A 57,671-nucleotide genomic window follows, 5' to 3' on the forward strand; every position below is an offset into this window, starting at 1 on the left:
CGGCTATGATTACTGACCTTATCAGTCGAGGCAGCAAGCATGTATCCCAATCCCCGCAAAACAACGAGCATCCGGCGGCTTGGTTCGGTCGATATCGCTGCGTTGAAGGCGGCCGTGCTCGCGATCCCCGAGAGCTTATGGCAGGCTGAAAACGCCGACAAGCCCAACCGCTTCGAGGCGCTCGACGCGACGGCACATATCGTTTTCCGTTTTGTCGCCAACATGCGCGATTGGCGGAGCGGTTATGCCCGTCCGTTGTGGCATGCGTGGCAGGATCTGCTTGCACCGGTGTTGACCGCAGCGACCGCGGACTACGGCTATACGAACGGGGTTTTTCCGCGCGTGATGCTGGCGCGAATGCCGGTTGGCGGGGTGATCCAGCCGCACCGCGATGCCAACCCCGCTGCCAAATGGCCCCATAAAATTCATGTGCCGCTGCAGACCAATGATCAGGTGCAGTTTCACATTGACGGCCACAGCTATCATATTGCCGAAGGCGAGGCGGCCGAGGTCAATAACATGGGCGTCCATGCGGTGGAAAATCGCGGCGATACCCCGCGCATCCATCTGATCTTCGAATATTACGACGCGGCACAGCCGGAGCCTGAATGGCTGGCGGCGCTGGCGGCGCAGCAGCTTGCCTGAGCTATAAGGGCGGCACGATGGCCGCCCTTTCCAATTATACGGCCGCGAGTTTCAACGCGCCGTCACCCTCATCGACCCTGATCGTCGATCCGTCCTTCACTTCGCCTTTCAGGATCAGGTCGGCAAGCGGATCCTGCAGATATTTCTGCACCGCGCGCTTCAGCGGCCTTGCGCCATAGACGGGATCATAGCCAACCCGGCCCAGCCACGCGCGGGCGGCGTCGGTCAGGTCGAGCGTGACCTTGCGGTCGGTCAGCAGTTTCTGCACGCGTGCGACCTGGATATCGACGATGCCGCCCATATGCTGCTGCGCGAGGCGGTTGAAGAGCACGATTTCGTCGAGGCGGTTGAGGAACTCGGGGCGGAAATGCGCGCGCACGATCTCCATCACCGCAGGCTCAGCCTGTTCGACCGGCGCGTCATCGGGCAGCGCGGCGATCGCCTGGCTGCCGAGATTTGACGTCAGGATGATCAGCGTGTTGGTGAAATCGACGGTGCGGCCTTGTCCGTCGGTCAGGCGCCCGTCGTCGAGCACCTGCAGCAGCAGGTTGAACACGTCAGGGTGCGCCTTTTCGACCTCGTCGAACAGCACGACCTGATAGGGGCGGCGGCGCACTGCTTCGGTGAGCGTGCCCCCTTCCTCATAGCCGACATAGCCCGGGGGGGCGCCGACGAGGCGCGCGACGCTGTGCTTTTCCATAAATTCGGACATGTCGATGCGGACCATCGCATTGTCGTCGTCGAACAGAAAGCGCGCAAGCGCCTTGGTCAGTTCGGTTTTTCCGACCCCGGTCGGGCCGAGGAAAAGGAAACTGCCGAGCGGACGGTTCGGGTCCTGCAGACCCGCGCGCGAGCGACGCACGGCGGTCGAGACGGCATGGACGGCGTGATCCTGGCCGATCACCTGCTTTGCGATCGTGCTTTCCATCGCAAGCAGCTTCTCGCGTTCGCCCGCCAGCATCCGGTCGACGGGGATGCCGGTCCATTTGCTGACGACCGCGGCGATGTCGTCGGCGGTGACTTCTTCGCGCAGCATCGCATTGCCCGCGGCGGCCTCGGCGTCTGCGAGCTGCTTTTCGAGGCCGGGTATAGTGCCGTAGGAAAGCTCACCCGCTTTGGCGAGATCGCCGGCGCGCTGCGCCTGGTCGAGCGCTGAACGCGCGGCGTCGAGCTCTTCCTTGATCTTCGCCTCGGCGTGGATCTTGTCCTTTTCCGCCTGCCATTTCTGCGTCACTTCGGCCGACTGCTGTTCGAGGTTCGCGAGTTCGGCGCGCAAGGTCGCCAGCCGGTCTTTCGACGCGGCGTCGGTTTCTTTCGACAGCGCGGACTCCTCGATCTTCATCTGGATGATCCGCCGGTCGAGCGTCTCGATCTCTTCGGGCTTCGATTCGACCTCCATCCGGATGCGGCTCGCGGCCTCGTCCATCAGGTCGATCGCCTTGTCGGGCAAAAATCGGTCGGAGATATAGCGGTTCGATAAGGTCGCAGCGGCGACGATTGCACCGTCCGTGATCCGAACGCCGTGATGCAACTCGTATTTTTCCTTGAGCCCGCGCAGGATCGAGATCGAATCCTCAACCGTCGGCTCGCCGACAAACACCGGCTGGAAGCGCCGCTGGAGTGCCGGGTCCTTCTCGACATGCTTGCGATATTCGTCGAGCGTCGTCGCGCCGATGCAATGGAGCTCGCCGCGCGCCAGTGCGGGTTTGAGCAGGTTCGACGCATCCATCGCGCCCTCGCCCTTGCCCGCGCCGACCAGCGTGTGCATTTCGTCGATGAACAGGATGATCTCGCCTTCGGCGGCCTTCACATCATCGAGCACACCCTTGAGCCGCTCCTCGAATTCGCCGCGATATTTGGCGCCCGCAATCAGCGAGCCCATGTCGAGCGAGAGCAGGCGGCGGTCCTTAAGGCTGTCGGGGACGTCGCCATTGACGATGCGCAGCGCCAGCCCCTCGGCAATCGCGGTCTTGCCGACCCCGGGTTCGCCGATCAGGACGGGATTGTTCTTGGTCCGGCGCGCAAGGATCTGGATGGTACGGCGGATTTCCTCGTCGCGGCCGATAACGGGGTCAAGTTTGCCTTCGCGCGCGACTTCGGTGAGGTCGCGGGCGAATTTCTTAAGCGCTTCGTAGCGGTCTTCGCTGCTCGCGGTGTCGGCGGCGCGGCCGCCGCGCAGGTCGTTGATCGCAGCGTTGAGCGCGTCGGCCTTGAGCCCGGCGTCGGCGAACGCCTTGCCGACCGGCGTCGCGCTCGACAGCACCATCGCCAAGAGCAGCCGTTCGACGGTGACATAGCCGTCGCCTGCCTTGGTTGCGACCTGTTCGGCTTGGTCGAGCAGCCGCACCGCGTCATTGTCGAGGCCGGGGGTGGCCTGCGCGCCCGATCCCGACACCGCGGGCACCTTGGCGAGCAGCGCGTCGATGCCCGCGACCGCGCGCGGCGCGTCGCCGCCGCTCTTGGCGATAAGCCCCGCCGCCATGCCTTCGCTGTCTTCGAGCAATGCCTTGGCAATATGCTCGGGCGAAATCCGCTGATGGTTCATGCGGATCGCGATCGTCTGCGCGGCTTGCAGGAAGCCCTTCGCGCGGTCGGTGAATTTTTCGAGGTTCATCGTGGAAATCCCCTTTCTCGACTTGCAAGATAGTGTTGCTATTTGGCAACACAAGGGGGTGTGGGCAGTTCTCCGTTCGCATCAAGCAACGTCGAGGCGCCCGTCGTACAGGCGTCGGTGTTGGGCGTCTCGACTTGGCTCGACACGAACGGGATTCGAGATCGCTACTCCCCGCTGCGCGCCAGTTGATCGAGCAGCCGCACACCAAAGCCCGTCATCCCTTTGGGAACCAGCGATGTCGCCTTGTCCGCCTGGTTCACCCCGGCGATATCGAGATGCGCCCATGGCGTCGCTTCGTCGACGAAATAGCCGATAACATGCGCGCCGATGCTGGCGCCCGGTCCCTGGCTGGGTGCGATGTTGCGGATGTCGGCGATGTCCGACTTGATCTTTTCGGCGTAGTTTTTGTGCAGCGGCATCCGCCACAATTCCTCACCGCTGACCTTCCCGGCGGCAAGCAGGTTGGCGGCCAGCGTCTCATCGCGGGCGAACAGCCCGGCATATTGATCGTCGAGCGCGCCGACGATGGCACCGGTGAGCGTCGCGATATTTACGATCGCGCGGGGCTTGTACGCCTGCGCGACATATTCATTGGCGTCGGCAAGGACGAGGCGCCCCTCGGCGTCGCTGTTGAGCATCTCGATCGTCTTGCCCGACATCGTTCGGGTGACATCGCCGGGGCGCTGAGCGTTACCGTCGGGCATATTTTCGGCGAGCGCCGCGACCCCGACGACATGCGCTGATGCGCGCGACCTGGCGAGCGACAGCACCGCCCCCATGACCGAGGCGGCGCCCGACATATCGCCCTTCATGTCCCACATGCCCGCGCCGGGTTTGAGCGAAATTCCGCCCGAATCGAAGGTGATGCCCTTGCCAACAAAAGCCATCGGTGCCGCGGGGGCGTTCGCGCCGCGATAGCGCACGAGCATCAGCCGCGATCCGCGCGGGCTGCCCTGACCGACGCCGACGAGCGTCCCCATGTTCAATTTGCGCATCGCGGCCTCGTCGAGCACTTCGATGCTGACCCCGGCGGTTCCGGCGAACGCTTCGCGCACCCGGGCGACGAAGCTTTCGGGATAGATGACGTTCGCGGGTTCGTTGGCGAGATCGCGCGACAGGCGGACACCCTCGGCAAGCGGTTTCCAGCGCGACGTGAATGCGGCTTCGGCGACCGCAGGATTCGCGCCAACGACGGTGACGGCGCCGGTCGGGGGCGTCTTTTTGTCGGAAGTCTTGTAACGGTCGAAGCGATATTGGCCGAGCGCGAAACCATAAGCGACGTCGGCGGCCGATGCATCGCCGAACGCCCCGGCGATCGTCACCGGCTGCGCCTCGCTCTTCAGCTCCTGCGCCGCCTTGCCGCCCGCTTCGGCGAGCGCGAGGGAGGTCGGCATCGGGCCGGTGCCGACGAGCAGGATGCGCGAATGGGCGCCGATTCCGCGCAGTGACAGCGTCGATCCGGCTTTGCCATCGAAGGTCGCCGCGGCAATCGCCGCGGTTATCGCCTGACGCTCGGCGGCGCCGAGCGCGACGCCATCGAGCGGCGGCAGCGTCGCGTCGGTCAGCACGATAACGAGCGCACCATTCACGGCGGCGCTGGTGGCAAAGCCGATCGCGCGCTCGGCGCTGTTGGTGGCGGCCGTCGGGATGACGCCCGACCCGGTCACCGTCTGCGCAAACGCGGGCGGCACGAAGGCGAACGACAGGCAGGCGGCAAGAAGCAGGCTTTTGCGATACATGGAAAATTCCCCGTTTGAACAATGACACCAAGCATAGCCGCGCTGCGGCCGATCGCAAATTCGGCTCGACGAACGACAGTCGCTTGCCATCGGACGACATGGCGGTCAGACAGGCGCGAATCGGGCGCACGAAGAGGACCAGAGATGCTGCGACGGATTTTGCTGGGATTTCTGCTGTTGCTCGTCGTCACCGCCGCGTCGCTGGCGCTGTGGGAGCCGCTGACGGCCGAAGCGCCCGAAGCGACGGTTTTCAAGCCGACCGACGTTCGCATCGCGCGCGACAAGTTCGGGGTGCCGCATATCTTTGGCAAGACCGACGCCGATGTCGCTTATGGCGTCGCCTACGCCCATGCCGAGGATGATTTTGCGACCTTGCAGGAAGTGCTGGCGATGACGCGCGGTCGCGCCGGCGCAATGTTGGGCGAGGATGGCGCGAAGATTGATTATGCCGCGGCGCTGCTTGATGTGCGCACGACGACGGCGCGCGACTGGCCGCGGCTGCCCGCCGATGTGAGGGCGCTGTTCACCGCCTATGCGGCGGGGCTCAACCATTATGCCGACAAGCATCCCAGCGAGGTGCGACTGTCGGGCTTGTTCCCGGTGACCGGCGAGGATGTTGTCGCGGGTTTCGTGCTGCGCTCACCCTTTTTCTTTGGGCTCGATTCGGTGCTCGGATCGCTGGTCGAGGGCAAGCCACTGAACCGCGAGGGCGGCCCAGCGCTCGACGCGTCGGGCAAGATCGTCCCGCGCGCCGACACCCCGGTGGGCAGCGATCCGGCCGCCAACGGGTCGAATGGCATGGCGGTCGCGCCGGCGCGCTCGACCGATGGCGCGACCCGGCTCGTGTCAAACTCACACCAGCCGTGGACCGGCGGCGTCGCCTGGTACGAACTCGTCGTCCATAGCGAAGAGGGCTGGGATTTTGCGGGCGCCAATTTCCCCGGCTCGCCCTATCCCTTCCTCGGTCACAACAAATATCTCGGCTGGACCAACACGGTAAACCGGCCGGACCTGATCGACGTGTACAAGCTGGTGCTTGACGAGAGCGGCGAGAAATATCGCTACGATGGCGCGTGGCGCCCGCTCGAGGAAAAGCGCGTCTGGTTGAAGGTAAAGTTCGGCCCGTTCGTGCTGCCCGTCCCGCGCACCATCTATCGATCGGTCCATGGCCCGGTGGTGAAGAATGCCAAGGGCGCCTTCGCGATCCGTTACGCGGGGATCGATCAGTCGGCGATGGTCACGCAATATTACCGGCTGAACAAGGCGAAGGATTTCGCCGAATGGCGTGCCGCGATGGCGGGACAGGGGGTGCCCGCGACCAATTTTATCTACGCCGATGCGAAGGGCAATATTGGCCTGTTCTACAATGCGATGTTCCCCGACCGGCCCGATGGCTTCAACTGGCGCGGCGTGCTGCCGGGCGATAATTCGGCCGCGCTATGGACCCAGACGCTACCGTTCGATCGTGCGCCAGCGCTGGTCAATCCGCGCTCGGGCTATGTGATGAACGCGAACAACACGCCGTGGGTCGCGGCCGGCCCGGGTGACGAGCTCGACGCAGCGGCTTTCTCACCGCTGCTGGGGGTCGAGGACGACATGACCAACCGCGCGACGCGGCTGATCGATCTGTTCGAAGCATCGAGCCAGATCGACGAGGCGCGGTTGAAGGCGATCAAATATGACACCGCCTATGCGAAAACAGGTTACGCCAAGGCCTGGATCGATCGCTTGCTGTCGCTGAACCTCAAGGATGATCCGGCGCTGGTCGAGGCGCAGAATTTGCTCCGTCGCTGGGACTGGAACCTCGACGGCAAGGGCAAGGGCGATGCGCTGGCGCTGATGGTGCTGCGCCCAGCGAACGGCAGCCATTACCAGCGGCGAGCCGGACCCGACCCGCGCACCGTGCTGGCCGAGGCAGCGGCGCATCTGCAAGACCATTTTGGCGGACTGGACCCGAAACTTGGTACGGTGCTGCGGCTGCGCCATGGCGAAGGCGCTTATCGGATCGACCTGCCGCTCGACGGCGGCAACGATACGGTGCGCGCGTCGACCCTGTGGGATGCCGAACCCGATGGGCGGTTGAAGGTGCGCCACGGCGACAGCTTCATCATGTTCGTCACTTGGGACAAGCAGGGCGCGGTGCGATCGGAATCGATCCAGCCGTTCGGTTCGGCCACGACGCGTCCCGAAAGTCCGCATTACAACGATCAGGCGCCGTTGTTCGTGCGCCACCAGCTGAAACCGGTACTGTTCGACCCGGCGGCGCTGAAAGCAAGCGGGGCGCGCTTCTATCGGCCTTGAAAGCCGTCAATGCCTGTCCTAAACCGTTGATACAGTGCCGTCCGGCACCCGATTTCATGCAGGCCCGCTCGCGTCTGCCACTCTGTCCAAGAGGATGTCCATGCCCCGTTTCCATCGTTTCGCCCTCGCTCTGGCGGTGACCACGTCGCTAGTCGCCGCCGGTCCTGCGCTCGCCAAAGCCAAAGCCTTCAATCCCGCCCCGATCGCCGATCTGGTGAAGGCAATCGATATTCCCTACGAAGCCTTCACGCTCGACAACGGGTTGCGCGTGATCGTGCACGAGGATCGCAAGGCGCCGGTCGTCGCGGTGTCGGTGTGGTACCGCGTCGGGTCGAAGCATGAGCCGAAAGGCAAGACGGGCTTTGCCCATCTGTTCGAACATCTGATGTTCAACGGGTCGGAAAACTCACCCGGCGATTTCTTCGAGCCGCTGCAACAGGTCGGCGCGACCGACAGCAACGGCACGACGAATGTTGACCGTACCAATTATTTCGAGACCGTGCCGACCGGCGCGCTCGACCGCGCGCTGTTCCTCGAAAGCGACCGCATGGGGCATCTGCTCGGCGCGGTGACGCAGGAAAAGCTCGATAACCAGCGCGGCGTCGTCCAGAACGAAAAGCGTCAGGGCGACAACAACCCGTATGGGCTGCTGCGTTACGAAATCTTCGAAAATCTCTTCCCGACCGGGCACGCCTATCACCACAGCACCATCGGTTCGATGGCCGACCTCAATTCGGCGAGCCTCGATGACGTCAAGAAGTGGTTCAGTGACAATTACGGCCCGAACAATGCGGTGCTGGTACTGGCGGGCGACGTCGACGTTGCGACCGCCAAGGCCAAGGTGCAGGCGTGGTTCGGCGACATCCCGCGCGGCCCCGCCATCACCGCGCCCCAAACCACCGTCCCGACCTTGCCCGCGCCGCTGGCGAAAGAGGTCAAGGATCTGATCCCGACCCCGCGCATCTATCGCATGTGGGCGATCCCCGGGCTAAACGATGCCGACGGCGTGCCGCTGCAGATGGCGACCGCGGTCCTCGGCGGACTGTCGTCGTCGCGGCTGGACAATGCGATGGTTCGCACCGACCCCGTCGCGGTGAGCGTTGCCGCCTTTGCCCAGACCTTTGAAGATGCCGGCATTCTGATCATTCAGGCTGATGTGAAGCCGGGCACCGACGTTGCAGCGGTCGGCAAGAAGCTCGACGAAGAAATCGCCAAATTCCTGGAGACCGGGCCGACCGCTGACGAACTGCAACGCGCCGCAGCGAGCTATCTGGGCGGCACCATCGCCGGGCTCGAATCGGTCGGCGGCTTTGGCGGGAAGGCGGTGACGCTGGCCGAGGGCGCGCTCTATTCGAACGATCCCGCTTATTACAAGGTCGAGCTAGACCGGATGGCGAAATCGACCCCCGCGCAGGTCACCGCAGTCGCGCGCAAATGGATGTCGCGCCCGGCCTTCTCGCTGACCTATACCCCCGGTGAACGCACCGAAGGCGGCGAGAACCGCGGGGGTGCGGTGACGGCGGGCAAGACGACCGAAGCGGTTGTGCCCGACCGTTACTGGAACCCGGCGCTCGGCGACTTCGGTCCCGACACGGGCATCGGCAGCGCCGCATCGATTGCCGATCGCTCGCAATTGCCCGCGGTTGCCGACCTCACCGCGCTCGATTTCCCCGCGATCGAGCGCACCAAGCTCAAAAATGGCGTCGAAGTGGTGTTCGCCCGCCGCACGACGGTGCCGACGGTCAATGTCGCGGTCAGCTTCGATGCGGGCTATGCCGCCGATCCGCACAGTGCACTCGGCACTCAGTCGCTCATGCTCAGCCTGATGGACGAAGGCACCACGAGCCTCAATTCGATCGCCTTTGCCGAAGCGAAGGAACGTCTCGGTGCGCAGATCGATGCGACCGCCAATGCCGACGAAACGGTGTTCAGCCTGTTCGCGCTCAAGCCCAATCTTGGCGCCTCGCTGTCGCTGCTCGCCGACTATATCCGCAACCCGGCGTTCGATGCCAAGGAACTCGAACGCGTTCGCGCGCAGCAGCTCAACCGGCTGAAGGCCGAACTCAACAATCCGAACGCCATCGCGTCGCGCCTGATGGCGCCGATGCTCTATGGCGCCGACCATCCCTACGGTATTCCGCCGTCGGGGCTGGGCGATGCCAAGGCTGTGACCGCGGCGACGCGCGACCAGCTGGCGGCCTTCCACGCTGCGTGGATCCGTCCCGACAATGCCCGGGTCTTCGTCGTCGGCGACACGACGCTGGCCGAGGTGAAGAAACAGCTCGATGCGACGCTGGGCCAGTGGAAGGTGCCGAAGACGGCGAAACCGGTCAAGAATTTCGACATCGCGATCCCGGCACCCAAGCCGCGCATTCTGTTCTTCGATCGCCCCAAATCGCCGCAATCGGTGATCCTCGCGGGCAAGGTGCTCGAAGCCAAGGGCGGCGACGAGCTCGAAGTGCTGCGCTCGGCCAACGACATTTTCGGCGGCAACTTTCTGTCGCGCTTCAACACCAATTTGCGCGAGACGAAGGGCTGGTCCTATGGCGTGCGCAGCCGCATTTCGGGGGAAACCGACCGGCTGAGCTGGGTCGCGGTGGCGCCGGTGCAGGCCGATCGAACCGGCGATTCGATCAAGGAATTGCAGAAGGACCTGAAGGGCTTTCTCGCCGACAAGGGCGTGACGAAGGAGGAGCTCGAGCGCACCATCAACGGCAGCGTCCGCGAATTGCCGGGCAGTTTCGAAACCTCGGCCGATGTGCTGGCCGGGCTGCGCAATATCGTCAAATTCTCGCGCCCAGACAATTATTACGAAACGCTGCCCGCCACCTATGAAGCGATGACTGCCGCTGAAATCGATGCTGCGGCGCGCAAGGCACTGAGCACCGACGATCTGGTCTATGTCGTGGTCGGCGACGCGGCGGTCGTCAAACCGCAGCTTGACGGATTGGGTTTGACGGTTGAAACAGCGACTCCAATTAATTAACATTGATTTCAGTAAGGAGAGCTTCGATGTCCGTAGATGGCAGCTATGATTGCATTACCAAGTCGCCGATGGGCGATCAGAAATCGGTGTTCACCGTCACGAGCGACGGCGACAGCTTCAGCGGTCAGAATGCCGGCGCCATGGGCGCGCTCGATGTCGAGAACGGCAAGGTCGATGGCAACAAGCTGACCTGGACGATGAACATGAAGGTGCCGATGCCGATGACGCTCGAATGCGAAGCGACGATCGACGGCGACGCGCTTACCGGCACGATCAAGGCCGGTGCGTTCGGATCGATGGCGATGACGGGCACCCGTCAGGGCTGACCCTTTCGTCAGAAAACCGTGTAGGGCCGTTCCGCGAGGGACGGCCCTTTTGCGTTGCATAGCAATGCTTTTTGCCTTGGGGGTGTTCAAAACGGCGGCTTGAGGGCATAGGCTGCTGCGATGCACAACCCGGCCCCACCCCCCAAGCGGACCCTGCCGGGTGAACGCGAAATGGTGGTCATGATGGCGATGGTGATGGCGCTCAACGCGCTCGCCATCGACGCGATGCTGCCCGCGCTGCCTGCGATTGGCAAAGGTCTTGGCGTTCTTGTCGCCAACGACCGGCAATATGTCATTTCACTCTATCTGCTTGGTATCGGCTTCGGCTCGTTGATTTACGGCCCGCTCGCCGACCGTTTCGGACGCAAGGGCGTGCTCGTCCCGGCGCTTTTCGCCTATGTCGCCTTTTCGATTGGCTGCGGACTGGCGACCAGCTTTTCGATGCTGCTCGCGCTGCGCTTTGGTCACGGTCTGGTCAGCGCCGCGCTTGGCGTGATCGTCGTCGCAGTGATCCGCGACCTGTTCGCAGGCGATGCGATGGCGAAGCGGTTGTCGCTGATCTTCCTCGTGTTCATGATCGTGCCGATCATTGCGCCGACGATTGGCGCCGGGGTCGCGGCTGTCGCGGGCTGGCGTTCGATCTTCATCGTGCTCGCGGTGATGGGGCTCGTCATGATCGGCTGGCTCCGCCGCCTGCCCGAAACGCTCGTCCCCGGCGATGTTCGACCGCTCGACTGGCGGACGATGGTGAGCGGCTGGGCGACGGTGACGCGCCATCGGCGCGCAGCGGGTTACATGATCGCGTCGGGGATGATGCAGGGCGCGCTCTATGGCTATCTCAACAGCAGCGAGCAGATCATCGACGAAGTGTTTGGGGCGCAGAGCTGGTTCCCGCTCATCTTCGCCTGCGTCGCGGTCGGGATCGCGATCGCCAATTTCTCGAACGCCGCTATCGTCGAGCGTTTCGGCGCGCGGCGGGTGTCGCAGACCGCAGTCTTTGCGTTCATGGCGAGTTCGATCGCGCAGATTGTCGCGGCGTTGAGCGGCGCCGAGACCCTGTGGATGTTCACCGCGTTGATGATGGTCAATGTCGGCCTGATCGGTTTTATCGGCAGCAATTTCGGCTCGATCGCGATGGAGGATTTCGGCCATATGGCCGGGGTCGCCTCTTCCTACCAGAGCTTTGCCAAGACCTTGCTGGCAGCGGTCGTCGGCGCGCTGATCGGCCAGCAATATGATGGCTCGACACTACCGCTCGCCTGCGCGTTTCTGATCAGCGCAGTGGTCGGCCTGGCGTTGGTGTTCTGGGCCGAGCGCGGCAAGCTGTTCACCCGGCCCGGGACCGCGCCCAAAACGCCGTTCTGACAAACGAAAAGGCCGCCCCGACGAATTGCCGGGACGGCCCTTAAGTTCGTGACACTCTGCGTCAGTTGATCGGGGCGTGCGGCTCCAGATCATCCTCATGCACTTCGACGATGCCGCGGCCCAGATGGCTGCGACTGCGGCTGTAGAGGAAGTAGATTGCCAGCCCGACAGCGCCCCAGACGGGGAGCACGATCATGGCCTCGAATGGCAAATTCAGGAACAGGAACACAGTGCCCGCGATCGTGAGCGGACCGATCAGCCACAACGCCGGTGTCTTGAACGCGCGCGGCGTGTTGGGCGCCGTTTTGCGCAGGATCATCACTGCAATGGCGACCATCATAAACGCATAGAGCGTGCCGGCATTGGCGATGTCGGCGAGCTTGCCGACCGGCAGGAACGCAGCTGCAAAAGCGACGGCCACACCCGTGATCGCGGTGATCACATGCGGGGTCTTCCACTTGGGATGCACCTTGCTCCAAGATTCGGGTAGCAGACCGTCGCGGCTCATCACAAAAGCGACCCGGGTCTGGCCAAACAGTAGGATAAGGATGACCGACGGCAGCGCCACGAAGGCGGCAATGCCGAGCATGTTGCCGACCCCCGACCAACCGATCTGGCGCAGCACATGGGCCAGCGCTTCGTTCGAGCAGACAAGGGGTAGGGTGTCCGCGGCATAGGTTGCGCACTGACGCGCCAGTTCTTCAGACCCGGCCGGAAACGGAATACCATTCGGACCCATGATCGGTTGACCGCCAACGGTGCCGACAGCACCGGCCGCGACGAGGATATAGAAGACAGTGCAGAAGAGCAGTGAGCCGATCAGCCCGATCGGCACGTTGCGCTGCGGATTCTTGGTTTCCTCGGCCGCGGTCGAGACCGCGTCGAAGCCGACATAAGCGAAGAAGATCGTTGCCGCGGCGCCGACTGCGCCCAAGCCCGAACCAAAACCGCCGAAGACCCCGGCAGGCAGGAAGGGGTTGAACTTGTCACTCGAAAACTGGTCGCTGGGCAGGGTCAGGACGATGAACGCGGTGAGCGCAGTGACCTTGATCAAAACCAGCACGGCGTTGACGCGGGCGCTTTCGGTGGTGCCGATCATCAGCAGCCAAGTCATGAGCATTGCGATGAAAACAGCGGGCAAGTTAATGAAGCCGCCTTCGACGCCGCCCAGCGCGAGTGGCGCACCCGACAAGAAAGCGGGCAATTGTACGCCCAGAAACTCATTCAATATCGTGCCGGTGAAATAGCCGGACCACCCGACCGAAACAGCGGAGGCGGCCACCGCATATTCGAGGACAAGCGCCCAGCCGACGGTCCAGGCAAGCACTTCGCCCATCGTCGCGTAGGTATAGGTATAAGCAGAGCCGGCGACCGGGATCATCGCGGCGATTTCGGCGTAGCACAGCGCCGCGACGATACAGATCAGGCCTGCGATCGCAAATGCGAGCATCAGGCCAGGCCCGGCCTTTTGTGCGCCGGCGGCGGTCAGCACGAAGATGCCGGTCCCGATCACACAACCGATACCGAACAGCGTCAGCTGGAAGGCGCCCAAAGTTCTGTGGAGCGATTTCTTCTTCGCTGTCGCCAAAATGGCATCTAACGGTTTTACCCGGTCAAGTAGCATATATTGTCCCCTTGTGGCGGCTGATGCCGTCCGTCTCCAGGCTGCGCAGACTAGCCGCTCCGCGCGTCAGCGCAACTTAATTTCAGGGCCAAGGCAGGCGGTTTATCGCACCGTAAAGCGCACCCTGTCGATCATCCGCCCGCCGGGGTCGACCAGTGCTAGCATATGCCCGCCCGGGCGCGGCAAAATCTGCTGTCCGGCGTCGGCGTCGCCGAGGGGTTTTTTGTCGAGGAGCAGCCGGTAGCCAGCGACCGAACCGCTGACGGTCACCGCCAGCCGCTGGCGATCGATCGGGATGTCGGGGTCGAGCGCGTAGACGCTGCCGCTGACCGGGCTGGTGATGCGCGGGCGGCGCGCGGCCTGCGGTGCCGCCGCCATTTCGGTCTGCGCGGTGCCGCGGAGGAAATATTCGCGGCGCGGCGGTTCGCGGGTGCCGGGGAGGGCAATCTGGCGCGCCTCGACGCCGCCCGGCATCTTCGGCGATTTGCCTGGGCTGCCCGCATGCAGCGCAAGCATCACGTCGCGCCAGATGGGGGCGGCGCCCGAGGTGCCCGAGACGGCGCGCATCGAATCGCCCTCAAGGTTGCCAACCCAGACGGCGACGGTGAAGCGGTCGGACCAGCCGATGCACCAGTTGTCGCGCATGCCTTTCGAGGTGCCGGTTTTGGCGGCCGCCCAGAAAGGGAGGCGGAGTGCGCTGTCGGCGCCGAAGGCGTCGGTGCGGGCGGAGGCGTCGGCGAGGATGTCGCCGACGATGAAGGCGGCGGCAGGTCCCACGATCTGGCGCGGCGGAAGTTCACGAAGGTGCAGCGCGGCGTCGAATGTGACGGGTGACCACTTTCCCATATTGGCAAAGGTTCTGAAGGCATTGGCTTGTTCGACGAGTGAAACTTCGGCCGATCCGAGCGCCAGACTGAAGCCGTAGTATTCGCCGTCCTCGACGAGGCCATGATAGCCGAGCGCCCAGAGGCGGTCGCGAAATTGCTGGACGTCGTCGATGACGAGGGCGCGGACCGCGGGGACGTTGAGCGAGCTGGCGAGCGCGTGGCGGACGCTGACCGGGCCTTTGAAGCTGTGATCGTAGTTTTTGGGGACATAGAGCCCCGAGGCGGTGTCGAGCTGGACCGGGCTGTCGTCGAGGATCGAGGCGGCGGTGAGCCAGCCATGTTCGATCACCTGCGCGTAAAGATGCGGTTTGAGCGTCGATCCGGCCTGCCGCCGCGCATTGGCACCATCGACCGACGCGGCGGTCGATTTGAGCCCGACGCCGCCGACATAGGCGAGTACCTCGCCGCTGGCATTGTCGAGCACCACGACGGCGCCGTCGCGCACGCGGTCGGAGCCGAGCCCGGCGAGTTGGCGGCGCAGCGCGACGATCGCGGCCGTCTGGATGCGGCGGTCGATCGTGGTGGTGACGCGCTTGCCGGGTTTGTCGAGCAAGCGGACGGCAAGATGCGGCGCGAGCGCAGGGTCGAGCTGCGCGGCGCGCTCGCCCGAGACGAGGGTTGCGGCGGCGGCGCGGATCGCGGTGCAGTCGCGGGTTTGGGCGACGCGGCAGGCGCGGCGACCAAGCGCCTCGGCGCCCGCGGTGGGATTGGGGAGCAGGCCGGCGAACAAGGCCGCGTCGGTGCGGGTCATGTCGGCAGGGCGCTTGCCGAACAGCGCGCGCGCGCCCGCACCGATCCCCTGCGCTTCGCCGCGAAGGGGAACGAGGTTGAAGTACGCCTCGAGCATTTGAGGATGCGACCATCGGGCCGCGAGCGCTTGCGCTGCGCGCATCTGGCGCAGCTTGGTTCGCCAGTCGCGCCTGCCGGGTTGCGCAAGACTGGGGTCGAGGAACGCGGCGAGTTGCATCGCGAGGGTCGAGGCGCCGCGCGAGCGGTCGCCCGTCCAGCGCGCGCGGATCGCGCTGGCGGTCGCGAGCCAGTCGACACCGCCGTGCGACCAGAAGCGCCGATCCTCGCTTTGCACGACGGCGGTGCGGACGGCGGGGCTGATGGCGTTCAGCGGCACCCAGGCGAGGCGGCGGCGTTCGAAATTGATGCGCTCGCTGTCGAGCAATTGGCCGTCACGGTCGTAAAGCCAGGCTTCGCTGGGCTGCCAGTCGCCTCGGACGGCAGCGTAGGCGGGCATCGGTGGCGGCTTGGTGGCGAGGTGGACGGCGGTGCTGAGGATGAGCGCGCTGAGGGCGAGCCAGGCGAGGATGTGGGGCCAGCGGCGTTTGCGGGGAACGCTAGCCCCGTCTCCTCCTATCTTCGTCATGCTGAACTTGTGACGAGGTTTGGATTTTGCCGGCATCCCCCAATTCCCGTTCGCCCTTCGATTGGCTCAGCACGAACGGTTTTAAAGTGGCTTTGCTGATCTAGCGCGCGTCGCTCCACAACAACCTCACTGCCCGACGCTGGCCACGGTCAGCGTGCCATTCGGCCACTGGCCGCGAATCGCGGGCGAGTACATCGCCTCGACCCGCGTCGGGGGCAACGAGAAGCGCCCCGAGCCGTTGAGGCGGACGACATATTCGACCGCATGGGTGCCCGCGGGCATCCAGCCGAAATAGCCGCGCCAGCTGTCCTTGCCGCGTTCAACATAGCTCGGCTGTGCGCCCGATCCGCCCGCCTGATCGGCGAGCATTTCAGACTGACCGCCGAGGTTGCCGACGATCGTCGCGCCCGGCGCGATCGGATCGTTGATGACGACCCAGGTCCGGCCCGCGGCCGCGACGACCTCGATCCGCACCTTGATCACGTCGCCGCGCGTCAGTCGGTCCTTGTTCGCCGCCTTGACGATGCTGACCGAGCGCTTGATCCGGTAACCGGCGTTGAGCGGTTCCTTCAAAGGCACCGCGGCCTTGACGCTGACCGTCGCCCATGGCGCGCCGGTGCCGTCATGCTTCAGGCTCATCGTCGCCGCGTTCAGCGCGACGCGGAGCGGCGAGACGGGCTCGGCAGGCAGCGGCCAGCTTTGCGATGCGGTGCCGCCCGACAGACCGATGTTGGTGACGCCGGTGATCGCGCTTGCCGGATAGAGTTCGGCGAAACGGCGGACGGTGACCGCGCCCCACGCGTTGGCGGGGGTGGTGTCCCAATGACCCTTGCGCTGACGCTGTGCGACGCCGACCATCAGCTTGCCCGCGTCATCCTCCCAGCCCTTGCGGCCGAGCACGGCTTCGAGCGCCTTGATCGCCATTTCGTCGCCGCTGGTCATCATCCACCAAGGCGCGCGGGCATCGTCGACGAGATCGAGGCGTGTGCCTTCGTAAACGAGGCGCTTGCGCAGTTCGGCCTCCGCCGCGGTGCGCAGCGCGGCCGCATTGCGGACGCTGGGCGTGCGTTCGATCGCGACGAGCCAGTCGGCGAGCGTGCCGGTCGCCATATCGATCGGGGCGACGTCGTTCGCCGCCACCAGCTGCGCGCTCGACGCATTGTTGCGCGCGAGCGCCGCTAGCGCCGCGATGCGGACCGGGCGGATGTCATAGGGACCGTACCCTTTGCGTGTCAGCCGTCCTTCGACCACCGCCTGCAACGCCTTGACCATCTTTGCCTTGGGCGCCTCGGGGATCGCGAAGCCATTCGCCGCGGTAATGCTGAGCACATAGGCGGTGAGCTCGATCGACCCTTCGAGGCGCTCGTTGGGCCAATAGCGCAGCAGGCCGTCATCATCGAGATAGGTCGGCATCGCGCCTGCAAGCGCCTGCCAGCGGGCGAGATCGCCGAGCGCGATCGCGCGCGAGGTCGATTGTTCGAAACAATTATACGGATAGGCGCTCATATAATCGCGCACCCCCGACAAGGGCGGTGCGAGCGTCCCCGCGAGCGCGACATCGACATAGCCGCCGGGCAAGGCGCCCGCCGGAATGCCGATCGGCAGCGTGGTGTTCGGGCCGATGCGGAACAGGCTCGCCGCCCAGGTCTCGACCGGCACCGCGGCTTCCACCTGCTGCTCGAAAACCAGTCGGTCGCGCTGCTTGCCGCCCTTCGCCACCGCCTCGACCGTCCATTCGATCGGGCCGGTTTGTTCGGGGGCGGTCATCGACCAGCTGATCGGCACCGCACCCCCCGCCGGAATGGTGACGGTCAGCGGCGGCGCGGTCGCGAGCGCGGGCGACAAAGTCGGAGTCGCGGTGACCTCCATCGCCTGATCGGTGCCATTACGCAGCGTAAAACGCGCATCATAGGTGTCGCCGGTGCGCACCAGTTCGGGCATGCCGGCGAAGATGCCGAGATCCTGCACGGTGCGGACGCTGGTTTCGCCGGTGCCGAAATATTGCGATCCGTCGGTCGCGATCGCGACGAGGCGGAAGCCCGAGAGATTGTCGCTGAGCGGTACGTCGACCGTCGCGCGGCCCTTGGCGTCGAGCGGCACATTGCCCTTCCACAGCAGGACAGGACGAAAATCCTCGCGGGTCAGGCCCGAAAGATCGCCGCCGCCGCCGCCGCCGGGTTCGAGCGCCTTGCGGCCATAATGCCGCTTGCCGACGACCTGCATCTGCGCGGTCGAGGTGAGCACGTCGAGCGTGCGTTCGCCCATCATCGCCTCGATCAATTCCCAGCTTTCGTTGGGGGCGAGCTGGAGCAAAGCCTCGTCGACCGCGGCGAAAGCGACGTCGGCATTTTTCGGCGCCTTGCCGCCCGGAGTCTTGACCTCGATGCTGACCTTGGCGGTTTCGCGGACCGCATATTTCGCCTTGTCGGCCTTGACCTTGACCCCGAGCTGATGGCCTTCCCAGCCGACCTTGATCCGCGCAATGCCCATGCGGTAGCTCGGCTTGGCGAGGTCGACCAAAGCGGTCGGCGGGGCGCCTTCGCTATTCTCGATCTTGAAACCGACCGCGCGCTTCATCTTGCGGAACCAGCTTTCCTCGCCGGTGACGCGGCCGCGCACCGCCATCACCGAGACATAGACGTCGGGGGCGTAGGTCGCGGGAAGCTTGACCTTGACGACCGGGTTGGTGCCCTTGAGCGGGACGACAAAGCTGGAGAGCACCCCCTCGCGTTCGACGGTGACCAGTGCGGTCGCTTCGCGGAACGGCATGCGGACCTGGAAGCTCGCGGTGTCGCCTGCAGCGTAGCGCGGCTTTTCGGCGATCACGTCCATGCGGTCGCCATTGTCGCCGCCGAACCACCATTCATTGTCGCCGGCGAGCCAGACCGAGCGGACGGCGCGGGCTTCATTGCCGTCGGCGTCGAGCGTTGTTGCAACGACAGTGACTTCGCCCGAAACGCCGGGCGCCATCGCGCAGCGAGCGCGGCCGAGCTTGTCGGTCGTTGCGGTGCAGCTGGCGGTCAGCTTCGTCGTGCGCATCTGGTTGTCATAGGCATAGAAGCCGCCAATCAGGCGGCGCCGCGCGGTAATGATCTCGCGGTTGTAGAGCGCGACCGAGACGCGCTGGCCCGAAATCGGTTTGCCGTCGAGATCGAGCGCGATGAAATTGAGCTTGAGGTCGTTGTCGCGCATCAGCCAGCCGTCGGTCTTGAGCCCGAGTCGGACGGCGGAGGGGTAAAGCGTGATGCGGCGGCTGGAGGTCAGCGTTTCGCCATTGGCGTCCTCATAATCCATTTCGGCCGCCATCACCGTCGGTTCGGTGATCGGCTGATCGACCGCGACGCTGGTCGTCGCGCTGCCATTGGCGTCGAGTTTGAGCGGCACCGAACGCGCGAGCGGCAGGTCGGCGGCGGGTTCGTCGCCACTGTCGTCGAGCTGGATCACGCCTTCCTTGACCGGCTGGCCGTCGAAATCCCAATCCTTATAATCTTGAGGCGGCGACCAGCTGGAACGGAAATTGGTGCGCAGCTCGACGGGGATGCCGGGGGCGGGGCCGCCCGACAAATAGCCGACAAACAGTGACAGCGGGACGGCGGTCGGGCGTACCGGTGATGTCTTTGGCCCGGTGACGGTCGCCTTCATCGTCGGCAGGCGATATTCGTCAACCTTGACCGACTGGCCCGACCAGATCGTCTTGTCCTCGCCATCCTTGTCCTTGGTGACGAACACCAGTTCATAATCGCCCATCGGCGCCGCAGCGGGGACGTTCCACACGCTGTCGCCGCTGCCGGTGGTGGCGATGGCGAAGGGCATTTCGAACTCGGTGTCGGAGCCGCGGTGGACGAGGCGCAATTTGCCCGCGAGCGGTTGCGGCGTCATGAAGCCGGTGCCGACCGGGCGGCGCAGGATATGCTTCATGTGGACGGTCTCGCCCGCCTTTACCAGCGAACGGTCGAAGACGGTGTGGAGAATATCCTCGCGCTCCGACCAGCCATAGGGAAGGTCGAAATCATAGGGGCGGATGCCGCTGCCCCAATCGGTGAGGGTAAAGCTGAAATCGTCGCCCGACCGCGCCGAGACCATCAGCGCATGGCCCTCGCTCTTGGTCGGGTCAGGGGTTTCCTCGCAGCTCGAATAGGTTTCGGGCTGCGGTAGCCCGCCCGCAAAGGCGAGGCGCCCCGCTTTGTCGGCTGTGCCGCGCGCCAGCAGGCGACCGGTGCAGCTGTCCGAGACGCGGATTTCGGCGCCCGCGACGGGTAGCCCGGTGTTGAGCGACGTCACCCACGCGAGCGAGCCTTCGCGGCCCCATTTGAAATGCACCGCCATGTTGGTAACGAGCGCGGCGGTCGCGACATAGCGCGTCGCCTTGCGCCCGAGCAGCGCGGCGCCGAGTTCGGGGCTGGCGATTTCGACGACGTGGAAGCCCTTTTCGGTGAGCGGGATGCCGACGACCTCGAACTCCTTGCCGCCGCCGGGCGGGGTCAGTTGCAGTTCGCGGCGCTCGCCGCCCGCGGGGGCACCGGCGAACACCGACTTGGTGCCGGTGTAATTGACCCTTATCTCCTTGCCCGTGCGGTCCTTCTCTTCGCGATAATCGGTGTCGTCGGCGTCATCGACGCGTTTGAGCCAGCGCGCGATCGCGGCATCGTCGTCGCCGATCTTGAGCGCGGTGGCGGGCATCTTGAGACCCGCCTGGACCAACGTCCCTTCGACGCCGCGCACCGTGACGGGCAGCACGCCGCCCTCCCCGGCTTCGAGGATGCCGAATTCGGCGGCGAATTTGACCAGTGGTGGGGCGCGGTCAATGTGGAATTTCAGCGGGAAGTTTGACTGGTTCTGCAGCTTGCGGCCGCTCTGGTCGGTGACATCGGCGGGCAGGATCAGCGTTGCGTCGACATTCTGCGGCAGCGGGCCGGCGAAGCGGACGCTGGTGAGATACGAGTCATTCTTGTCCTCATCGTCGACCTTTGGCGTCAGCTTCTTGCCGTCGGCGGTGTTGAGCGTCGCGGCGAGGATCGTTTCGCGCGACACCGGGGAGGCAAAGCTCAGCGTCACATCCTTGATCGGGTTGCAGCCCGCCTGCGGGTTGATGCGGCTGCACGACATTTTGGCGGTGAACGCGGGGCGGACGTCGAAATCGAAGCGCTGGTCGCGCCCGGCGGTGCGGCCGGGCACCCCGGCCTGCGCGATGCGCGCATCCCAGACGACCGCCATCTCGCGGCCGGGGGGCAGCGGGCGGCGGCATTTGACGGGAACGATGCGGTCGAGTGTGGCTTCGCGGTCGGCGCCCGCGGCGGGTAAGCGCTGCGGCAGCCCGGCGTCGGAGGTAAACGACTGGCGCGACCAGTTGTTCTCGCCGAGTCCGGTCAGGATTTCGGTCGCGGTGGCGCGCGGCAGGACGTCGAGTGGGATCTTCTCGCCGATGCCATCAACCGCGCAATAGCCAAAGCGGCCGACCGAGGCGCGGTCAGCGGCGACGTTGGTGGCGACGAGGAAAATCTGCTCCTCCTCGATCCCGTCGTAGATGCCGCCCGCGAGGATCGCGCGCGCCGAGGGGCCGCCGGTGTCGAGCGCGAAGCGGTCGTTGCCGGCGACGGTGATGCCGCGCGCGGTCTTGAGGCCACCCCGCAGTTCGACATGGCAGCGTAGTCCGCCGGGGAGCGGCTTGTCGAATTCCAGCACCCAGGTGCGGGTGTCGACCCAGCGGCCGGTCGACGGGAGTTTGCAGTCGTTGGTCGCGGGCGCGGCGGCGCGGGGATCGCCGAGCGGGACCATGTCTTCGGAGAAGCGCAGTGTGAAGCGGGTGATCGTGCCGTCGCCGGTCCCCGCACTGCCCGGGGTGGCGAGGGTGACCTGGGGGACTGTATCAGCGGTCGCGGTCGCCGCCATCGCGAGCGAAAGGGGAAGGATCAGCGCCAGTTTCGCCTTGCCGGCAAAGCGTGCCGCCAGCCCGCGCCATCCGATATTCATCGCACTGTCTCCCCGCATTGACCTGCGCCTTTATCCTGCTGGAAACAGGGGCGGCTGTCCACCCGTCGCCGCGTACCGGGAACGCTTAGCCGCGGTTCAGGAAAAGGCCGTGATGGCGGTCATAGCCAAAGGCAAATCGTCAGGGTGCGAGAAGCGGGCCGAGCTTTCGCCCTGCAAAGACATGGACGTGGAGGTGCGGGACTTCCTGGTGGCTGTCCAGCCCGGTGTTGGCGAGCAGGCGGTAACCGGGGGCGACGAGGCCCTGATCGCGCGCGACAATGCCGACGGCGCGGATGAAGCCCGCGATTTCGGCGTCGCTGGCGCGCGCCGAAAAATCGTCCCAGCTGACATAGGCGCCCTTGGGGATCACGAGGATGTGCAGCGGCGCCTGCGGGTTGATGTCGTGGAAGGCGAGCGCAAATTCGTCCTCAAACACGGTTTTCGACGGCAGCTCGCCGCGCAGGATGCGCGCGAAGATATTGTTGTCATCGTAGGGCTGGGTGGCGTCAATCGGCATACGGGTGTCCTTACTGGCGGCTGGCTTTTTCGGCGTGGCCCGAGGTGCCGTGGCGGCGGCCGAGTTCGGCGGCGATCATGTCCCATGTCAGACCGCGCTCGGCGAGCAGGATCGAGAGGTGGAAGACGAGGTCGCTCGCTTCGCCGATCAGCGCCGGATCATCCTCGCTGACCGCGGCAATCACCGCTTCGACGGCTTCCTCGCCCAGCTTCTGCGCGATCTTGCCGCGACCTTTGGCGGCGAGGCTGGCGACGTAAGAGGCTTCGGCCTCGCCCCCGGCCAGCCGGTCGTGGATGACCGCTTCGAGCCGCCCCAGCGCTTCACCCATTGCCTTGCTCATCCGCGCGCTCCCTTTGCGAGCGTAACTAGCGGCGGGCGGACGCGGCGACAAGCCGCTGCGGGGTGTGGCGCGAAGGTCGCAGGCGCAAATTTTTATCGCGCGGTAACCATATCGAAACGCGGTTTGCCGTATTTTTTCCGGGCCGGGGGGCGAGTTCAACTTTTACGTTCGGAAAATATATCATGAAATCAGGCACCCGCCCCCAGGTGTTTCTGGCCGCAACGGCCTCGGTAATCGCCTTGATCGCGACCCCCGTTGCGGCGCAGAGCGGGGATGACGACATCATCGTCACCGGATCGCGGATCGCGAAAAGCGAATTCACCAGCGCCGATCCGATCCAGGTCATCGACCCCGACAGCGCCAAATTGCAGGGGCAGGTTCAGCTCGCCGACATCTTGCAGTCGACCCCGGCGGCGCAGGGATCGATCCAGATCAATTCGGCGCTGTCGAACCGGGTCATCGCCAATGGCGGCAATGATGTGCAGAGCGTGTCGCTCCGCGGCCTCGGCGCCGAGCGGACGCTGGTGCTGATCAACGGGCGCCGCGCGGGACCGGCGGGGATCCGCGGCGCGGTTGCGCCGTTCGACCTCAACGTCCTGCCGCTGTCGGTGGTGCGCCAGGTCGAGATCCTCAAGACCGGCGCCTCGTCGATTTATGGGTCTGACGCCGTCGCAGGCGTGGTCAACATCCTGACCCGCGACGACCTGAACGGGTTCGAGGGCGGCGGCTTTTCGTCGGTAACCGAACATGGCGGCGGCGAAAGCTATGGCGCCGACGCGAGTTTCGGCAAGACGTTCGACCGCGGCCATTTTTTCGCGACGGTTGACTATTTCCGCCAGCAGAACCTCACGCGCCGCGATCGCGGCTTCCTGTTCTGCTCGGAAGAATATCTGAAGCGCGAAGCCGATGGAAGCCGCGCCGACATCGTCGATTTCCGCACCGGAAGGCCTGCGTGCAGTAGCGCCTTGGGCAATGCGATCGTCTTCAGCGACTTTTCGGGGGTCGATCAGGACGGCTTTCCGACTTTTGGCCCCGGGCTGATCGCGTCGAACGGACAGGCGATTTTTGCCGGACAATATGGCGCCGAATTTGCCGGGGTCGGCATATCGCTGAACGCCTATAACCCGATCGGAGTGTTCGGTCCGGCCAATTTCTTCGGGCTCAATTTCGACGGCCCGTCGACCGGCGCGCTTAACAAATTCGAACCGGTCGAGCAGAATTCGGACGTGTTTTCGGGGGTCAGTCGGATCAGCGCTTTCGCCGATGCTGCCTATGACGTCACCGATAGAATCACCCTCTACAGCGAAGCGCTGTTCAGCAACCGCAAGTCGCACAACAACGGCTTTCAGGTGATGACGCTCGAACAGTTCACCGGCGCGTCGATGCTGCCCTTTTTCCTGTGCAATCCGGCAGCGAACAATTGCGACCCGTTCGACATGGGCGACCCGTTCAACGGGGAGTTCGGCGGCAACATCATCCTGCGCCCGCGGGTGCTGGTGAAGACGGAAAGCCAAGCCGACATCGATTATTATCGCGGCGTGCTCGGGCTACGCGGCGAATTGGGTGGCGGCTGGAAATGGGACGTCCACGGCCAGCACAGCCGCTCGGACGCCAGTTACACCCAGGACGTTCTCTATCAGGACGCGCTCGCGTCGCAGACGCTGCGGACGCGCTCGTGCGTGGGAACGGTGACCGCGATCCGCGGGGTGCCGTGCATCGACATCGACTTCACCGACCCGCGGGTGCTGCGCGGCGATCTTACCCCGGCCGAGCGCGCTTTCCTGACCGGCCGCGAAACCGGGCACACGCTGTTCAAGCAGACGTCGGCCGAAGCGCTATTGACCGGCAAGTTGTTCACGCTGCCCGCAGGGTCGGTCGGCGCGGCTTTCGGCACGAATATTCGGCGCGACGAGATCAACGACACGCCGGGCGACGCGACGCTGGCCGGCAATGTCGCGAATTTCACGACCTCGGGCATCACTGCGGGCCGCACCGTGTCCAAGGAATTGTTCGGCGAAGTCGAGGTGCCGCTGCTCGCAGGCGTGCCGATGATCGAACGGCTGACCTTGTCGGGCGCGGCGCGCTATACGCATGTCGAAGCGACGCGCCGCGACGGGGTGGAGGACGATTTCAGCGACACGACGTGGAAGGTCGGCGCCGACTGGGCGGTAACCGACTGGCTGCGCTTTCGCGGCACCTGGGGGACATCGTTTCGCGCCCCGGCCCTGTTCGAACTGTTCCTCGAGAATCAGACGGGCTTTCTGGGCCAGCAGGACATCGATCCGTGCATCCAGACCGCGGCGCGGCTCGCGGCGGGGGCAATTAGCCAGCGCGTATTCGACAATTGCGCCGCCGACGGCATCGGTCCGAATTTTGCTGGCGGGGTCGGCCCCGCGACGATCGCGTCGGGCGGCGGGATCGGTCAGCTCAAACCCGAAACCTCGACCGCAAAGACGGTCTCGGTGATCCTGACCCCAGATCTGTCGGGGGCGCTGTGGGGCGGACTGCGCGCCAGCCTGGCGGTCGATTATTTCGACATCAAGGTGAAGGACGAGATCACCCTTCTCGGCGCGGGCAATATCCTGCGCGGCTGTTATGATTCCGAGGTCGCCGACGAACCGCTCTGCAGCCTGTTCACCCGATCGACAACGGCGGGTCCCGACGCGCTAAGCGTCGCGGCGGTGACCGACCGCTATGTCAATATCAGCCGCCAGCGCAACCGCGGCGTCGACCTGTCGCTGGCGATCGATCAGGATCTCGGCACCCTCGGCGCGTTGACCTTTCGCGCGCAGATGACCTGGCAGGTCGAGGACAAGGTCGCGCTGTTTCCCGGCGCGACAATCGACGACAATGGCACGATCGGCAATCCGAAATGGGTCGGCGATTTTAACCTGGGCTGGATAAAGGGCGGCTGGACCTTGTTCTACGGACTCGACGTGACCGGCGCCGCGTCGAATATGGATGACCTGCTGCGCGCGCAGGGCGGCGATCCGTGCCGCACCTCGAGCTTCCGCCCCGGCGGGCGTTTCTGCCCCGACGTCAGCGTGCCGGCGACCTTCTATCACTCGCTGTCGCTGAGCCGCGAGGTTGCCGATCGGTTCCGGATCACGCTGGGGGTCGCGAACCTGTTCGACACCCCGCCGCCACGTGTATCGACGGTGGTGACCGCAACGCCGCCGGTGATCGGGCAGGCGCCGGCGTTCGGGACGCAATATGATTATCTGGGACGGCGGGTTTTCTTGCGTGTGCGGGGGCGGATGTAAAGGCGGAGTATGGCGGATTTGGAGCGGACTGTTATCGAATTTCGTCATGCTGAACCTGTTGCAGCATCCATAGCCTGAGCGTTAATTCCGTGCAGTGCCAAAGGAGACGGCAGGCCATGGCCCCTGGAATATGTTCAGGGTGACGAGTGAAGAGATGTTCGCAAGTCGGTCGTTTCCCGGCATGCGGTCTTAGTGCTGTGCCGGCAATTGACGCTTGCCGTCTGCCTACGTCCCGCCATAGTCCGTGGTCATGCGCAACCTTACCGCCACGCTCGCCCTCGCCGCCGCCCTGCTCGCCGCCGCGCCCGTCCACGCCAAACCCGCCGACGCTGGCGCGGCGAAGCAGATTCTCAAGGACAGCATCGCGATCCCGACGGTCGAGGGGCGCGGCAAGGTACCCGAACTCGCGGCCTATTACGCCAGTGTGCTCAAAGCCGCGGGTTATGCCGACAGCGACATTGAAATCACCCCGATGGGTGAAACCGCAACCTTCGCCGCCACGCTCGCCGGGACGACGAAGCAAAAGCCGATCGTCCTGCTTGGCCATATGGACGTGGTCGAGGCCGATGCGAAGGACTGGACGCGCGATCCCTTCGTCCCGGTCGAGGAGAATGGCTATATTTTCGGGCGCGGGTCGGAAGACAACAAGTTCGACGTGTCGATGATGGTCGCGGCGATGGCGCAGCTCAAGAAAGAGGGCTTCAAGCCGAAACGTTCGATCATCCTGCTGCTCTCGGGCGATGAGGAAACCTCGATGACCACGACGCGCGCGCTCGCGGCGCAGTATAAGGGCGCCGAATTTGCGCTCAACGGCGACGGCGGCGGCGGGCTGATCGGTGAGGATGGCAAGCCGCAATATTACGGGCTGCAGGCGGGCGAAAAAACCTATGCCGACTTCGTCCTCGAAGTCACCAACCCCGGCGGCCACAGCTCGCGGCCCGCGGACACCAATGCCATCGTCCAGCTGTCAACCGCGCTGGCCAAGGTCGGCGCCTATCGCTTCACGCCGCAGCAGAATGAGCTGACGAAAATCGGCATGCCGATCGTCGCCGATCAGGTCGGCGGCGCTATCGGCGCCGCGCTCAAGGCCTTTGCCGCCAATCCTGCCGACGCCAAGGCGATCGCGACGATTCGCGCCGACCCCGAATATGTCGGCCAGATCGGCACAACTTGCGTGCCGACGCTCGTCAAGGGCGGTCACGCCGAAAACGCGCTGCCCCAGCGCGCCACCGCCAACATCAACTGCCGCATCTTTCCCGGGATCGCCGTGGAAACGGTGCGCGCCGAACTGGAAAAGCTGATCGCCGATCCCGCGGTCAAGGTGAACACCGATCCCGACGCCAGCGCGAGCGACGCCTCGCCGCTGCGTCCCGACGTCGTGGGTGCGGTGACCAAGGCGGTGCATGCGCGCGCGCCGGGCTTGCCGATCGTGCCGTCGATGAGCGGCGGGGCGACCGACAGCTATCATTTCCGCAAGGTCGGGGTGCCGAGCTATGGCGTCGCGGGGCTGTTCTCGAAAGCGAGCGACAGCTTCGCGCACGGGCTCAACGAGCGCGTCCCGGTCGATGCGATCGCCCCCGCGCTGGCGCATTGGGACAGTTTGCTGCGCGATTTGTCGAAGTAGGAGATCATCGCCCCGTCTGCGCGCAGCTGGCGGCTATACCAGCGCCCCCACCGCGCGCTCGATCATCGCCACCGCCGCTTCGGCGCCGAAGCTGCCTGCATCGAGCGATAGCTCGAGCCACAGCCCGTCGACCATCGCGGTCAGCATGATCGCCAGCCGCTCGGCATCCTCCGCGCCGCACGCGACCAGCAACTCGCCCAGCCGCGCGCGGTACCCCGCGTAACTATCCATGTGAATGGCCGCCATCCGCGTATCGCTCCGCGCCAGCGCCCAGAACGCCGTCCACGCCCCGAGCAGCTCGGGATCGGTCACCGGCGATCGAAAGCTGGCGGTCAGATACGCCAGCAATTGTGCGCGCGGCTCGGGGGCGGCGCCTGCGACCGCCTCGGCAAAAATCGCATCCATCCGGTCGCTGGTCGCCTCGTAAGTGGCGGCGACCAGATCGTCGATGCCGGCAAAATAATGGCGCAGCAGCCCCGGCGACACTCCCGCCTTCGCGCAGATCGCGCGAACATTGCTGCCGACAAGGCCATGTTCGGCGAGCACTGCAGCGGTCGCCTCGATCAGGTCCGCCCGTCGGGCATCGGCGCTTTCGCGCGTAAAGGCTTGGCGAACGGGCTGCATATTGTTATACGTTTGTACAACAAGGATCGACTCATGGCAACGCTGCGCGACACTTTCGATAACATCGACCCGCAAGACGGCTGGTCGCTCTCCGCGTGGACTTATAGCGACCCCGATTTCTACGCCGTCGAAATGGAGCGGATTTTCCGCCCCAGCTGGCAGGTCGTCTGTCATGCTTCAGACATTCCGAACCCTGGCGATTGGCATAGCATTGATTATTGCGGCGAGAGCGTCATCGTCGTCCGCGGCACCGACCGCGTGGTGCGTGCCTTCACCAACGTCTGCCGCCACCGCGGTTCGCGGCTGGTCGACGGCGCCGCGGGCTGCGCGAAAAAACTCGTCTGCCCCTATCACGCCTGGACCTACGACCTCGACGGCCGCCTGACCGGCGTTCCCGACAGTGCCAGCTATCCGACGCTCGACAAGGGCAAAGCGGGGCTCGTCCCCGTGGGCCTCGAACAATGGCGCGGCTTCTGGTTCGTGCGGCTCGTGGACGATGGCGGCCCGTCGGTCGCGCGCATGATGGCGCCCTATGAAGCGCAGGTTGCGCCGTACCGTTTCGAGGAACTCGGCGCGCTCGGTCGCGTCACGCTACGCCCGCGCGACGTGAACTGGAAGAATGTCGGCGACAATTATTCCGACGGCCTCCACATCCCCGTCGCGCACCCCGGCCTCACCCGCCTGTTCGGCAAAAGCTATGGCGTCGAAGCGACCGATCATGTCGACCGGATGTGGGGGGATTTGATCGATCGCACCTCGGTGAACTGGTCCGAGCGGATGTATCAGCGGCTGCTGCCCCCTGTGCCGCATTTGCCCGAAGCGAACCAGCGCCACTGGCTCTATTTCAAGCTGTGGCCCAATGTCGCGTTCGACATCTATCCCGACCAGGTTGATTTCATGCAATGGTTGCCCACCGGACCGACCAGCTGCCTGATCCGCGAAATTTCTTATGTGCTCCCCGATGAGCGCCGCGAGATGCGCGCCGCGCGTTATCTCAACTGGCGGATCAACCGTCAGGTCAATGCCGAGGACACCGAACTGATCACCCGCGTCCAGCAGGGGATGCAGTCGAAAAGCTTCACCGTGGGACCGCTCAGCGACAAGGAAGTCTGCCTCAAGCAATTCTGTTCGCGGATGCGCGACATCATTCCCGAGGCGCGGCTGGAGAAAGCGCCGCAATCGGGGTGGAGCAAGTAAGTCCCCCTCTCGCTTGCGGGAGGGGTTAGGGGAGGACTGTTGCCCTCCCAGTCAGTTTTGTCAGCGGGACAGGCCCTTCCCCGGGGCGCCTCCCGCAAGTGGGAGGGGAGTGGAATGCGCGATCACCCTGTCATCATCGTCGGCGGCGGTCCCGCCGGCATGGTCGCCGGCCTGCTGCTTGCACGCGCCGGGGTTCCCGTCACCGTGCTCGAAAAGCACGCCGATTTTCTCCGCGATTTCCGCGGCGACACGGTACATCCCTCGACGCTGCAACTCTTCCACGAAATCGGTCTGCTCGACGAGCTGCTGAAACTGCCGCACGCGAAAGTCGATACCGCGACGCTCGACCTGCTCGGCGGTCGCTACACGATCGCCTCGCTCAAGAATCTGCCTGTCGCCGCTCCCTATATCGCGATGATGCCGCAATGGGATCTGCTCGACTTCGTCGCCAGGCAAGGCGCATGCTATCCGACCTTCACGCTGCGCCAATCGACCGAAGCGACCGGGCTGACCTTCGACGCGGCGGACCGGGCGAGCGGGGTGACGCTCGCGACCGGTGAAACATTACCCGCGCGCCTCGTCATCGCTGCCGATGGCCGCCGCTCGGTGCTTCGCGACGCCGCGACTCTGCCCCTCGAAGACCTCGGCGCGCCGATGGACGTGTTGTGGTTCCGCGTGCCCATGCCCGCCGACGCATCGACCGACGTGCCGCTTGGAACCATCGACAAGCGCGGCATGGTCGTCGCCATCCCGCGCGGCGATTATTGGCAATGCGCCCGGATCATTCCGAAGGGCGGCTTTCCTGCGATTGAAGCGCGCGGGATCGACGCCTTTCGCGCCGACGTCGTCGCGCTCGTTCCCGGCATTGCGGTCGGAATCGGTGCGATCACGACCTTTGAAGATGTAAAACTGCTTTCGGTCGCCCTCGATAGGCTGACGCGCTGGTCACGCCCCGGCTTGCTGGCGATCGGCGATGCCGCGCACGCGATGTCGCCCGTCGGCGGTGTCGGCATCAATCTGGCGGTGCAGGATGCCGTTGCGACCGCCAATATCCTTGCCGCGCCGCTTGCCTCTGGGGCCGATCCTGACCCGCTGCTCGCCAAGGTGCAGGAGCGTCGCTGGAAACCGACGACACGGATGCAGTCGCTCCAGCGTTTCGCACATCTACGGGTCATCGAACCGATGCTGCTTGGGCAAATCGACCACGTCCCGCTCGCCGTTCGTTTGCTCAACCGCATCCCGATGCTGCGACAAATTCCGGGCCGGATCATCGGCCTCGGTTTCGGCCGCCAGCATGTCCAATCGCCGCTCGCCAAGGAATTTCAATGACCAAAGCCTATGACGCCCTGATCATCGGCGCCGGCCACAACGGCCTTGTCTGCGCTTTCTATCTCGCCAAGGCGGGGCTGAAGGTCCGTATCGTCGAGGCGCGCGACGTCGTCGGCGGCGCTGCGGTGACCGAGGAGTTCCATCCCGGTTTCCGCAATTCGGTCGCAAGCTATACCGTCAGCCTGCTCCAGCCCAAGGTCATCGCCGACATGAAACTCGCCGATCATGGCTATCGCGTCATCGAGCGCCCAATCAGCAACTTCCTTCCGCAAGCGGACGGGGGTTATCTCAAGCTTGGCGGCGGGCTCGAACGCACGCAAAAGGAATTTGCCCGCTTTTCGGTGCATGACGCCGCGCGCCTCCCCGCATATTATGACATGCTCGAAGGCGTCGCCGACGTGCTGCGCGACCTCGCGCTCAAATCGCCGCCGAATGTCGGCGATGGCTTCAAGACGTTGCTTGACGCGGCGCGGCAGGGGCGCGGGTTGACCAGGCTCAGCCTGTCGCAGCAGCGCGACGTGCTCGAACTCTTCACCAAATCCGCACGCACTTTCCTCGACAGCTGGTTCGAAAGTGAGGCGGTCAAGGCCGCCTTTGGGTTCGACGCGGTTGTCGGTAACTATGCCAGCCCCGACACCCCGGGCAGCGCCTATGTGCTCCTCCACCACGTCTTTGGCGAAGTGAATGGCAAGAAGGGCGCGTGGGGCCATAGCATCGGCGGTATGGGCGCGATCACCCAGATGATGGCCAAGGTCTGCACCCAGTTGGGCGTCGAGATCAGTCTTGAAGCGCCCGTTTCGCGCGTGCTCGTTGACGCCGGCAATGCGGTCGGGGTCAAACTTGTCAGCGGCGAAGAAATCGCCGCCGCCCGCGTGATCGCCAATGTCGGGCCGAAACTGCTCTACGAACGCATGTTCGACGAAGCCGATATCGCGCCCGAGTTCCGCCGCCGCATCAAGGCGTTCAAGGCGGGTAGCGGCACCTTCCGCATGAATGTCGCACTCAGCGAACTGCCCAAATTCACCTGCCTGCCCGAACCAGGAGAGCATCATCAGTCGGGCATCATCCTCGCCCCGACGCTCGACTATATGGACCGCGCGTTCCTCGATGCGAAGCAATATGGCTGGTCGAAACAGCCGATCGTCGAAATGCTTATCCCATCGACGATCGACGACAGCCTCGCGCCGCCGGGCCAGCATGTCGCCAGCCTGTTCTGCCAGCAATTCGCGCCCGAGCTGCCTGACGGTCGCGACTGGGATGCCGAGGAAGGCGCAGCGGCCGACTGTATCATCGACACCGTCGAAGCCCACGCTCCCGGCTTTCGCGCCTCGATCGTCGGTCGCCAGATCCTCAGCCCCAAGGGGCTTGAGCGCAAGTTCGGCCTTGTCGGCGGCGATATCATGCACGGCAATATGAGCCTCGACCAGCTATGGTCGGCGCGCCCGGTGCTCGGCAATGGCGCGTATCGTGGGCCGCTGAAGGGGCTTTATATGTGCGGTGCGGGCACGCATCCCGGCGGCGGCGTCACCGGCGCGCCCGGACACAATGCGGCGAAGGTCATCCTACGCGATCGGGGCTGGTTCGCGCCCCGTTGGGCCTGATCGCCGCATCGCGAGGTAAATCGGCAGCCCGGCGGCGGTCAGGCCGATGCTCCACAGGCTCGCGTCCAACCCGGCCCCGTAAAATGCCCAGCAGCTGTACAGGAAGCCGAGGATGGTCAGAGTAACAAAGGCCGGCGACGCCTTGATCGCGCCTTCACGCTCAAGCTTGAGTGCCGCGAGCGCCCCGACGATGTAAAAGATGATCGCGGTCGACGTCGTCACCAGCACCATAAATTTGAACAGCTCGGCCAGGCCGCGCGAATAATTGGCATAAACGACGATGCTTGCGAGCGCACTCGACACGATCTGCGTCACCCACGGGACGGCGAAGCGGTTGTCTTTCGCAAAGGCGGCAGGCAGCAGACCGCGATGCGCCAGGTCACGCGGGATTTCGCCCTGCAGCAGGACAAAGCCGTTGAGCGCGCCGAGCGCGGCGATCGCGGCGAACAGCGCGACCGCTTGCCCCGCCGACGGGCTGACCAGCGTCCCAAAGAAGGTCGCATAGGCGGCGTTCGACGCCTCGAGCGTCGCGAGCGGCAGCAGCAGGGTCACCGTCGTACACGACAGCAGATAGAGCATCCCGGTCGCCGCGGCGGCGATCAGTGTTGCGCGCGGGACGGTCCGTTCGGGGTCGCGCACCCGGTCGCCGACGACGCAGCTGCTTTCAAAACCGAGCAGCGCGAACAGGGTCAGCGTCGCGGCGGTGCCGATATTATCGAGGCTGACCGGCCTTGTGCCGACCATCGTCGGGGTCGGCGCGTCGCCGGTGCCGAGCAGCCAGATCGCGACAATCACCGCGCCGACGACGGGGATCAGCTTGAGCCCGAGCGTCAGCAATTGCGCCCCGCCCGCACGCCGCACCCCCATCAGATTGACCAGCGTGAAGAGCCAGATGAAACCGATCGCGATCACTGCCGTGCCAGCTCCTGCGTTATCGAGCGAGGGCATCAGGATCGACAAATTGCTGAGCGCCGCGACCGCGAGCGTCGCGACGACGGTCCAGCAACTGATCCAATAGCTCCATGCGACGATGAAGCCGGTGCCGGGGCCGAAGGCCGCGGCAGCATAAGTATAGGTCGCGCTGCCGCCGGGCAGTTTTTTCGCCAGCCGCGCAAAGGCGACGGCAAGGCACAAGGTGCCAGCAATCGACACCCCCCAGCCAATCACCGCATTCCAGCCGAGCGGCGCCAGATCGCGCGGGAGCAAAAATACCCCCGACCCGATCATATTGCCCATGCCGAGCGCGACACACATCAAAAGGCCGAGCTTTTGGCTCGGCCTTTCGATCTGTTCTCTGGTTTGCATTTCGATCAGAACTTGGCGCCAGCCTTCAATCCGAAAATTCTCGGTTTCGTCGGATAGAGTCTAGCGAAATCACCGCACAGGCTCGGCGCGCAGGTTACGTTCTTGCTGAGTATTCCCCGCTTGTCGAAGAGGTTCTGAACATAAGCGCCAATCGTGAAATTGCTCCATTCATAGCCAAGCGAGAAATCGGCGGTCAAAAAGCCTTTTGTCGGTCCGATGGATGCCGCGTCCGCGGGGACGAGGGACGAGATCGTCCCACTTTGATAATTGACCCCGGCTTGGACATAGGCCTCGTTCTCACCAAAGCGAACAGCATAGCGCGCACTGCCGTTAAGCTTCACCTTTGGCGTGACCGGCAAGCGTGCTCCCGCCGCTGCGATGACTGAGCCGCCCGCCGCCGGATCGCACCCATTGATGACGTCGCAAAAAGGCTTCGTCAGTTTCGCGTCGACATAGGTTCCGGACCCCGCCAGCGTCAGGTCGCCGATTCGCCAGTTGATATCCGCTTCGATGCCACGGGATCGGGCCGCGCCTGCATTGACCGTGTAGAAAATCCCTAGAAGGCCGGGAAGGCTGTATTGCACATCCTTCCACTCTTCCCAGAAAATAGCGCCATTGATGCGCAATGTCCGGTCGAAAAATTGTGTTTTCCAACCGATTTCATAGTTGGTCAGCGTGTCGGCCTTGTAAGGCGGAATGCTCTGCAGACGTCCCAGCGCGAAGGCGTCGCGATTGTTGCCACCGGGTCGGAATCCGGTGGAATAGGTCGCATATAGCAGCCTGTCGTCGTCAACCTTCCACGTCAGGTTGACCTTGTGTGTCTCACCACTCTCAACATATTTCTTGTCGATGTTGGGACATTGCTGAGCCGTCGTCCCTGTGCATCCAAAGACGGTGATTTGCCGGTCCACGACGCCCGCTCCCCCCGAAAATCCTTCGAGCGTGTTGTGCGCGATGAAGCCGCGGATGCCGCCAAGCAAAGTCAGGTTTGGCAGAATATCGAAGGACGCCTCGCCGAACATCGCATAATCGCGGTCGACCCGGTGGATGTCGGTGTAAAAAACGTCGCCCGGTCCAGCACCCGGGACCGGCGGGCTGAACGGGGCAACCGCGTCGCTCAAGCCCGTCACGATATATTCGGCAATGCGATCGTCGGTCTGATGCTGCATGAAAATTCCGGCCGTCATCCGGAAACGATCCGTGGCCGGAGAGCTTACGCGCAGCTCATGCGCCATTTTTTCATATTTGTCGAAGCCGCGGACCGTTTGGGTCGGGTCGATATCGTTCCCGAGACTGTCGACCAGATAATTATAGTCAACATAGCTGTCATAGGCGACGTTGAAGTAAGAATAGTCGGCGAAACTGTCGAATTTCCGGTTAAAGTAAGATCCGGAATAGGTCACGTCCCAGTCGCTCAACTTGCCCTGGATCGTCAGCGACGCCAAATACCATTTGTCGAGCGTCCGGCTTGGCACGAAGTCGTGGTTTTCCAAATCGCCGGCGCGCGGATCGAACAGAAACTGCCCATTGGTCTTTTGATGTTGATAGATAGCCGCCGGCGTAATGGTCCAATCGTCGTCGAGCTCGATCCCCAAAGCCGCGCGTCCGCCGTAGGTTTCGACGTCGTTATAGTCGTTTTCGACCAAGTCGGCATTGGAGACGGTGAGGGGCGCATCGCCGCCCGTCGTCGTGTTGGGCCGCAGATAGGTGCGGGTGGCAGGGGTATTATCGATATAACCGCCCTCGCGCTCGTAAAAGCCCATCACGCGCAACGCCATCCGGTCGCTGAGTGGTAAGTTCACATAGCTTTCGACGCTTCCCCGAAATCGCCCTTGCCATATTTATTGACCTCGACGTCGGCCGAGCCCGAAAAACCGCTTGGGTCGGGCTTGTTGGTAATGAGGCGCAACGTACCGGACAGCGAGCTGGCCCCATAGAGCGTGCCTTGCGGACCCGCGAGCGCTTCAACCCGCGCCATGTCATATGCGTGGATATCCACCGAACTGAAGATCGTCGTAACCGGAATTTCATCGATATATAGACCGCTGCCGGGAAGCGGTCCCGAAGCCAGACCGTCACCGCCGGTTGCGATGCCGCGAAAATAGAGCTGCGATTGGCCAGGGCCAAATGACTGATAGCTCACGCTCGGAAGCAACTTCACATAGTCGTCAAATCGCGAAACCTGGTTTTGCTCGAGCGTGTCCGACGTCAACGCCGTGATGCTAATCGGCACATCCTGCAAATTCTGTTCGCGCTTGTTTGCAGTGACGACGATTTCATTGCTGTCCTCGCTGCCAGCTTCCTGCGCCATCGCGGTCGCCGATGTACAAAGCATGGTCGTCGACAGCAGGATTCCGCCGACCTTATTCACAAATTTATTTGCCGATCGCATGTCAAACCCCTCGCATGACCCCAATGCCAACATTAGCCGCGCGGTCGCTCGCGAACGCAAGGATTGTTCGATTAGCGGCTCATGGTGCGGTGCGAAAAGTCGGCGATTGTTGCCAAATGGCAACAATTTCGGGTCGGTCCGGTGACGATCAGGCCGGATAGTCCTCGACCAAGGGACCTAGCGCTGCTTTGAGCGGGTCCAGCGACGCTTCGTACCGCTTCCAAACGTCGACACCGTCGCGGTTAATTGGGCGGCGCACCTGTTCGGAACTCGCGGTCTGCACCGCGCGATCATTCTCGTAAAAGCGTAGGCAAGCCGGGTCGAAATCGACCCCGATATGCCCCAGCAGCGCGCGCACTTCTGCCTCCGGATCGTCAAGCAGCCGTTCGTGGATCACGCGGTGGACGCGGCCTGGAAGAACGCTGTCGAAATGCCCAATCAACCGGGCATAGTCAGCGTAATAGCGACCGAGCTCGTCGAGCGAATAGGAAAAGCCCTGTCCGCGTGCGAAATGCTGCCGAAAATTGGAAAAGCAGCAATCGAGTGGGTTGCGGCGTGCGTCGATGATCTTGGAATTGGGCAAGATCAGGTGGATGAAGCCGATGTGAAACCAGTTGTTCGGCAGCTTGTCGATGAAAAGCGGTTTGTCCGATTTACGGTGGACGCGGGTGCGCTCGAGATATTCGGTACCCAAGGCGGCGAGCGTCGCTGCATCCATGGCCGCAATCCCACCGTGATGGGCCTTCGCGCGTGCGGCGATTATCGGAATATCGGGCAGTTCCATCGTGCCCTCGATCGCCGGATGGCTGGCCAAAATCTGCTCAATCAGCGTCGATCCGGCGCGCGGCATCCCGAGTATGAAAATCGGATCGGGGGCGAGCGCACCTATGCTGTCCCGCGTGGACAGAAACTCGGGCGTGAACAGGCCAATCGCCCGGTCAACCTGCGCGCGCGTCTCTTCGGGATCATAGTCTATCAATGGTCGGCGGAGGCGGTTACCCTCGGCATAATGGACAAAGGCTGCGGCCGGATCGTCGGCGTCGTCAAGGGCCTTGCCTAGCGCGAAATGAAGGTGGAAGCGATCCTCGTCCGACAGCGCAGGACCGCCCAGCGCGGCGGTCATCGCCTCGACATCGCTTTCGTCGAAACGAACCGTTTTCAGGTTCGCAAGGCTCCACCACACTTCGCCGAGCCCGGGCTGCAGCGCCAGCGCCCGACGATAGGCGGCGATGCAATCCTGCTGCCGCCCCACCGTCTTGAGCATATGACCATAGGACATCCAGATTTTGGGATGGTCGGACCGTTGCTCCAGGACTGCGGCATAGATCTCGAGTGCTTCGTCATATTCGCCGATCCGGCCAAGCGCCGCGGCGCGCAGATTGGCGTTCGCCATGCTGTCAGGGTCGGCGAGGGCGATCTCGTCGAGGATCGCGATGGCTTCGCCGGACCGGGCTTGCTTATGGAGCACCATCGCGAGATTGGATTTGGCGGTCAGGAAATCGGGCGCGAGTTCGACCGCCCGGCGCAGCAGATTCTCGGCGTCTGGATAGCGGCCGATCCGGCCCGCAAGCTCGGCCAGCATCCGCATCGCGACGACGTCGAACGGGTTCTTCCGAAGGCGTGCCTTTAGCAGCGGTTCGGCGTCGTGAAGCCGGTTTTCGGCGAGCGCGGCAGCGGCGGAAAGCATCGTCGGGTTACGCAGCGCTGCGTCAATCGCTTGCTGCGTCGTCGTTGCCCCGATCATCAACTCTTGGCCCGCGCTTTGGCGACCGCCTGCTTCAACCCCTCATAGCCGACCTGGCCCTGGAACAGCTGGTCGCCGACGATCCATGTCGGGGTCGCATTCAGCTGGAGCTGTGTGGCGATCGCCAGATTGCTGTCGAGTTCGCGCTGGAACAGCGCTTCATTCGCGGTCGCATCGGCGGTGCCGTCGGTGACGACCCCAACCTTGGCGGCGGCGGCGGCAATCGCCGCCTTGTCGAGCGAACTGGCGGCAAACATCGCGTGGTGGAAGGCGTCATATTTGCCCTGCCGCGCCGCAGCGAGCGCCATCACCGCCGCGTCGCGGCTTTGCGGGGCGATGATCGGTAGTTCGCGGAATATGACTTTCAGCCTTTTGTCCTCGCGGATCAACCGATCAACATCGGGCACGCTGGCGCGGCAAAAGCCGCAGGCATAGTCTGTGAACACCACCAATGTGACGTCGCCATCGGCATTCCCCGCCCACGCGCCGGCATAGGGTTTTTCGAGCGCCGGGCGGATCGCATTGATCGCTTTGGCGATTTCGCCGTTGCGCTGCGCTTCGAGCGCCTCGGGAATGATCTGCGGGTTCGCCTTGATATAGTCGGCGACGATGGTTTCGACCTCGCTTTTGCTCATCCCCCCGCCCATGCGGCCGCCGAGCCAGAACACCGCAGCGAGCAACAACAGTCCGCCCAGCGCCATGCCCCAAACGCGCGTCGATCCGCCGTCCATCCCCATCCCCTTGATTTGCGGCAAGCGCGGTGCAGCCATGGTCTTGGCGGGTGCCGGCTTTTTTGCGGGCGGCACGACCAGCGGCGAGCGGTCATCACCTTCGGCGACGACCGCGGCCGGTGCTGTGGCTCGTCCTGCATCGCTCGCAAACAGCGGCAGGTCGGGCGCTGACGGATCCTTGGCGCGCGCGGCGGATTCTTCGCGCGCGAGCAATTGTTCGAGCCCCGAGGGCGGCGGCGCCAGCTCTTCGCGCGCGCTCGGGCGCAGCTTCGTCGCAGCTTCGCCGATGCTGCCGCGAATGCTTTCACTGCCTGCCCTGGCGATTTGGCCAACCCCGGCCTTGGTCCGGTCGGCAACCTCGCCGAGCCCGCGGCCCGCGTCGCTCGACAGCTTCCGGGCCTTGTCGCCGAGCGCCATTTTGTCCCATGCCGCGCCACTGGTCCGCGCGGCAGCGCGGCCCGCCTGCGCGGTGCCGCGCCCGATCGCGCGCGCGGCCTGCGCGGTCAGCGCTCCGGTTTTGGCGGCGAGTTCGCCCGCGCGGCGCGGGATTTCCATCGCCTCGATGCGGGCGGGAATATCGGCGCGGTCGCCGACCCTGATCGTCCAGTCGGCAAAGGCGTCGGCGCCATCGCGCAGCACTTGCCACAGCCCGGCGGCGCCGGCCTTCATCTGGTCCGACGTGACGACCGGTTTGCGCGCTGGCTTATCTTCGGCGGCATAGCGCGACACATCGATCCCGACTGGCGGAACATCGCGCGGTTTCGCCAATCCCTCGGCGGGCGACGCGGGCGGCCGCGGGGCTGCGTCCGGCGTCGGCGCAGGATCGCGCAGCCATGGCTGGTAATAATCGTCTTTATTTTCGGTCACTTATTGCCCTTGTGCATCGTTTACGGCGATGCTTTGCCCCTTGATTGCCCGAATCTAGCGCCGTTTGCGCTCGCGTTCCACCTCGGCGCGCGCCACCAGCGCAATATCCTGTGCACGGATCCAGTCGGGCGCGCCTTCGGACAGGCCCTGCATCGCCGTTTCGGCATTACGCAGCGCGAGCGACGCCTGTCCACCCTCCAGGCTGTAGCGTTCCGCCGAGGCGAGCGCGGCGCGCGCCTGATCGCCTTTGTTCGCATAGACGATGCCGAGCTGGTACCAGGCAAAGGGGTTCTGGTTGTCGAGCGCGACCGCCGTTTTCAGCACCTCTTCCGCCTCGGCGAAATTCGCCGGATCTTCGGTCGCGATGAGCGCGTGGCCCAGCGTTGCGCTGATCAACGGCTGCGACCGCGATATCGTCACCGCCTTGCGCAGCGCCGGGATCGCTTCTTTGGGGCGCCCCGATTCGAGCAGCACCTGCCCTTCGAGTTCAAGAAAATAAGGGTCGTTCCGATCGGTGGCGAGCAACGCTTCGACCTCGGCCAGCGCCTTTTGGGGATAGGCGCTGCGGTGCCAGGCATAGGCGCGCGCATAACGCGCCGGAATGCTCGTGTTGGTTTCCGGGAATTTGCGCAGCGTGCGGTCGGGATCGGTCATAAAACCCGACAGCTTCGCCTTGATCCGCTGAAAGCGTTTCTCAATGGCCGGGTCGCCGGGCTTGGTCCACGCCGGATCGATGACATAGACCTCGCGTAAGGTCTGGATGCGATCGCCCGACATCGGATGGGTGCGGCCATAGGCCTGATCATCGTCCTGTTTGACCGCGTAACGGAATTCCAGATTCTGCAATTTTTTGAAGAACGCCAGGCTGCCGCGGCCGCTGATCCCAGCTTTCGACAGATATTGCGCGCCTGCAGCATCGGCAGTCGATTCCTGGACGCGGCTGAACGCCAGAAATTTGCCGAGCGCAGCTTGCTGGCCCGCCATCATGATCCCCATGCCCGCCTCGCCGCCGCCCGCCGCGATCGCCGCGGCACCGAGCAGCAGGCTGAGCAGCGAGATACCCGTCGCTGCCTTGGCGCCTTCGTTGACGCGAATCGCGTGGCCGCCGATGACATGGCCCAGCTCGTGCGCGAGCACGCCCTGCACCTCTTCGGCGGTGTCGGCGGCTTCGATCAGCCCGGCAAAGACATAGATGTCCTGACTGCCGGCGACGAACGCGTTGATGCTGCGATCACCGAGCAGATGGACGCGCACCTGCCCCGGTTGCAGTCCGGCGGCGATCAGCAGCGGGTCCATCATGTCCTGAAACAGCGCTTCGGTTTCGGCATCGCGCAGGATCGATTGCGCCATTGCCGGGCGCGTCGCGATGGCCAGCATCGCGAGCAGGGTCAGTGCGATACGGAGCAGCGGGCGCCATGCGCTCGTCCGAACCATCGCTTGGGGGGAGGGTGGCATCATCTTGCCCACCCTCGCGCTGTGCATCTGAACATCGACTGAAGCCATGCCGACTTTGTGGAGGTCAGCGCGTGTAGAGGCAAGACGAGACTTTATGGGAAAGCCGTCATCGCGCGGAACCCGGCTTTTGATCCGGGGCGACGCGGCAATCCAGGGTGGCGAGTGCCACCCTGGATTGCTCCCCCGGTTTTTGCCGGGGTCGCAATGACGAGACGTGTAACGCCCGGATCAGCCGAAGGTACGCTGCCACCAGCCGCGACGCGGTTCGCCGTCGGGACCGACACCGTCCTCGTCGCCTGTGGCGGCATCGGTTTCGGCATCGCCGGTCGTCGCCGCTTCGGGCGCGGCATCCGACGCAACGGCCTTTTTGGCGCGGCTGGCACGCTTCTTGGGCGCGGGTTTTGTGGGTTCGGCTTCGGCTTCAGGCTCGTCTTCGGCACTGGGCATCGCCGGGGGAGCTTCAGGCTCCGCTTCTGCCGCTGCTTCGGCGGCGTCCGCTTCGGCTGCAGCCTTGGTTTTGCGCGGCGCGCGCTTGCGCTTTGGCTTTTCCTCGGCAGCTGGCGCGTCTTCGACGACCGGCTCCGCGACGTCCGCGGCTATTGGTGCTTCGATGGCATCGGCTGCGGTGTCGTCGGCGGCCTCGGTGGCATCGACCTTGGGCTTGCGGCCACGACCACCACGGCGGCGGCGCGGCTTGGCGTCGGGATCAACCGCTTCCCCCTCGACATCGCTGGCAGTTTCCGCTGGTGCGGCGTCGCCGTCCTCGGCCCCTTCTGCAGCGCCATCGCGCTCGGTATCGCCGTCGTCATTGCCTTCGACGATTTCATTGCCTTCCTCGTCGCGGCGACCGCGGCGACCGCGACGACGACGGCGGCGGCGCTTGCGGCCTTCGCCATCGGCGTCGCTCTCGCCGCCCTCGGGCGCGCGCTCGCGCTGGCGCGCGGGACGGACTTCGGTTTCTTCTTCGGCTTCTTCCATATCGTCGTCTTCGGGATAATCGTCGTCATCTTCGTCTTCGATCGGTGCGATCGGGGCAAAGCTGCGGCGCTGCGTCGGCGGCGGACCCGTGACTTCGATCGCCATCCGCGCACCCTCGGTTTCGCCGTCGGGCAGGATTTCGACCGTGACGCCGTACAGCTCCTCGATGTCGCGCAATTCGCGGCGCTTTTCATTGAGCAGGTAGAAGGTCGCCTCCTGGCTCGCACGCAGGGTGATGCGGCTGCCCTTGCCGCGCGCCGCTTCCTCTTCGATCAGGCGCAGCGCGCTGAGGCCCGCCGACGATGCGGTGCGGACCAGCCCTGTGCCTTCGCAATGCGGGCAGGGGCGCGTCGACGCTTCGAGCACCCCGGTGCGCAGGCGCTGGCGGCTCATTTCCATCAGGCCAAAGCCCGAAATGCGGCCGACCTGGATGCGCGCGCGGTCGTTTTTCAGCGCGTCCTTCATCGCGCGCTCGACCTTGCGGACGTTCGAACCATGATCCATGTCGATGAAATCGATCACGACCAGTCCGGCCATGTCGCGCAGGCGCAGCTGGCGCGCGATTTCGGCGGCCGCTTCCAGATTGGTGCTGACCGCGGTCTGCTCGATATTATGTTCGCGCGTCGAGCGGCCCGAGTTGATGTCGATCGACACCAAAGCCTCGGTGGGATTGATCACCAGATAGCCACCCGATTTCAGCTGGACGACGGGATTGAGCATCCCGGCCAGCTGATCCTCGACGCCGTAGCGCTGATAGAGCGACACCGGATCGGCATATTGCTTCACGCGGCGCGCGTGGCTCGGCATCAGCAATTTCATGAATTGCTTAGCCGCCTTATAGCCCTCGTCGCCTTCGACGAGCACTTCCTCGATATCCTTGTGATAAATATCGCGGATCGCGCGCTTGACCAGGTCGCTATCCGAATGGACCAGCGCCGGGGCGCTCGATTCTAGCGTCTTTTCGCGAATCTCGTCCCACAGGCGCGCCAGATAATCGAAGTCGCGCTTGATCTCGACCTTGGTGCGGCTCATCCCGGCGGTGCGGACGATGCAACCCATTGTCGGCGGCAGCGCGAGTTCATCGACCATCGCCTTCAGCTTGCGGCGATCGGCACCGTTCGAAATCTTGCGGCTGATGCCGCCGCCGTGCATCGTGTTGGGCATCAACACGCAATAACGGCCGGCGAGCGAAAGATAGGTGGTCAACGCGGCGCCCTTGTTGCCGCGTTCTTCCTTGACGACCTGGACCAGCATCACCTGACGGCGGCGGATGACGTCTTGAATCTTGTAACGGCGGCGCAGCGACATGCGATTCTCGCTATCGTCTTCGTCGCGGCGGCTGCTGCGACCGCGGCCACCACCCTTGCGGCCGTTTCCGCGCCCACGGCCACGACCCTTGCGGTCGCCACGATCGCTGCGGCTTTCGGAAGCTTCGCCGCCCTCTTCCCCGTCGCCATTCTCGCCGTCGCCCTGGTCGTCGCGGTCGTCGCGGTCGTCGTCATCGCCATCGTCGCGCTCGTCGCGATCATCCCGATCGTCGTCGCGGTCACGGCGGCTGTCGCCATTGTCGTCCTCGTCGTGATATTCGACGTCGGCGACATCGCCTTCCAGCTCGTCAAGGTCTTCCTCGGCGCGCTGCGCGGCGGCGGCGGCATGTTCGGCCTCTTCGCGCAGCAGCGCTTCGCGGTCTTCCTTCGGAATCTGATAATAGTCGGGATGGATTTCGCTGAACGCGAGGAATCCGTGGCGATTGCCGCCATATTCGATGAACGCCGCCTGCAGCGACGGTTCGACGCGGGTTACTTTGGCCAGATAGATATTGCCCTTGAGCTGTTTGTGCTCGGCGGACTCGAAATCAAACTCCTCGATGCGGTTTCCCTGGGTGACGGCGACCCGGGTTTCTTCCCGGTGCCGCGCGTCGATCAACATGCGCGTGGTCATTAGTTACACTCCAAGCGCGCCGCAGCGCGCCATCAAAAAATCCCGCGATCTTCGTTGAGGAAAGGTCGCGGCGGGTACGGATGAAACGAAAAAAGACGTTATTGCCGCGGGGAGCCTGCGTCCGATGCTGGACGCGCATGCGGTCTTTGCATCCGGCGACGGCAGCGGCGAAAGCGCCCGCGTCGGGATGAAAAGAGGGCATGGCAAGCCTCATGCGGCATCAACCTGTTACATGGGGTGAGCGGGCGGGCAGGGCGGGCGTCTGGCGATCGCCCCGACTGTCCGGTCAACCGGGTGGACTGACGGCAGGTTGCCGATCCCCGCATATCCGGCGCCAAGGCGGCCATGTTCCGCAGTTTTTGCGGAGCAGGCCTTCCCCTCAAAAGGCCGGACGGCACCGGGAACGACACCGTCAGTGGTGGTGTGCTAGCATCGGCACGGGCCGACGGCAACAGCGCCACCGCAGAAAGATGGTGCGTGCGCAGGGCTGTGCAAGTGCCACGCCTCTGCCAAACATGGTGAATTGCTGGTTAACCTTGCCGGTTGACCGTGGTTTGACGCGCCATGGATAATGCCGGGTTCACCACTGTCTGCCGCTGGGGGCCGCATGTTTTCGATTAAGCACTGGACCAGCGCGCGCAGGCAGCGGCATAAAAGCTCCATGAGCCTGCTGATCGTCCTGATCGCGATGTTGATGAACCCCGCAGCGGCGCTGGCGGGGCAAATCGGCGCGGTCGAAATCGGCGATTCGGACATCACGCTGCGCTTCGACGATCTTGTCAGCGGTGCGTCGACCTTCCTCCTCGCCGGTCCCGACCGGATCGCTCTCGACATCGCGGGGGCGCAGCCCGGCCGTTCTTCGCAAGGCGCCGGACTGGTCCGTGCGGTGCGCCAGGGGCAAAAGGATACCGGCACGGCGCGTATCGTGCTTGATCTCGCGCAGCCCGCCGTCGTTACCGGCGCGCGCTTTGCCGCCGACGGCCGCAGTCTGACCTTTCAGCTCCGCCCGGTTTCCGCCGACGAATTCGCGCGGGTATCGCGCGGCCCGCGCATTGAATTGGCCCCGCCCACAGGCTTTCGCGCCAAGCCGCCCGAAAAACGCTACAGCGTCAGCGTCCCGATCGGCAAGCCCAAGCCCAGCGTGGCGCTGCCGCGCATCGAGGGGCCCAATGACAGCCGCCTGCCGCTCGTCGTGATCGACGCCGGCCATGGCGGGCATGATCCGGGTGCGATCAGCCCGCACAGCGGCAAACGCGAAAAGGACATCACCCTCGCGCTCGCGCGTGCGATTCGCGACGATTTGCTCGGATCGGGCCGGGTCCGCGTCGCGTTGACCCGCGCCGACGACCGGTATCTGGTGCTCGAGGAGCGTTTCGGCATCGCGCGGCGGCTCAAGGCAGACCTGTTCATCTCGGTCCATGCCGATGCTGCCGAAAACCAGACCGCCAATGGCGCATCGATCTATACCCTGTCCGAAGTTGCCTCCGACCGCGAAGCCGCGCGGCTCGCGGCGCGCGAGAACAAGGCGAATGTCATCAACGGCGTCGATCTGGGTGCGCACAGCGGTGATGTCTCGTCGATTCTGCTCCACCTGACGCAGCGTGAAACGATGAATGTCGCCTCCGACTTCGCTCGCCTGCTCCAGCGCGAAGCGGGCGAAGCGGTCAAGTTCCGCACCAATGCCCATCGCTTCGCCTCATTTGTGGTGCTGAAAGCGCCCGACACCCCGTCAATCCTGTTCGAAACCGGATTTATCTCGAACAAGGGCGACGCCGAATTCCTGGCCTCGACTGCGGGGCAGAAAAAGGTCGCACGCGGGGTGCGCGACGCGGTGCAGATCCATTTCGCACGGCAGATCGCGGCGCGCTGATGAGCTAGTCTTGACTAACTTTTTCTCTCCGGCCAGTTTTATCGCGCTCGCTGCGGGAGAAGATCATGAGCTGGAGCAACTGGTCGGGCAGCGTCACCGCACCCGCACAAATCGCCCGCCCGCACAGCGAGGACGAGCTTGCTGCGCTGATCCGCAGCGCGCACAATCTGCGTGTCGCCGGTGCGGGGCACAGCTTCATGCCTTTGTGCGAATCGGACGAACTGATCGTCAGCCTCGACGATCTGGCCGGTGACATGCACATTGCCGTCGATCGCCAGACCGCGCGCATCCCCGCCGGCTGGAGCATCCGCCGCCTTACAGCGGCACTATGGGACGAGGGGCTGGCGCTCGCCAATCAGGGCGACGTCAATCCGCAGTCGCTCGCTGGCGCGATGGCGACGGGGACGCACGGTACCGGTGCCGATCTCGGCTCACTTGCCACGTTTGCGCGCGGTTTCCGCCTGATCGGCGCCGATGGCGAGACCCATTGGTGCGATGCGATCACCAACCCCGATCTTTATCAGGCGCAGCGACTGTCACTCGGCCTGTTCGGAGTTGCGACCGAAATCGACGTCGCGGTCGTTCCCGCCTTTCATCTTGCCGAACGGATCGAAAAGCGGCGCTGGGCCGAAATCCGCGAAAGCTATGATGATTTGACCCGCCAGCACCGCCACGTCGAATTCTGGTTCTTTCCGCACAGCGACGATGTCATCCTCAAATCGCTCGACCTATGCGATCCATGCGACCCGCCGCCGACCACGACCGATATGGAGGAGGCGACGTTTCGTCGTATCCTGGACATCTCCGCGCGCCTGCCGTTTTTAACCCCCTTCCTGCAGCGGCTGATGATGAGAAGCGGCATTTCCGGCCGCCGCCGTGGTCCAGCGCACCTTGTCTTTCCGTCCGACCGGACGATCCGCTTCGAAGAGATGGAATATGAAATGCCGCGCAGCGTCGGGCTCGAAACCCTCACCGAGGTCGTTGACTGGATTCGCCGCAAACGCCTGCCTGTCACCTTTCCGTTCGAATTTCGCACCGTCGCCGCGGACGACATCTGGTTGAGCCCGATGAACGCGGGACCGGTCGCGGCGATTTCGCTGCACCAATATGCCCGGATGCCGTGGCGAAACCTGTTTGCCGAGGCCGAGACGATTTTTCGTGGCCATGGTGGACGGCCACACTGGGCCAAGCGCCATACGCTCACCCGCGAGGACGTTGCGGCGCTCTATCCGATGGCGGCGCGCTATACCGCCGTCCGCCGTGCCGCCGACCCCGACGGCAAATTCCTTAATCCACATCTGGAAAGCCTGTTCGCATGACCACCGACCGCGACCTTCACGCGCATCTGATCGGCCAGCAAGGCTCGCGCGCCGACCTCAACACCCCGGTGCTCGTGCTCGATGCCGATGCACTCGACCGCAATATTGCGGCGATGGCGGCGCTGGTTGCCGCAAAGGGCATCACGCTGCGTCCGCACGCCAAGACGCACAAGAGTGTGGATATCGCCAAGCGTCAGATCGGGGCGGGTGCAGTTGGAGTTTGCTGTGCCAAGATCGGCGAGGCCGAGGCGTTAGCCGCCGGAGGCATAATCGGCATACTTGTCACCTCACCCGTCGCGGCACCACGTGCGATCGAAAGGCTCGCCGCGCTGGCGGCTACTGCCGAAGGGCTGATAGCGGTGGTCGACCATCCGGGCGTCGCCGAGCAGCTTCAGTCCGCACTCGCGGCGGCGAACGCAAATCTCGACGTGATCATCGACATCGACCCTGGCATTGCGCGCACCGGCGTCGCGTCGGCAGAGGCCGCGGTCACCCTCGCCCGAGTCATCGCCGCATCGCCCAACCTCGCCTACCATGGCGTGCAATTCTACTGCGGGTCGCAGCAGCATATCGAGAGCTATGTCGAACGCCGCGCCGCGATCGTCGAACGCACCGCCTATCTGCAAAGCGTCATTGCGGCTCTGTCCGACGCGGGCTTTGCGCCGGAGACTATTACCGGTTCGGGCACCGGCACGCACCGCATCGACCTCGACCTGGGCATCTTTACCGAACTGCAGGCGGGCAGCTATGTCTTCATGGACAAGCAGTATCTCGACTGCGATCTGACGGGCGAGGGCGGCGAGCCGCCGTTCGAAGTTTCGCTGTTGGTCGATGCCCGCGTCGTCAGTGCAAATCATGACGGCCTTGTGACGATCGACGCCGGGTATAAATCGCTCTCGACCGACGGCGGCGTCGCGGTGGTGCAGCGCGGGGCGCCCGAGACCACTTTCTTCGCCTTCATGGGCGACGAGCATGCGGCGCTGATTGCGCCCGGTATCGGGACGCAGCTTAACCCCGGCGACCCGGTCAGCCTCACTGTGCCGCACTGCGATCCGACGGTGAATCTCTATGACAGCTATCATGTCGTCGCGGGCGATACGCTGGTCGACATCTGGCCGGTCAGTGCGCGTGGCCGCGCGCGGTGATGGCGGCCTCGCGCGCCTCGCTCGTCAAGCGTCCGCCGCAACAAGGCCGCGCGCAGCTGACCCGCGGCCGCTTGCTGGATGTCGCGGGCGAATTGCTGGCCGAAGTCGGGATAGAGCGGATATCTACCAATATGATCGCCGCGCGCGCTGGCCTGACGCCGCCCGCGCTCTACCGCTATTTCGGCGACAAATATGCGGTGCTGGAGGCGCTGGGGCGGCGGCTGATGGAACGGCAGAACGCCGTACTCGAGGACTGGCTGGCCCGGCACGCACGCGGTGGGATCGCCGCGATGGCCGATCATATCGGCGATTTGCTCGCCGAAAACGCGGCAGTGACGCGCGCCGAACCCGGCGCGGTGTGGATATTGCGCGCGCTCCACGCGTCGCCGCAGCTCGTCCATGTCCGGCTCGAATCGCACCGCTATGTGACCGATCGGCTGGCAGAGGCCTGCGCGGCATATCGGGTTGGGATGGACCGCGAGGTGCTGTGGTCGCGGCTCCGGCTGGCGGTAGAACTCGGCTTTGCGGCCGACGAAATGCTGTATGAGGAAGACCGCGTATCGCAGGCAGCGCTGCTGGCTGAGGTTGCCGCAATGTTGCGCGCATCGCTGCTCGACCTGAGCGAAATCGCTTAGTCACCCACCTCGCCGCAACCATGCTTCCCTTTCGGCGATCCACGCTTTAGAGGCAGGCGTCATGGTCGCCGACAGTCCGCCCGATTTCCGCCTGCGCCTGCGCCGCGACAGCAATGCCGTCATCGCCTGGCTGCGCGACATGTGGACGCGACGCTGGTTCCGCTGGCTCGGCTATCTGGCGCTCTCGGGCGTGCTGGCGCTGATCCTGATCTGGGCGATCTTCGCGCGCGACCTGCCCTCGGTCGATCAGCTGCGCGATTATGAACCCCCGCTGCCGACGATGGTCCGCGACGGCGAGGGCAAGCCGGTGCACAGCTACGCTCGCGAACGCCGCGTCCAGCTGGAATATAGCGAATATCCGCAGCTGCTCGTGCGCTCGTTCCTGGCCGCCGAGGACAAGACTTTCTTCAGCCACGGCGGCATCGACTATCCGGGCATCGCATCGGCGATCATTACCAACCTTACCAACAGCGGCCGTCCCGTCGGCGCCTCGACGATCACCCAGCAGGTTGCCAAGAACCTGCTGCTCACGAACGAGCTCAGCTATCGCCGCAAGGTGCGCGAAGCGATCCTGGCGATGCGCATCGAGGATGCGCTGACCAAGGAACAGATCCTCGAACTCTATCTCAACGAGATCCCGCTCGGCCGCCGCGCTTTCGGGGTGCAGGCGGCTAGCCGCGCCTATTTCGACAAGGATGTCGATCAGCTCCAGCTTCACGAAATGGCATTTCTCGCGATCCTGCCCAAGGCGCCCGAAAAATATGGCCGCGCGCGCAACGAGGCGGAGGCGCTTGCGCGCCGCAATTTTGTGCTCGGGTCGATGGAAAGCAACGGTTGGATCACCGCCGCGCAGCGCGACGCGGCGCGCGCCATGCCGCTCGGCCTCACCAATAGCGGCAACCGCGCGATCGCGCAGGTCGGCGGCTATTATATGGAAGAGGTGCGGCGTCAGCTGATCGCCCAGTTCGGCGAGACCGCCGATGACGGCCCGCTCAGCGTTTATGCCGGCGGGCTATGGGTCCGCACGCCCTATGATGGCAAGATGCAGACGGGCGCGACGATGGCGCTGCGCAAGGGGCTCCAGCGCTACGACGCCGGCAAGGGGTGGTCGGGACCGATCGCGACGATCGAGGCCGACGACCAGTGGCAGAGCCGTCTGGCGTCGAGCTTCATCGGCATCGACTATGACAATTGGCGCGTCGCCGTGGTCCTGTCGAAATCGGCCGGCGCGGTGCAGATCGGGTTTGCCAATGGCGACACCGGGACGCTGCCCGCCAGTGCCGCGACGCTGGGCTATCGCAAGACCGGCGGCAATGCGTTTTCGGCGATGCGCCCGGGCGACCTTATCGTCGTCAAATCGACCGGCGGCAGCAGCTATGCCTTGCGCAACATTCCCGAAGTGTCGGGCGGCATGGTCGTCGAAAGCCCGCATTCGGGCCGCATCTATGCGATGCAGGGCGGCTTTGACGTCCGCCTTTCGCCGTTCAACCGCGCAACGCAGGCCGAGCGCCAGCCCGGATCGACGATCAAACCCTTCGTTTACGCCGCGGCGCTCGACAATGGCATGACTCCTGCGACGATGATCGTCGACGGACCGTTTTGCGTCTATCAGGGCGCGCGCTTCGGCAACAAATGCTTCCGCAACTTTGGCGGCGCGGGCGGCAGCGGCGAGCATACGATGCGCTGGGGGCTCGAACAATCGCGCAACCTGATGACGGTCAAGACCGCGAGCCAGATCGGCATGGAGCCGATCGTCGAAACGATCGCAACGATGGGGATCGGCAAGCACGAACCCTATCTGTCGACCGCGCTCGGCGCCGGATCGACGACGGTCGAAAAAATCACCAACGCTTATGCGATGCTCGCCAACCATGGCCGCGAGCTCAAGCCGCGGGTGATCGACTATGCGCAGGACCGCCGCGGCAAGGTGATTTTCCCGGCGAACTGGAAACCGTGCGACGGCTGCAACAAAAAGGATTGGGACGGCCATCCCATGCCGCGCTTTGCCAGGTCGGGCAAGCAGCTGATGGACCCGATGACCGCCTATCAGGTCGTCCATATGCTCGAAGGCGTCGTCCAGCGCGGAACCGCAGTGCGGCTGCGCGACCTGAACGTGCCGCTGTTTGGCAAGACGGGAACCACCACGGGCCCGAACGACGTCTGGTTCGTCGGCGGCACCCCCGACGTGATCGCGGGTATGTATATCGGTTTTGACCAGCCGCGCAGCATGGGCGGCTATGCCCAGGGCGGCAGCTATGCGGCGCCGATCTTCAAGGATTTCGCGCTTGCCGCGCTCGCCGACCGGCAACCGATTCCCTTCGCGGCGCCCAAGGGAGTGCGGATGGTCCGCATCGATCGCCAGTCGGGCCGCCGCGTTTATGGCAGCTGGCCGGGGACCGATCCCAAGGCGTCGATCATCTGGGAAGCCTTCAAGCCCGAAAGTGAGCCACGCCGGACGATCCGCGAAGAAGAGATCAAGCCGGTGAAGACCCCCCGGCGGCAGGATGCGCCGGTGCGGCAAGGCCCGGCGGGACGCACCGACAACGACTTCCTCGACGACCGCGGCGGCATCATCTGACCGCTTGTCTCTGACGACCGAGCCTCTATGGCCGGGGCTTAATTTATTCAGGAGCAAAGACATGCGCGCCGAAGCGCAGGATCATATCGACAAGATTGGCGCCGCGCTGGCGCTGCTGCGACGGTTCCTCGACTGGGATCGCGCAGTGCGGCGGCTCGACGAGCTCAATGCCAAGGTCGAGGACCCGACGCTATGGGACAGCCCCAAGGCGGCGCAGGAAGTGATGCGCGAGCGGCAGCGGCTGGATGCGGCGATCGCGGCGACGCGCGCGATCGAAACCGAATGCGCCGACACCGCCGAACTGATCGAACTCGCTGAAATGGAAGGCGACGAGGCGATGGTCGACGAGGCGGTGGCCTCGCTGGCAACGCTCGCGGCGCGCGCCGAGGAAGACAAGATCCGGGCGCTGCTCGCGGGCGAGGCCGACGCCAATGACGCCTATATCGAAGTCCATGCCGGCGCGGGCGGCACCGAAAGCCAGGACTGGGCCGAAATGCTCCAGCGCATGTACAGCCGTTGGGCCGAAAAACGCGGGTTCAAGGTCGAGCTTGTCGAGTATCAGGCGGGCGAACAGGCGGGGATCAAGTCGGCGACGATGCTGGTCAAGGGCGAGAATGCCTATGGCTATGCCAAGACCGAAAGCGGTGTGCATCGGCTGGTCCGCATCTCGCCCTATGACAGTTCGGCGCGGCGCCACACCAGCTTTTCCAGCGTCTGGGTGTATCCCGTGATCGATGATAATATCGACATCGAGATCAACGAGGGCGATCTCAAGATCGATACCTACCGTGCCTCGGGCGCGGGCGGCCAGCACGTCAACACGACCGATTCGGCGGTGCGTATCACGCACATCCCGACGGGCATCGTCGTCGCCAGCCAGAATGACCGCTCGCAGCACAAGAACCGCGCCACCGCGATGGGAATGCTGAAAGCGCGGATGTACGAAGCCGAGCTGCAAAAGCGTGAAGCCGCGGCATCAGGCGAATATCAGGCGAAGACCGAAATCGGCTGGGGACACCAGATCCGCTCCTACGTCCTTCAGCCGTACCAGCTGGTCAAGGATCTGCGCACCGGCGTTACCTCGACGGCACCCGGCGACGTTCTCGACGGCGCGCTCGACCCGTTCATGGCTGCGGCGCTGTCGCAAAAAGTGACGGGCGAAAAGGTCGAGGTCGAGGATATCGATTGATGAAATGCGCCGCCGCCCTGCTCGCGCTGGCGCCGCTGCTCAGCGGCTGCGATGCGCCATGGGGTGACAGCGGCAATCGCGCCGCAACCGCGCGCGAATTTCCGCCCGCTGACCGCCCCGTCGCGCCAACCGTCTCGACCAAATGGTCGACCGAAGAAGCGCGCGACCGTGTCAACGAAGCGGACGACGTGATGGACTCGGCCGATGTCCGCCCCGGCATGACCATCGCTGACATCGGCGCTGGCGACGGCTATTACACCGTGCGTCTCGCCCAGCGGGTCGGTGAAGGCGGGCGGGTGCTGGCACAGGACATCATGCCCGGGGTGATCGAACGGCTCGCCGACCGCGTTGCGCGCGAAAGGCTCGACAATGTTTCGCTCAAGCTCGGTGCAGTCGATGATCCGCGCCTGCCCGCGGCAAGCTTCGACCGCGTTTTCATGGTCCATATGTATCACGAAATCGGCGAGCCCTACGCCTTCCTGTGGCGGTTGCGCCCCGCGCTGCGTGCGGGCGGGCAGGTGATCGTCGTCGACGGCGACCGGCCGATCGCCGACCATGGCACGCCCTTCCGCCTGCTCGTCTGCGAATTCGAGGCCGTGGGATACAAGCTGGTGTCCTACGACGATAAGCAGCACGCCGGGGGGTATTTGGCGAGATTCGTGCCGAGCGGGAAACGGCCCGAACCCGATGCGATTACGATGTGCGATAACCCCTGATTGCTTGCTCCTCCCTGTCGTGCAGCGATAGGAAGGGGTGGAGGGGCCGCGACGGGAGTGCCATCGCCCACCCGTCAGCGCTTAGCGGTACCACCTCCCCATGCCTGCGGCACAGGGAGGATCAATATTCAAAAAACCACCAACCGATCCGCATCGCCGATCTCGGCCGTGAAGCTCACCAGCCCGCCGGTGCGCACCTGCGGTACCAGTTCGCTCGCCGTCATGCCGATCAGCGCCATGCCCGACTGGCAGACGGTCAGCCGCACGTCCATCGCCATCGCCTCGGCGATCAGCGACACGAGGTCGGGCTGTCCCGCCGCGCGCCGCGCGGCGTCGCCTGCAAAGGCGACGGGCGTGCGCAGCAGCGCGGCCGCTTGTCCTTGCAGGAATATTCGCGCCGACCGCCCGAGCGCCGCCGCCGCCGCCGCCGTCTCTAGCGCGGCGTAGAAGCGTTCGCCATCGGCCGATGCGACGATTATGCTCAGCCCCGGCATATCGGACACTCCGGATCCTCGGCAATTGCGACCTCGCGCCAGCGCCGGTCGAGCATATCGACGATCGCCAGCCGCCCGGTCAAGGCTGCGCCCCAGCCGGCCAGCGCGCGCACCGCTTCCAGTGCCGCCATCGTCCCGATCATCCCCGCGAGCGCGCCCATCACCCCGGTCTCGGCGCAGTTGAGCCCCTCCTGGTTCGGATTGTCGCCGACAAGGCAGGCATAGCAGGGGCTGCCCGCGCGCCAACCCTCGTACAGCGCCACCTGCCCTTCGAAAGCGCCGATCGCCGCGCTGAGCAGGGGAATTTGCAAGGCAACGGCGGCACGGTTGACTGCGAGTCGGGTCCCGAAATTGTCGCAGCCGTCGAGGATCAGGCTGGCGCCCGTCAACAGCGGCGTGGAATTTTGATCGTCGAGCCGCTGGGCGGCCGCGATCGCCTTGACATGCGGGTTGATCTGTCGCGCAGCCGCCGCGGCGACGACGGCCTTGCGCGCGCCGATGTCGCCGTCGGTAAATAGCGGCTGGCGCTGCAGGTTCGACAATTCGACGACGTCGTCATCGATGATCGTCAAGCTGCCGACCCCCGCCGCCGCCAGATAGGTGATCGCCGGACAGCCGATGCCGCCCGCGCCGATCACCGCGACATGTGCGTTCTTCAGTCTTGCCTGTCCTGCGCCGCCAAAGGCCGGCAGGATGATCTGGCGGGCGTAACGGTCGAGTTCGGCGTCGCTGAGCAAGCTACTCGCTCGATCGCCGGGTCTTGATGCCCGACAGCGACGCCAGCCCTTCGGCGTCGGCGGTTTCATCAACGGGTTCGCTCTCGACGCCGGTCGATCCGAACCCACCCCCGCCGCGCGCGGTCTCGTCGAGCGACGTGACCTCGGCAAAGGTCGCGCGCTGGACCGGCGCGGGCACCAGCTGGGCGATCCGGTCGCCGCGCTTAATGTCGAAATTATCGTCGCCCAGATTGGCGAGGATCACCTTCACCTCGCCGCGATAGTCGCTGTCGATCGTCCCGGGCGTGTTGAGACAGGTGATGCCATGTTTGAGCGCGAGCCCTGAACGCGGGCGCACCTGCACCTCATAACCGGCCGGAATCGCCATCGCGAAGCCGGTCGCGACCGCGTGACGCGTGCCAGGACGGATCGTCAGCGATTCGGCCGCGACCACGTCCATCCCCGCCGCGCCATCGCTAGCATAGGCGGGCAGGGGCAACCCGCCGCCATTGGGCAGGCGCAGGATCCTGATCTCAATCGGGCTGGTGGCGGCTACGCGCATCGAGCTCATCGGCTATCTTTTCCATCAATTTGCGGGCGACGGCCGCTTTGGGCAGTCGATCCCAGCTGTCTATCCCGTCTTTGCTAACGATATGCACCTGATTGCTTTCGCCGCCCATCGGGTCGGCAGCGACGTCGTTGGCAACGATCCAGTCGCACCCCTTCCGCACCAGTTTCGCCTGCGCATGCGCGATGACATCGTTCGTCTCGGCGGCAAAGCCGATCAGCAGCGTCGGGCGATGCGGGTTTTTGGCGACACCAGCAAGAATGTCGGGATTCTCGGCGAGCGCGAGCGGCGGCACGGCGCCGCTGCCGTCCTTCTTGATCTTTTGCCGCGCGGGGTCGGCGGCGCGCCAGTCGGCGACTGCAGCGACCATGATTGCCGCATCGACGGGCAGGCCTTGCTGCACTTCGGCGGCCATTTCGACTGCAGTTTCGACATCGACGCGAATCACGCCTGGCGGGGTAGGCAGCTCGACGGGGCCGGCGATCAGCAGCACTTCGGCCCCCGCCTCGGCGGCGGCGGCGGCGATCGCAAAACCCTGTTTGCCGCTCGACCGGTTGGCGATGTAGCGCACCGGGTCGATCGGCTCGTGCGTCGGACCGGCGGTGATCAAGATGCGGCGGCCGAACAGCGGGCGGTGGTTCTCGGGCGCGAAGTCGGGTTGGCTTTCCAAGCTTTTGTTGGTGTCGAGCGAAGTCGAGACGCGGGAAGGCAGGGGCGGCTTCTCGACTGCACTCGACGCGAACGGCTTTGAGAGGCGGCTCTCGATCGCCGCAAAGATCGCCGCCGGTTCGGGCAACCGCCCCGGGCCATACTCACCGCACGCCATCTCGCCCTCGTCGGGCGCCATCACCGTCACCCCGTCGCCGCGCAGTGTCGCGATATTGCGCTGCGTCGCAGGGTGCAGCCACATGCGCACATTCATCGCCGGCGCAGCGAGCACCGGCTTGTCGGTGGCGAGCAGCAGAGTGGTGGCCAGATCGTCGGCGATACCCGCCGCCATCTTTGCCATCAGGTCCGCCGTGGCGGGGGCGACAACGACCAGGTCGGCCTCGCGCGACAGCTGGATATGCCCCATCTCGACCTCGTCCTTCAGGTCGAACAAATTGGTATAGACCTTGTTCTCGCTGAGCGCCGCGAATGTCAGCGGGGTCACGAACTGCTCGCCCGCGCGGGTGATGACACAGCGGACGGTCATTCCCGCCTTTCGAAGCAGGCGAACGAGCTCGATGCTCTTGTAAGCGGCGATACCGCCGCCGATGATGAGCAGGATGCGGGGTTGGGGCATCGTGTCAATAACCGGTGAGAAGCATATCGAGGGCATTCAGGATTTCGTAGCGCTGGTCTGCGAGCGACGCGATCTTTGGTCCAAGATCGTCTATTCCTATTGCGGATGCCAGCGGAGTTGCGAGCAGATGCTGCTCACCAGAAATCGCAAAAACGGGATGCAGTCGGTCCATTTTTGGTTTTCCTTCCGACGGCAAGAGCGGAATGACAAAACGGGTACCGAAATGACCGAACAGGTCGGCTTGGCAATCAAGCAACAATGCACCGTCGTGCGGACTGCGATGGACGTCGAACTGCGCCATCAAAACTGCCGGTATTTCGCAAGCGGTAGGCCGTTTTCGCGGACATAATCATTCCACCATTCGATCGCGGCGCGATTCTCTTCCTGCCATGCGGCTTCGCGCGCCTTTTTGACTCCGGCGGCGAGACCCGATTGGCAGGCTTCGCTGACATTGATACCAAGTCGCTTGGCCTCTTCGACCAGATCGACGCTGAGCGATACATTGGTGGGCTTTTTGGGCGCGGTTTTTTTGACCTCGTCAAATCGCGCCCGACGGTTCATCGCCATTCTCCTTGCGCATAAGATATGCACATTTGGATTGGGATTCAACCCAGCCAGTTGAGCGCCGCCGCGCCCGCTACTGCCCCCGCCAGCGCGGCGAGCGCATAACGCCACCAGCGCCGCTTCTCGCCCTTTTCCCACATGAGCGGGATCGCGGGCAGCGGCGGTGCGGGCGGGGCGGCGCCTTTGCGCGGTAATTGCGCGTCCAGCCGCCGGATGATATCGGGGATCAACGCGAGCGTCTTGCCCTGTTCGCGGATCCCATCGGCGAGCGCAGCCTCGGGACCAAGCTCGTCGCGGATCCATTCCTTCACAAACGGACCCGACTCGTCCCACATATTGATCTTCGGATTGAGCATCGTCGCGACGCCCTCGACCATCACCATCGTCTTTTGCAGCAGCAGCAAATGCGGCTGGGTCTGCATGTCGAAATCGCGCGTGATCGCGAACAGCCCGTCGAGCATCTGGCCGACCGACAATTCGCTCACCGGTTTGCCGCGCATCGGCTCGCCCACGGCGCGCAGCGCCGTCGCGAATTCCTCGACATTATGATAATCAGGCACATACTGCGCCTCGAAATGGATTTCGGCGACGCGGCGGTAATTGCCGGTGGTCAGGCCATAGAGGATTTCCGCGAGCCAGTAGCGCGCCTGCCGGTTGATCCGCCCCATGATGCCGAAATCGACCGCGGCAATCGTGCCGTCGGCTTTCACGAACAAATTACCCTGATGCATGTCGGCGTGGAAAAAACCCTCAGCAATCGCCTGGCGCAGGAAAGCGTGGACGAGGTTGCCCGCGAGCTTTTCCATGTCATGCCCCGCGGCGATCAGGTCGTCGCGATGCGAAATCTTGATA

The 57,671-nt window shown here is 64.5% G+C and carries 39 protein-coding genes and 1 pseudogene (2 of these 40 running past the window's edge); 18 read left to right on the forward strand and 22 right to left on the reverse strand.

Features of this window, described 5'->3' with window-relative positions:
* Both IPF76_RS05810 and IPF76_RS05815 read left to right on the forward strand, forming a co-directional pair.
* Positions 1-16: the 3' portion of a sulfotransferase family 2 domain-containing protein gene (locus IPF76_RS05810; RefSeq protein WP_293840815.1), read on the forward strand. Its footprint begins 608 nt before the window's first position; only the last 16 of its 624 coding nucleotides appear in the window; the start codon falls outside the window, past its left edge; it ends in the stop codon at positions 14-16.
* 23 nt (positions 17-39) lie between these two features.
* Entirely contained in the window at positions 40-645 is a 606-nt protein-coding gene (locus IPF76_RS05815) for an aspartyl/asparaginyl beta-hydroxylase domain-containing protein (RefSeq protein WP_293840818.1), read from the forward strand.
* Between the two features lie 34 nt (positions 646-679).
* On the opposite strand, the gene clpB is transcribed toward IPF76_RS05815, so the two are convergent.
* Together clpB and IPF76_RS05825 are read right to left on the reverse strand one after the other, a co-directional pair.
* Complete coding sequence (gene clpB / locus IPF76_RS05820) at positions 680-3,259, reverse strand: ATP-dependent chaperone ClpB (protein WP_293840821.1); 2,580 nt, start codon at positions 3,257-3,259, stop codon at positions 680-682.
* Positions 3,260-3,423: 164 nt separating this feature from the next.
* The gene (locus IPF76_RS05825) at positions 3,424-4,998 is read right to left on the reverse strand and encodes a leucyl aminopeptidase (RefSeq protein WP_293840824.1); all 1,575 of its coding nucleotides are present in this window, start codon (positions 4,996-4,998) and stop codon (positions 3,424-3,426) included.
* A 144-nt stretch (positions 4,999-5,142) separates the two neighbouring features.
* Here IPF76_RS05825 and IPF76_RS05830 point away from each other — a divergent pair, with 144 nt between their 5' ends.
* The 4 genes from IPF76_RS05830 to IPF76_RS05845 all read left to right on the forward strand — a co-directional run bounded on the left by IPF76_RS05830 (position 5,143) and on the right by IPF76_RS05845 (position 11,976).
* The gene (locus IPF76_RS05830) at positions 5,143-7,299 is read left to right on the forward strand and encodes an acylase (protein ID WP_293840826.1); all 2,157 of its coding nucleotides are present in this window, start codon (positions 5,143-5,145) and stop codon (positions 7,297-7,299) included.
* A 100-nt stretch (positions 7,300-7,399) separates the two neighbouring features.
* The gene (locus IPF76_RS05835) at positions 7,400-10,285 is read left to right on the forward strand and encodes a pitrilysin family protein (protein ID WP_293840829.1); all 2,886 of its coding nucleotides are present in this window, start codon (positions 7,400-7,402) and stop codon (positions 10,283-10,285) included.
* Positions 10,286-10,311: 26 nt separating this feature from the next.
* Positions 10,312-10,611, forward strand: coding sequence for a hypothetical protein (locus IPF76_RS05840; RefSeq protein WP_293840832.1), 300 nt, complete (start codon positions 10,312-10,314; stop codon positions 10,609-10,611).
* A gap of 120 nt (positions 10,612-10,731) precedes the next feature.
* Entirely contained in the window at positions 10,732-11,976 is a 1,245-nt protein-coding gene (locus tag IPF76_RS05845) for a multidrug effflux MFS transporter (protein ID WP_293840835.1), read from the forward strand.
* Positions 11,977-12,037: 61 nt separating this feature from the next.
* On the opposite strand, the gene IPF76_RS05850 is transcribed toward IPF76_RS05845, so the two are convergent.
* From IPF76_RS05850 to IPF76_RS05870, 5 genes are all read right to left on the reverse strand, one after another.
* The gene (locus tag IPF76_RS05850; RefSeq protein WP_293840838.1) at positions 12,038-13,600 is read right to left on the reverse strand and encodes an amino acid permease; all 1,563 of its coding nucleotides are present in this window, start codon (positions 13,598-13,600) and stop codon (positions 12,038-12,040) included.
* A 102-nt stretch (positions 13,601-13,702) separates the two neighbouring features.
* Positions 13,703-15,862 carry a penicillin-binding protein 1C gene (gene pbpC / locus IPF76_RS05855; protein ID WP_293840840.1) on the reverse strand — a complete coding sequence of 720 codons (2,160 nt, stop codon included), beginning with the start codon at positions 15,860-15,862 and terminating at the stop codon, positions 13,703-13,705.
* Positions 15,863-15,988: 126 nt separating this feature from the next.
* A complete protein-coding gene (locus IPF76_RS05860; protein ID WP_293840843.1) occupies positions 15,989-21,850 on the reverse strand; it encodes an MG2 domain-containing protein in 5,862 nt (1,953 codons plus the stop codon).
* 121 nt (positions 21,851-21,971) lie between these two features.
* The gene (locus IPF76_RS05865; RefSeq protein WP_293840846.1) at positions 21,972-22,349 is read right to left on the reverse strand and encodes a histidine triad nucleotide-binding protein; all 378 of its coding nucleotides are present in this window, start codon (positions 22,347-22,349) and stop codon (positions 21,972-21,974) included.
* A gap of 10 nt (positions 22,350-22,359) precedes the next feature.
* Positions 22,360-22,689 (reverse strand): phosphoribosyl-ATP diphosphatase, encoded by a 330-nt coding sequence (locus tag IPF76_RS05870; protein ID WP_293840849.1) that lies wholly within the window; start codon positions 22,687-22,689, stop codon positions 22,360-22,362.
* Positions 22,690-22,871: 182 nt separating this feature from the next.
* Between IPF76_RS05870 and IPF76_RS05875 the strand changes: the two genes are divergently transcribed.
* The gene (locus tag IPF76_RS05875) at positions 22,872-25,952 is read left to right on the forward strand and encodes a TonB-dependent receptor (RefSeq protein ID WP_293840852.1); all 3,081 of its coding nucleotides are present in this window, start codon (positions 22,872-22,874) and stop codon (positions 25,950-25,952) included.
* Between the two features lie 250 nt (positions 25,953-26,202).
* Positions 26,203-27,576, forward strand: a complete 1,374-nt coding sequence (locus IPF76_RS05880) for a M20/M25/M40 family metallo-hydrolase (protein ID WP_293840855.1) — start codon at positions 26,203-26,205, stop codon at positions 27,574-27,576.
* 33 nt (positions 27,577-27,609) lie between these two features.
* Here IPF76_RS05880 and IPF76_RS05885 read toward each other — a convergent pair whose 3' ends face one another.
* Positions 27,610-28,200: a TetR family transcriptional regulator C-terminal domain-containing protein gene (locus IPF76_RS05885; protein WP_293840858.1), complete on the reverse strand. Its 591-nt coding sequence runs from the start codon at positions 28,198-28,200 to the stop codon at positions 27,610-27,612.
* 33 nt (positions 28,201-28,233) lie between these two features.
* Between IPF76_RS05885 and IPF76_RS05890 the strand changes: the two genes are divergently transcribed.
* The 3 genes from IPF76_RS05890 to IPF76_RS05900 all read left to right on the forward strand — a co-directional run bounded on the left by IPF76_RS05890 (position 28,234) and on the right by IPF76_RS05900 (position 32,327).
* On the forward strand, positions 28,234-29,397 hold the full coding sequence (locus tag IPF76_RS05890; protein ID WP_293840861.1) for an aromatic ring-hydroxylating dioxygenase subunit alpha: 1,164 nt from the start codon (positions 28,234-28,236) through the stop codon (positions 29,395-29,397).
* 114 nt (positions 29,398-29,511) lie between these two features.
* Entirely contained in the window at positions 29,512-30,726 is a 1,215-nt protein-coding gene (locus IPF76_RS05895; RefSeq protein WP_293840864.1) for an FAD-dependent oxidoreductase, read from the forward strand.
* Complete coding sequence (locus IPF76_RS05900; RefSeq protein WP_293840867.1) at positions 30,723-32,327, forward strand: NAD(P)/FAD-dependent oxidoreductase; 1,605 nt, start codon at positions 30,723-30,725, stop codon at positions 32,325-32,327. Before IPF76_RS05895 ends, IPF76_RS05900 begins: the two co-directional genes overlap by 4 nt.
* Here IPF76_RS05900 and IPF76_RS05905 read toward each other — a convergent pair.
* The 7 genes from IPF76_RS05905 to IPF76_RS05935 all read right to left on the reverse strand — a co-directional run bounded on the left by IPF76_RS05905 (position 32,289) and on the right by IPF76_RS05935 (position 43,740).
* On the reverse strand, positions 32,289-33,632 hold the full coding sequence (locus IPF76_RS05905) for an amino acid permease (RefSeq protein WP_293840869.1): 1,344 nt from the start codon (positions 33,630-33,632) through the stop codon (positions 32,289-32,291). The two genes, IPF76_RS05900 and IPF76_RS05905, sit on opposite strands and share 39 nt — an antisense overlap.
* Positions 33,633-33,637: 5 nt before the next feature.
* Entirely contained in the window at positions 33,638-35,434 is a 1,797-nt protein-coding gene (locus IPF76_RS05910; RefSeq protein ID WP_293840872.1) for a TonB-dependent receptor, read from the reverse strand.
* On the reverse strand, positions 35,431-36,024 hold the full coding sequence (locus IPF76_RS05915; RefSeq protein WP_293840875.1) for a TonB-dependent receptor plug domain-containing protein: 594 nt from the start codon (positions 36,022-36,024) through the stop codon (positions 35,431-35,433). Before IPF76_RS05915 ends, IPF76_RS05910 begins: the two co-directional genes overlap by 4 nt.
* A 148-nt stretch (positions 36,025-36,172) precedes the next feature.
* Positions 36,173-37,768: a tetratricopeptide repeat-containing sulfotransferase family protein gene (locus IPF76_RS05920; protein ID WP_293840878.1), complete on the reverse strand. Its 1,596-nt coding sequence runs from the start codon at positions 37,766-37,768 to the stop codon at positions 36,173-36,175.
* Complete coding sequence (locus IPF76_RS05925) at positions 37,768-39,366, reverse strand: thioredoxin domain-containing protein (RefSeq protein WP_293840881.1); 1,599 nt, start codon at positions 39,364-39,366, stop codon at positions 37,768-37,770. The genes IPF76_RS05920 and IPF76_RS05925 overlap by 1 nt, the downstream gene beginning before the upstream one ends.
* 54 nt (positions 39,367-39,420) lie before the next feature.
* On the reverse strand, positions 39,421-40,800 hold the full coding sequence (locus IPF76_RS05930) for a M48 family metalloprotease (protein WP_293841959.1): 1,380 nt from the start codon (positions 40,798-40,800) through the stop codon (positions 39,421-39,423).
* Positions 40,801-41,049: 249 nt separating this feature from the next.
* Entirely contained in the window at positions 41,050-43,740 is a 2,691-nt protein-coding gene (locus IPF76_RS05935; RefSeq protein ID WP_293840884.1) for a ribonuclease E/G, read from the reverse strand.
* A 661-nt stretch (positions 43,741-44,401) separates the two neighbouring features.
* On the opposite strand from IPF76_RS05935, the gene IPF76_RS05940 reads away from it, so the two are divergent.
* The 7 genes from IPF76_RS05940 to IPF76_RS05970 all read left to right on the forward strand — a co-directional run bounded on the left by IPF76_RS05940 (position 44,402) and on the right by IPF76_RS05970 (position 53,192).
* Positions 44,402-45,610 carry an N-acetylmuramoyl-L-alanine amidase gene (locus tag IPF76_RS05940; protein ID WP_293840887.1) on the forward strand — a complete coding sequence of 403 codons (1,209 nt, stop codon included), beginning with the start codon at positions 44,402-44,404 and terminating at the stop codon, positions 45,608-45,610.
* Between the two features lie 65 nt (positions 45,611-45,675).
* Positions 45,676-46,929 (forward strand): D-arabinono-1,4-lactone oxidase, encoded by a 1,254-nt coding sequence (locus IPF76_RS05945; protein ID WP_293840889.1) that lies wholly within the window; start codon positions 45,676-45,678, stop codon positions 46,927-46,929.
* The gene (locus IPF76_RS05950; RefSeq protein ID WP_293840892.1) at positions 46,926-48,074 is read left to right on the forward strand and encodes a DSD1 family PLP-dependent enzyme; all 1,149 of its coding nucleotides are present in this window, start codon (positions 46,926-46,928) and stop codon (positions 48,072-48,074) included. Before IPF76_RS05945 ends, IPF76_RS05950 begins: the two co-directional genes overlap by 4 nt.
* Entirely contained in the window at positions 48,074-48,709 is a 636-nt protein-coding gene (locus IPF76_RS05955) for a TetR/AcrR family transcriptional regulator (RefSeq protein ID WP_293841962.1), read from the forward strand. Before IPF76_RS05950 ends, IPF76_RS05955 begins: the two co-directional genes overlap by 1 nt.
* A 61-nt stretch (positions 48,710-48,770) precedes the next feature.
* Positions 48,771-51,287 (forward strand): transglycosylase domain-containing protein, encoded by a 2,517-nt coding sequence (locus IPF76_RS05960; RefSeq protein ID WP_293840895.1) that lies wholly within the window; start codon positions 48,771-48,773, stop codon positions 51,285-51,287.
* Positions 51,288-51,348: 61 nt separating this feature from the next.
* Positions 51,349-52,476, forward strand: a complete 1,128-nt coding sequence (prfB, locus tag IPF76_RS05965; protein WP_293840898.1) for a peptide chain release factor 2 — start codon at positions 51,349-51,351, stop codon at positions 52,474-52,476.
* Positions 52,476-53,192 carry a methyltransferase domain-containing protein gene (locus IPF76_RS05970; RefSeq protein ID WP_293840901.1) on the forward strand — a complete coding sequence of 239 codons (717 nt, stop codon included), beginning with the start codon at positions 52,476-52,478 and terminating at the stop codon, positions 53,190-53,192. Before prfB ends, IPF76_RS05970 begins: the two co-directional genes overlap by 1 nt.
* 128 nt (positions 53,193-53,320) lie before the next feature.
* On the opposite strand, the gene IPF76_RS05975 is transcribed toward IPF76_RS05970, so the two are convergent.
* From IPF76_RS05975 to ubiB, 7 genes and pseudogenes are all read right to left on the reverse strand, one after another.
* Positions 53,321-53,686, reverse strand: a complete 366-nt coding sequence (locus IPF76_RS05975; RefSeq protein WP_293841965.1) for a DsrE family protein — start codon at positions 53,684-53,686, stop codon at positions 53,321-53,323.
* Positions 53,674-54,423, reverse strand: coding sequence for a molybdopterin-synthase adenylyltransferase MoeB (gene moeB, locus IPF76_RS05980; RefSeq protein ID WP_293840904.1), 750 nt, complete (start codon positions 54,421-54,423; stop codon positions 53,674-53,676). Before moeB ends, IPF76_RS05975 begins: the two co-directional genes overlap by 13 nt.
* Positions 54,424-54,511: 88 nt before the next feature.
* A pseudogene (dut, locus tag IPF76_RS05985) lies at positions 54,512-54,964 on the reverse strand (dUTP diphosphatase); the annotation flags it as partial.
* Entirely contained in the window at positions 54,936-56,255 is a 1,320-nt protein-coding gene (locus IPF76_RS05990; protein WP_293840907.1) for a bifunctional phosphopantothenoylcysteine decarboxylase/phosphopantothenate synthase, read from the reverse strand. The pseudogene dut and the gene IPF76_RS05990, both read right to left, overlap by 29 nt.
* A 4-nt stretch (positions 56,256-56,259) precedes the next feature.
* Entirely contained in the window at positions 56,260-56,556 is a 297-nt protein-coding gene (locus tag IPF76_RS05995; RefSeq protein ID WP_293840909.1) for a CcdB family protein, read from the reverse strand.
* Positions 56,556-56,816 carry a type II toxin-antitoxin system CcdA family antitoxin gene (locus IPF76_RS06000; protein WP_293840912.1) on the reverse strand — a complete coding sequence of 87 codons (261 nt, stop codon included), beginning with the start codon at positions 56,814-56,816 and terminating at the stop codon, positions 56,556-56,558. The genes IPF76_RS05995 and IPF76_RS06000 overlap by 1 nt, the downstream gene beginning before the upstream one ends.
* Before the next feature lie 44 nt (positions 56,817-56,860).
* Positions 56,861-57,671: the 3' portion of a 2-polyprenylphenol 6-hydroxylase gene (gene ubiB, locus IPF76_RS06005; protein ID WP_293840915.1), read on the reverse strand. Its footprint extends 734 nt past the window's final position; the window shows 811 of its 1,545 coding nt (coding positions 735-1,545); the start codon falls outside the window, past its right edge — the gene reads right to left on this strand; the stop codon is at positions 56,861-56,863.

This window comes from Sphingopyxis sp. (assembly GCF_016704835.1).
Taxonomy (GTDB): domain Bacteria; phylum Pseudomonadota; class Alphaproteobacteria; order Sphingomonadales; family Sphingomonadaceae; genus Sphingopyxis.

Coding starts and splice junctions, on each gene's coding strand:
- IPF76_RS05815 (WP_293840818.1), top strand. CDS start 40: ATGTATCCCAATCCCCGCAAAACAACGAGCATCCGGCGGCTTGGTTCG.
- clpB (WP_293840821.1), bottom strand. CDS start 3,259: ATGAACCTCGAAAAATTCACCGACCGCGCGAAGGGCTTCCTGCAAGCC.
- IPF76_RS05825 (WP_293840824.1), bottom strand. CDS start 4,998: ATGTATCGCAAAAGCCTGCTTCTTGCCGCCTGCCTGTCGTTCGCCTTC.
- IPF76_RS05830 (WP_293840826.1), top strand. CDS start 5,143: ATGCTGCGACGGATTTTGCTGGGATTTCTGCTGTTGCTCGTCGTCACC.
- IPF76_RS05835 (WP_293840829.1), top strand. CDS start 7,400: ATGCCCCGTTTCCATCGTTTCGCCCTCGCTCTGGCGGTGACCACGTCG.
- IPF76_RS05840 (WP_293840832.1), top strand. CDS start 10,312: ATGTCCGTAGATGGCAGCTATGATTGCATTACCAAGTCGCCGATGGGC.
- IPF76_RS05845 (WP_293840835.1), top strand. CDS start 10,732: ATGCACAACCCGGCCCCACCCCCCAAGCGGACCCTGCCGGGTGAACGC.
- IPF76_RS05850 (WP_293840838.1), bottom strand. CDS start 13,600: ATGCTACTTGACCGGGTAAAACCGTTAGATGCCATTTTGGCGACAGCG.
- pbpC (WP_293840840.1), bottom strand. CDS start 15,862: ATGACGAAGATAGGAGGAGACGGGGCTAGCGTTCCCCGCAAACGCCGC.
- IPF76_RS05860 (WP_293840843.1), bottom strand. CDS start 21,850: ATGCGGGGAGACAGTGCGATGAATATCGGATGGCGCGGGCTGGCGGCA.
- IPF76_RS05865 (WP_293840846.1), bottom strand. CDS start 22,349: ATGCCGATTGACGCCACCCAGCCCTACGATGACAACAATATCTTCGCG.
- IPF76_RS05870 (WP_293840849.1), bottom strand. CDS start 22,689: ATGAGCAAGGCAATGGGTGAAGCGCTGGGGCGGCTCGAAGCGGTCATC.
- IPF76_RS05875 (WP_293840852.1), top strand. CDS start 22,872: ATGAAATCAGGCACCCGCCCCCAGGTGTTTCTGGCCGCAACGGCCTCG.
- IPF76_RS05880 (WP_293840855.1), top strand. CDS start 26,203: ATGCGCAACCTTACCGCCACGCTCGCCCTCGCCGCCGCCCTGCTCGCC.
- IPF76_RS05885 (WP_293840858.1), bottom strand. CDS start 28,200: ATGCAGCCCGTTCGCCAAGCCTTTACGCGCGAAAGCGCCGATGCCCGA.
- IPF76_RS05890 (WP_293840861.1), top strand. CDS start 28,234: ATGGCAACGCTGCGCGACACTTTCGATAACATCGACCCGCAAGACGGC.
- IPF76_RS05895 (WP_293840864.1), top strand. CDS start 29,512: ATGCGCGATCACCCTGTCATCATCGTCGGCGGCGGTCCCGCCGGCATG.
- IPF76_RS05900 (WP_293840867.1), top strand. CDS start 30,723: ATGACCAAAGCCTATGACGCCCTGATCATCGGCGCCGGCCACAACGGC.
- IPF76_RS05905 (WP_293840869.1), bottom strand. CDS start 33,632: ATGCAAACCAGAGAACAGATCGAAAGGCCGAGCCAAAAGCTCGGCCTT.
- IPF76_RS05915 (WP_293840875.1), bottom strand. CDS start 36,024: ATGCGATCGGCAAATAAATTTGTGAATAAGGTCGGCGGAATCCTGCTG.
- IPF76_RS05920 (WP_293840878.1), bottom strand. CDS start 37,768: ATGATCGGGGCAACGACGACGCAGCAAGCGATTGACGCAGCGCTGCGT.
- IPF76_RS05930 (WP_293841959.1), bottom strand. CDS start 40,800: ATGGTTCGGACGAGCGCATGGCGCCCGCTGCTCCGTATCGCACTGACC.
- IPF76_RS05935 (WP_293840884.1), bottom strand. CDS start 43,740: ATGACCACGCGCATGTTGATCGACGCGCGGCACCGGGAAGAAACCCGG.
- IPF76_RS05940 (WP_293840887.1), top strand. CDS start 44,402: ATGAGCCTGCTGATCGTCCTGATCGCGATGTTGATGAACCCCGCAGCG.
- IPF76_RS05945 (WP_293840889.1), top strand. CDS start 45,676: ATGAGCTGGAGCAACTGGTCGGGCAGCGTCACCGCACCCGCACAAATC.
- IPF76_RS05950 (WP_293840892.1), top strand. CDS start 46,926: ATGACCACCGACCGCGACCTTCACGCGCATCTGATCGGCCAGCAAGGC.
- IPF76_RS05955 (WP_293841962.1), top strand. CDS start 48,074: ATGGCGGCCTCGCGCGCCTCGCTCGTCAAGCGTCCGCCGCAACAAGGC.
- IPF76_RS05960 (WP_293840895.1), top strand. CDS start 48,771: ATGGTCGCCGACAGTCCGCCCGATTTCCGCCTGCGCCTGCGCCGCGAC.
- prfB (WP_293840898.1), top strand. CDS start 51,349: ATGCGCGCCGAAGCGCAGGATCATATCGACAAGATTGGCGCCGCGCTG.
- IPF76_RS05970 (WP_293840901.1), top strand. CDS start 52,476: ATGAAATGCGCCGCCGCCCTGCTCGCGCTGGCGCCGCTGCTCAGCGGC.
- IPF76_RS05975 (WP_293841965.1), bottom strand. CDS start 53,686: ATGCCGGGGCTGAGCATAATCGTCGCATCGGCCGATGGCGAACGCTTC.
- IPF76_RS05990 (WP_293840907.1), bottom strand. CDS start 56,255: ATGCCCCAACCCCGCATCCTGCTCATCATCGGCGGCGGTATCGCCGCT.
- IPF76_RS05995 (WP_293840909.1), bottom strand. CDS start 56,556: ATGGCGCAGTTCGACGTCCATCGCAGTCCGCACGACGGTGCATTGTTG.
- IPF76_RS06000 (WP_293840912.1), bottom strand. CDS start 56,816: ATGAACCGTCGGGCGCGATTTGACGAGGTCAAAAAAACCGCGCCCAAA.